The following is a 55998-nucleotide window of genomic DNA, read 5'->3' as shown; positions in this document are numbered from 1 at the left end:
GCAAACAGAAAGGCAGCGAAGGTACGCCCACCGAATTTATTATTGATGTGCACGGCGAAACCTATGAAGTGGCCATCACCGGGGTGGGCGACGCCGGCAGCGGCAAGCGCAAGCTGTACCTGTCTCTCGATGGTATGCCGGAAGAAACCGTATTCGAACCCCTCAACGAATACGCCGCTGAAGGCGGTGGCAGCAAACGCCGCCGCGCCACCGACCCGGGCCATGTGACCACCGCCATGCCGGGCAACGTGGTGGATGTGCTGGTGAAGGAAGGCGACGTGGTGAAAGCCGGCCAGGGCGTCATGGTGACCGAAGCCATGAAGATGGAAAACGAGATCCAGGCCAACATTGCCGGTACCGTGAAAGCGGTGTACGTGGAAAAGGGCGACCGCGTGACCCCGGGCGAGGTACTGATCGAAATCGAAGCCTGATCCCGGGCTCCCACCCCGGTGGGAGCCATGCCCATGACCCACAAGGAAGGTGCTTCGCTGCGCTCGGTGGCGGCGCCATAATCAGACTTATCGCCAGCACAAGACAGCCTTTCTCTGTGGGCTCAGCATGCTTTGTGGTGAAAACGCGTTGATCCAGACCCGCACTCGCGCCGCCACCGAGCGCAGCGAAGGAACGCCCGCAGGGCGGCCCGAAGGGTGAGCGGAGCAAATAACCGACGCTCCTACGGCAAGCAACGAGGAGCCAATCGGGCTTTCCCTCTCATCCGCGATGAACCACAAAAAAACCCGGCACCATTTCTGGTGCCGGGCTTTTTTGTCGTCCGGAAAAGGCTTACTTGATCATCTTCTTGATCATGTTGACCTTGTCCTTGTACGGGGCATAACGCATCTTGATATCAAACAGGGTGGTGGCCCGCAGAATACCGCGCTTGTGGGAGAACACGTCGAACGAGTTCTTGCCATGGTAGGCCCCCATGCCACTCTCACCCACACCACCGAACGGCAGGTTGGGATTGGCCACATGCATCACCGTGTTGTTGATGCAACCGCCACCAAACTGGGTGTTAGCCAGCACCTGATTTTCCACATCGCGGCTTTCGGTGAACAGGTACAGGGCCAGCGGGTATTCCGGCAGCCTCTTGATGTTACCGATCAGCTCTTCAATGGAAGAATAGGTCACCATCGGCAGCACCGGGCCGAAGATTTCTTCCTGCATCACTTCGTCATCCATGCTCACATCCTTGAGCACGGTGGGCGGAATGAACTTGTCTTCCCGGTTGGACTCACCACCGACCAGCACCTTGGCCTTGTCGATCAGGCCAGAGACGCGATCAAAGTGACGCTCGTTGATCATGCGGCCCAGGTCCGGGCTCTGGCTCGGGTTAGTGCCGTACCACTCTTTCAGGGTGGCAACGATGGCCTTTTCCAGATCCGCCTTGATGTCCTTGTGAACATGGATGTGATCCGGTGCCACACAGGTCTGGCCCACGTTCATCATCTTGCCGGCCAGAATACGGCGCACGGCCACTTTCAGGTTGGCATCCTTGTGCACGATGGTCGGGCTCTTGCCACCCAGCTCCAGGGTCACCTTGGTGAGGTGCTTGGCGGCAGCCGCCATGACAATCCGGCCCACCCGCGGGCTACCGGTGAAGAAGATGTGGTCAAAACGCTCTTCCAGCAGCGCATTGGTCACCTCGGTGCTGCCCTTGAAGACCGATACGAAATCCTCGCTGAAGCATTCCTTCATCATCTTCTCCACCACGTCGGCCACGGTGGGGTTGAGCGAAGACGGCTTGAGCACCGCGGTGTTACCGGCGGCGATGGCACCGATCAACGGCTGCACCAGCAGCAGGAAGGGATAGTTGTATGGACCCATCAGCAGGGTCACGCCCTGAGGCGTGGATTCGATACGACTACGGCCCGGCTGCGCCCACAGGGTGGTGCCCACTTTCTGTGGCTTCATCCAGCTCTTGAGGTGCTTGATGGTGTGCTTGAGATCTTCATAGGCGGTACTCATTTCGATGTACGCCTCGAACTCCGGACGACCGATGTCCTGCTTGAGGGCATCGCGGATCTCGGTCTGGTATTTCACCAGGGCATTCTTCAGCTTCTTGAGCTGCTGAACGCGGAATTCATAACTGCGGGTTGCACCGGATTCAAAATAGCGGCGCTGACGAGCCACCGCGTCTGCGGCCCAGCTCTGTTTCAGATTCTCGGTTTCCAGTACGGCACCCATATTCGGCCTCCCAGGTCAGGTGAAGTTCTCCAAGCAACGATGGAGTCTTTCACGGCGCCCACACCCTGACCATGGGCAAACTGCTCTCCACCTGACCAAAAATATCAGCGGCCGGCCTAAACATGCCAAACCTAAACACAAGACCAAAACACGTATACCTTTCAGTCACTTATTGCCCCCCTGCGGTCACTAAAGGTCGCCCCCACCGCGGTGGGTGGTGTGCCCCTGTTCCTGAATCCCGGTACCGGTGGTGGCTAGGGCTCCATCCATCCCCTAGTATCGAACTGTCCACCTGAATGACAATCAGCAAGGGAACGCCATGAAGAAGGATCTGACTAAACGCGCAACGCGGCTTGCCCGTCACAGTTTTCTCGCACTCCCGCTTGCCACCCTGATCTCCGGGTGCACCTCGCTTGGGATCAGCGGAGAAATCCCGAACACCCGTCAACACAACGCACGCACACTGGAATCCCTGACTCAGCCCAGCGACCAGCAAGCCTGTTACGACCGGGAAAAGGAACCCTACACACCACTGGTCGATGCCCACTTTCATCCGCGCCCCTTTGGCGGACCGGCAATCAATGCGGAAAAGCTGCATGCCATGCTTGAAGGGCAAGGGGTTCGCTTTGTGAATTACTTCGGTATTGGCCAGATCCTGGAGCTGGATTCCGGCTGCAACTACTATCTGGATTGCCCCGGCGTCACGGCCATGCCGAGCATCAAGAACGATTTCGTCAACGGCATGGAAACCGTGGCCTACCCAAGTGACAACCTGCACATTACGCTCTCCATGACGTTTATGGATCTGGCTCATCCGGATGACATTGTCAGCCTGATCGAGCTATACGATCGCGAATACCCTGGCATGTTCAGCTGGAGTGGGGAGCTGAATGTGGTCAAGCAAGCCCTGCTGAAAAACAACCACGAACCGGCCTCACTGGAGAACATCGATCAGTGGGGGCCATTTATGGATGTTCTGCGTGAGCGCGGTATCCCGGTCACCTTCCACTCTGACCTGGGCAACGACGCCAACCCCACCCAGTTCCTGCCCCTTATGGAACACATCCTGGAAACCTATCCGAATAACAAGATCGTCTGGGCGCATATGGGATTATCCAAGGAACTGGGCAATATGGACCCCGCCCGCCACGTGGAGATTCTCAGCGGACTCCTGGACACCTACCCCAAGCTGATGCTGGATATCTCCTGGGACGTGCTCTACAACGAGTACCACCAATGGGGCGAGATTTACATCCCGTTCCTGAATGCTTACTCCACCCGCATTCTCCCTGGCACCGATTTTGTCGCCGCCAATTACAAGGCTGACGATCAATACGGCAAGGAGCTGGAAGTCACCAGCAGGGTGTTGCGCGCACTCGATGACGAGGCTTTCGAAAACATCGCCCTCGGCGCCAACTACTTCCGCTTGATGGATCTGGATTACCACGCCCCCAAAGTCTGCCCTGCAGACGACAACGGCAACCGCTGACAATAAGGGATCAGGGAATGCGAAATATCACCTCTATTCCGGCAGCGCTTTGCGCTGCCTTGCTTGCGCCGCCACTAATGGCCGAAACCTCTGACGAGGCAGTACAACGCCAGCTCGAAGAATTACGCTCCATGCGTCACCACCTTGAGCAACAAAGCCAGGAATTCGATCAACGGATTCAACAGCTGGAAACCGAGCTGTATGGTGACGCGCCGCCTGTTGCCAGTCGCCCCGCAGACAATCCCGGCATCAGCCTTGGCTATCGCCCGGGCAAGGGTTTCAACCTGTTTAACTCGGATATGGGCGAGGTCAATTTCGGGGTATTCAGCTACACCCGTTATCTCAACCAGAAAGACTTTGAGCGCACATATACCGACAGTTTCGGTAACACCAGCAGCATCGATCCGCGCAACGATTTCCAATTCCAGAAAGTGAATATCAGCTTCAAGGGCTGGATCTTCGATCCCAAGCTGCACTACCTGTTTTATACATGGACATCCAATACCAGTCAGGGGGACCCGGCACAGGTCGTCGTTGCCGGTAACCTTGGCTACCATTTCAATCCGGCCTTCAAGCTCTACGCCGGTATTGGCGCACTGCCCTCTACCCGTTCAACCAACTACACTTTCCCTAACTGGCTCAAGAATGACCACCGGACCATCGCCGACGAATTCTTCCGGGGCTCCTACACCACCGGGGTCTGGGCTGAAGGACAGATCGCCGAAGGACTGCAATACCGAGCCATGCTGGGGAACAATCTCAGCCAGTTGGGGGTCAGCGGCAACCAGCTCGATGACGGGCTCAACACCGCCTCTGGCGCAATATGGTGGATGCCGACTACCGGCGAGTTTGGCCCCGGTGAGGGACTCGGGGATTATGAATTCCACGAAGCAGTGGCGACCCGATTCGGTCTTCATTTCACATATAGCCGGGAAGACGCCCAGGCTCAACCGGGAACCAATTCCTTCGAAAACTCCCAGATTCGCCTGTCCGACGGCACACTGATTTTCCAGGCTGATCCCTTTGGCAACGGCACCGCCATTAATCAGGCCACCTACCGTATGGCCGCCGCGAATGCCGGACTCAAATACCGGGGGTGGTTCCTGGAAGCCGAGTACTACCATCGCCAGGTTGATAACTTTGATGCCAATGGCCCACTTCCCGTCGACGAACTGGAAGACAAGGGCTATCAGGTTCAGGCCTCCATGATGGCGATTCCTAAAGTGCTGCAGCCTTATGTAGCCTACTCGGAAATCCAGGGGGAGTATGGCACCCCGCACGACCTGAGCGTGGGCGTTAACTGGTACCCGTTCAAGCGCAAGGAATTCCGTTTTAACGTACAGGGGCTGTATCTGAAAGATTCTCCTGTGGGCTACAGCAGTGTTCCCTTTCAGGTGGGGGGCAACGGCTGGGCATTCACCACCGATATGGTGCTTGCCTTCTAGTACTACGCCACCCATTGGAAAAAAGGGCGGAGGTGCCAGTGCACCCCCGCCCTTCTGTTATGTCGCAACCCGTCCCGGGCTGCTTATACCCTGAGATACTTGGCGGCCTTGCTATCCGCCTTTTTGGCCAGCGGCTTCAATTCGGCAATTTTCTTGCAGACTTCCTCACACTCTTCCTTGCTCAACGCATGACCTTCCACCGCCTTGTGCAGCTGGGACATGTAATTGTCCAGCACGGAAATCACGGAAAGATGGACCACCGGCGCAATGGATGCTTTCTTTTTTTGCGGTCGCTGTTGACGGTGCGCCTGCTCCCAGCGCTTTTCAAATTCCTTGTGGTTCAGTGACATGATTTTCTCCTCACTCAGAACGTCAATTTGCTGACGCTGATCGCGTCCAGTGCCAGTTCACCGCCCGTAATCCCTTCCAGGGAGACCGGCAGACTGATGTCATTGATGGACACCTTGCCCAGATCGGCGGCCAGGCTGGCATCGCTCAACGTCATACTCCCCACATTGAGATGCACGGTCGGTGTCACCGCCACACTCACCTTGAGAATACCCACGTCGATGCCCAGCGACTTGTCTGATGCCGTGGCATCTGCATTGAACGATCCGCTGGTCGCCGCCGGCATGCTGATTGACGGGATGGCCACGTTTTCCAGGCTGGCACCCGGCAAACGGAGGGACTGAACAGGCGCAGCCCGATTGACACGCAGCGCCTCGCCAGCGGCGGACGGTACCGTCACGGAACTCAGGGCCAGATCGCCGACGCCCATCCCTGAAATGGTCAACCCCGCCCCTGGCAGGCTCAGCTTGTCGAGACGCACCCCCGCGAGCTCCAGACTCCCCAGATCCAGCTGATCAATAGGACGCATGTCCGCCACCAGGCCAGGAATATCGATAGTGGGGATCTGCAGGTTGATATCCCCCAGGTCCGGCACCGTGATCGTACCCAGGTCCACCGGGATATCCAGGCTGCCCATATCCTCGCTGCCATCCCAGCTGCCGATCCAGCCAAGGTCAATTTCCCAATTCAACCGGAATCCCAGCTCCACAATGCTGCGCACCTGGTTGAGTACTGCCTTGGCGTTATTGACGCTGGCAGAGCCATTCTCCACCTTGAGACTGCCAATACTGGCGCTCCCCAGATTGACTTTTTCTACCTTGAGATTATTGAGCGTACCGCTATCGACGCTGACCTGATCAATGGCGATTTTCCGGGAAACCTGGGCCCCAATCAGCCCCAGACGGGTGAGTAAATCCCTGGACACCGGCAGGGAGTCCAGCAGACTGTCGGCAGACAGTCGTTCTTTCAGTGACATGGATATTGCCTCCTGGCAGGGTTTCAAGGCCATGCAGTCCTGCATGGCGAGGCCAACATAACCCCAACGGCTAACCCAGCCTATTCATCCAAAGGACTAATTCCCTGTAAATTGAACGCCGTTGGCATAGCGCAAGCAGATCCTCTGCTGCAGCACCCGCCCCCGCTCCAATCACGCCCTATTGCACGCTATAATGGCCAGCCCATCAGGTCCCAGGAGTGAAATCGAGCCATGCCCTCTTTTGATATTGTTTCCGAAGTGGATGAAGTCGCCCTGCGTCACGCAACGGAAAACGCCAACCGGGAACTGGCCAGCCGGTTCGACTTTCGCGGCGTAGAGGCCAGCATCGAGCAGAGCGGGCTGGCGGTTACCTTCAAGACCGAATCCGATTTCCAGGTTCAGCAGCTGGAAGAGATTTTCACCAAGAATGCGGTCAAGCAGGGAATCAGCCCGGCAGGCGCCGACCGCCCTGACAAACCGGAACACAGTGGCAAGACGTTTTCACTGACCCTGACTTTCCGCCAGGGCATTGATCAGCCGACAGCCAAACAACTGGTCAAGCTGATCAAGGAAGCCAAACTGAAAGTCCAGGCCTCCATTCAGGGCGATCAAGTTCGTGTGACAGGCAAGAAACGCGACGACCTGCAAGAAGCCATTGCCGTGGTGAAGGGCTCAAAAATCGAGACCCCGCTACAGTTCAACAACTTCCGCGACTAAACCCTCGTGCCGCAGACCATTGCGGTCTGCGGCATACTTCTGCTGGCGACTTTAACCGCAGCTTCCCCGCACCTCATTCCAGCTCCAGCCAAGAATGTAATCAATGCTGCCGCTGATGCCATGGAAAGAATCCGTTTCCGAGGTGGAGGGCTCCGCCTTTTCACGGTTGACCTGGCGATGTCCGGTCGTGCTTTGATAGCAATAGTTCACGTATACCGTCTGGTTACAGTTGTTCTTGAGCGTCATCAAATAACGCTGCCCCTTATCATGCTGCACACTGACGGAAGCGCAGTACTGGGGGCTGGCCAATGCAGGCACCGACATCACCAGCAGCACCAACCCGATCACACCCTTAATGCGTTTCATACATCCCCCTCATAATGACGTTTTGTGGTGACACCCAACGATCGGGTATCGCCACCAGACTAGCCTTGAAGGGGGAAAGCCCACATCCCCCATATGAGGGATACGCAGCTGTGATAAGGGTTAACGAAACAGTTTTTTGACCGGTGTGAAGGTCGTATCCGCCTTCAGTTTTTTGACCTGCTCGGGAAACGCGTTTTTGCGCGCCTTTTCACCCACCCACATAAGCATCCGGTTAGACCCGGGCGTAGCCTTTCGAACCAGCTCAGCGCCCATCCGCAGCGGCGCCTGGGCAGGCCAGAAATATTTCGTCAGGGTGCGGGGCAAACCCAGTTTGTCAGCGGCTTCGTCACCAAGAATATATCGGGTATAACCCGCTCGCAGGGTGTACTCCAGCTTGCCGATATTTTCCTGTAGCCAGCCCTCGCGCCCCTGTAACGAGGCATTTGCCAGCGCCTCCCCCAGACGGCGAGTGTCATCATCACTGTCACCGATGGTGGCGATCAGGTGATACAGCGCTCGCATGCTATCCTGCTCATTGGTCGGCAGAATGCGTTCGTCCACGCCCATCAGGTACCCCACATAACGCCACAGGTGAACAACGGCCTCTCGTTCACGACGGCTGAAAAGATAACCCAATGCACGAAGCCCTGTGAGGAAGATCACCGAGAACTCCAGAATGGTCCCCATCGAATCCCACTGATTCAGGGGGTAGCCCCAGCGCATATCCCAACTATCGGATTTGACCAGCATGTTGCGCACCTGCGCATGCATCAAGCGCACGCGCACCGCACTTTTGAACCCTTCCTTATCGCGCTCAAGGCCTCCGGGAGTGTTCACGTCCATCCAGAATTTTCCGGTTTCTACCAACCTCCGGTTGGCCATACGATCCAGTTGTCCGGTAAACACCAGCGGTTTTGCTGCCGCTCCGGCCAGATACCCACCCATCAACGACATATTGCGCAACACCAGCTCACCAGAGATGCCCACCCGATAGGACACCTCACATCCCAGTCGAAGCAGTTCACGGTCCAGCCAAATGGGCTCGTGGTCTATCTGCTTGAACAGGGAACGCAGCTCAGCGGGGGCGTCGGATACCGTGTCTATACCGTGCTCCAGTGCCTGATCCAGCAATTTTCGCCCCTCACCCGCCGGCAACCGGCCATACATGGCAACGACAGCATCAGCCAGGGGATCACCGGAAAGAATCGACTCACGAATCACCGTCATCTGTTTGGGTGTGGGATGGGGATCGGAGCCCAATATCCACCGGAACAAGGTACGGACCTTTCGCACCTCAGCACGGTTAGGGTTGCCAACGCGGTTCAGCTTGGCGGGATCCAGCGGCAATTCCTGCATCATGGAAGTCATGATTCTCTCCTCGCCAGAAACACTGACAAAAGGGGTAGGTTCTTGTTGCAGTACCATGTCGCTGAATAATCATAATGGCAATGAAACTGCGGAAAGAATGTCCCTGTATGACAGAAACAGAATTCACTTTTTTATCCACCCGTAACTTGCTAGCGTCACGTTTTAAAACACAAGGACAATTCCATGACTTCCTCGCTCAATCAGGCTGCCCGCCGTATGACACTGCTATGGTTTGTGGTGCTTTCGGGGCCTTTACTTATTGGCCTGGGAACCTGCTTTCTGGTCTGGGTCGCTGGATATAGCGCCCCTGCCACACTTCTCCCAGAGGAAACATTGCGCATGGCAGCTATGGGCGCCATGGCGCTGATGCTTACCATCAGCAGACCTCTGCGTAACGTTTTGCTCTCACCCGGTGCCATCGCCAAACGCCCTCTCCGTGATCAGCGCCACGCCAATATTGAGCAACAGGCAACGGCTCAAACCCAGGCCAGCATGTTCTTGTTACTGGGATTGCTCGAAAGCGTTTCCATGCTGATCGTAGCGTTGAGTCTGATGCAAGCAGATGCCGGACTGGCATTACTGAATGGAGTCTACACACTGGCGCTGGGCATTGTCGCGAAACCGGACTTCGCCCGCCTGATCACGGAAACCCTGAAAACGTTGCGTCAGGCCAGTTGATTATCCGTATAGCCTGGGTCCTGCCGGTCAGCCCGCAGCAAGACACGTCTTTCCCTGTTACTCACTGGAGTCTCAAATGGAACCGGATTTCTGGCATGACAAATGGAACAAGAATGAAATCGGCTTTCATCTAAGCCGGGCTCACCCGTTGCTGACATGTCATTGGAACCGATTGGGGCCGGCTTCCTCCGGCCGCGTTTTCGTTCCCCTGTGCGGCAAGACCCTGGACATCCACTATCTCCGTGATCAGGGGGCAGACGTCGTGGGAGCGGAATTAAGCGAACATGCCGTTCTTGCATTCTTCGAAGAAGCGGGCCTTGAGCCCAGAGTATCTGATTGGCATGCAGGAAAACGCTTCTGTACCGAGGGAATTACTTTGTTCCAGGGGGATATCTTCGCGTTGGATCGGAGTACCCTTGGCACCATTGACGCTGTCTATGATCGCGCGGCTGCCATTGCGCTCCCTCCAGCATTACGCCAACAATACGTCCGGCACGTCATCGAGCTCACCGGAAGCTCACCGCAATTGCTTATCACACTGAGCTACGATCAGTCGCTCATGCCGGGCCCGCCATTCTCTGTGGATGCCGAAAATGTGAAGGAATTGTACAGCCAGCATTACCGCCTGAATTGCCTCTCCAGCGAGGAAATTATCGAGAATGAAATCCGCTTCAGGGAGCGCGGACTCACCACACTGACAGAACGTTGCTGGCATCTTGGCCCAACATTACCAGCAACGTAATCGTGCGACTGACCTGTGCCATAAACACCCGATTACCACAGCCTAAAGTCACCGTAAGAAAGGTATTACTGCGTGTCAATCATCACGATTATTTGACACATTACTCACGACCAATCATGTTGACTTGAAGGCTTGCACTGGTGCCCCCACAGTAACGAATAGCGCCAATTGCCCTTAATTTCTGAGATTCGAAACGGAGCTACTATGAGCATTTCTGTCGGCGACACCCTCCCTGATGTCACCCTAAAGACCAACGGCGATAATGGCCCGGAAGATCTGGGTACTGGCGATTTTTTCAAAGGCCGCAAAGTCGTACTGTTTGCCGTTCCAGGGGCCTTCACCCCTGGCTGTTCCAATACCCACATGCCGGGTTTTGTGGTCAGTGCCGACACCATTCTGGAGAAAGCCGACCGTATTGCCTGTATGGCTGTGAACGATGCTTTTGTGATGGATGCCTGGCAGAAAGACCAAAATGCTGAGCACATCACCATGCTGGCTGATGGGAATGCCGAATTCACGAAAGCGCTCGGAATGGTTCTGGATGCCAGCGGCTTTGGCATGGGCACGCGCAGCAAGCGATTCGCCATGATTGTTAATGATGGCATCGTGGAGTATCTCGGTGTGGATGATAAGGGTGTGGATAAGAGCAGTGCAGAAACGGTGATTGCACACCTTGCTTGACACCAGGATCCTGCTGGCGGCTGGTGAGTCTTTGATCCGGCTGCCAGCCGCGCAGTTTCGCTCTGTGTTGCCGACAACCCTGACCCGCAGTCAGTGCTGACCGGAAAGGCGGTTACGCTCGATGAAGCGGGTGGAGTCCGTTCCGAAAGAACCTCCGTAACTTTCCCTCACCATTATCTTTTCAGCAATGCCATGCAGACGGTATTGCTCCAGCATCACCAAACCATAATTGGGCAAATGGGTGGTATCCACTTCCTTGTTGGTCTTCTCGCTTGCAGTCACCTTGTGATCGATGAAATCCTGCTCGTACACCAACTCCAGAATCGGAGCATTCACTGACACATCGGCCAACGCATGGCCATAAATCATCCGTTCGATATCATCGTGATAATCTGGTTGGTAGTAAGGCCATATCTCTTCCTCAAGGAAATTAGACCGGAACCAATGTGGCGAGAATGAACTCTGGCCCGTTGCAAGGAATGCACCACGAATACCCGATGACGTACGTCTCACAGGCGATGGATCATCGGGGTTCGCCAGCTGTTTGACCGCAGCATGAATTCCTGCCCCCGCCCCCAACGAAGAACCGGTGATAAAAATATCATCGGGGTTGATATTGAAAACGTCCGCATAATAACGGAAAAACTGAACCGCATGGCTCATATCATCCAGCGATACTGGATAACCGTTGCTATCTATGTCCTTGGCCGGGTGACGAAAGTCCAGTGACGCCACGGTAACCCCTCCGGCAGCACCACCGATTCCCATGTACGCGGACAAGGTCCCCTTCTTCGGGCCCAGCAGTGTTTCCTTGTTATGGTTGGCCGAGTGAGCATAGATGACAAGTGTGTTTGGTGCCCCTTGCGTATGCACACGTCCATCTTGCGTCGGATAATAGACATCAATTCGCAAGCCATTGGGTTCGGCATCAGGCCCGACCAGAGGCAGCCAACTGACCGCTGAATCACCGTAATAGATGTTGCTGTAGTAACCACACACCGGGTCGCAATCCGCGCGGGCAATATAGTGTTGCTGCATCAACTCTGCGCTAAAGGGGTCTGGCGCATCTGCGGCGGCCGGTGCCAGACCGGCTGTGATGGTCTTGTAACCACATGCCTGATCATTCGTAGTATCAACGCAGATTTTTACCTCAATGCTGCCACCGGCCTCCATGCCCCAGGGATAGGTCACTGAAAACTCCGCAGCAGCGTGACTTCCCTTATCGCGTGTCGACAACAATTCGCCATCTACATAATAGTAGTGGCTGGAATCTGTAGGTTTGAGCACGTCATAGTGAATATCAAACGGCGCATCCGGAGTGACATGATTTTTCACTCCGACCGTGTGAACTTCTACCGCCTGATCCAATGACAGCACGGCACCTGACCGGACCCGTATTTCGTCACAGATTTCATCACCATTTTCCAGCAGACAGATACCAATGGTTTTGATGCTGCCTTCGGGCAAACCGCCGGGGTAGGTCACAGAAAAGCGCCCGGGATCACTGCCAGTAACACTATTTGGTCGCGTTAATCTCAGACTATTGTCTACGTAGTAATAATGGTCGGACTGACTCTCAAAGGTGACATCGTAGTGCAAGGTGAAGGATTGGTTCGGAGTTACCACATTGCCTTGTTCCACGGCATGAATACGAACCTGCAACGGAACAGAGGCCATCACCGGCGCCCATGGCATTGCGGCCACAACGATTATTACACTGATGATCAAGTAAACGCCCTGCATATCCCTACTCCTGCACAGCGTGCCAAAACAAGGGGATGCAACGAGCATAGGAGCAGGAAAAAATTACCGCCATGCCGACAGCGCATTTTTCACTGGAATGGGGACAGTTTCAGCCCCGCGGCTAACCCTGTGGGGAGGCAACCCTCCTCATTTGGCTAGCTCGCGGCTCAGCGTTTGGACTGAGAGATTAAATTTCCAGTGCCAGCCCCAGTGTGGCGGTAAAGTCATCTTTTTGGGGGGTAACACCATCACTGTCCGGCTGCGGTCTTTCGATTCGCTTCCAGGTGCCTGAAATGCGTAAATCCAGCCGCTCTGTGAGATCCACATCCAGTGCAGTATAGAGATCATGTTTGGCTCTACCGGCAGCGGTTTCTGTCACCGTTACCTGATAGCTCATTTCCAACTCGATTTCATCCGTCAGGTCCTGCTCATAGAAAGTCCCAAACAGAAAAGCTGGCGTCGATACGGTTCGGTCTTCTCCTTCGGCAACATCGACATACTCTGTTCGCTGGTAGCCCGGACCCGCAGTAAACCACCAGTCCAGTTTAGGGGTATCGAATATCTGGTAACCGGCCCCCAGACCCACCGTCCACTCGGCCTCACGGTTTTGGAACGGGTCGCGATAATATTCAGCTTGCACCGGGCGCAAAAACCAGCGGTGGCTAATACGATAATCGTGCGAAAGACTGGCGGTATGATTATTCGCAAGCTCTTCGGATTCTGACTCCGAGTAATTCCCCGTATAACTCATCCTGGTGTAATTCTTGACGGTCCTGCGCTTCAATACCGCCTTGGCGTTGGCATCTTTCTGCTCAACGTTACCGCTTCGAAAATTGACCCCTGCAGAAATATCTGCAGACCATAAATCAAACTCTCTGGGGGAGGCCGTTGCGATACCCACCACCCGCTCAAACTCCACGGGCTCACCCCCAATGTGCAAACGGCCATTTTCGGTTGTCAGCCGCCCCAGAATAATCTCACCGCCATCCAGCAACACAGACTTGGTACGACCGGTACGGATATAGGCAACATCCTCCCAGTCGATGGAAATCAGATCGAAATGATCACTGTCAATTTCGATGGTTTCATCGTTGAGCACCTTGAGCCGCCCCTTGATCCACTCCCCTGTATCCAGCTGAATCCAGTCCCACTGTTGCACATCAAACGCAGGGGGTGTCCAGATTTCCGGAGGGGTACTGGCAGACTCGAAGGTCTGGTCTGCGGCGAACACAGAGTGGGGAATCAGCGCAACAAAAGAGGCAGCCAACATGGCTGCCCTTGTTGCCTGCCCGGCGTGGCCACCGGGCAGGATTTGCCGAGCTGTTTGGATTGCCCGGTTATGCATTGCGTATTTCATTACTTACCGTAAGGTTTGGCCTCGTACGGATTTCCCCCCAACGCGGCGGAAATATCTGCAATCGCTTTCTGAGCACGCACGCTGTTACCGGCGGCATCCAGCGGAGGCGAGATAGCGGCGATACCGAATTTTCCGGGAGAAACTGCGATGATACCACCGCCTACCCCACTCTTGGCAGGCAAGCCGGTCTTGTAAAGCCACTTGCCGGCATCGTCGTAGAGGCCGGCTGTCGCCATCACCGCCAGGATTTCCGGCATATCTTCGGGCTTGACCAGCTGCTTGCCCGTGACCGGGTTGGTGCCGGCATTGGCCAGCGTCGCCGCCATGGTTCCCAGATCTTTGGCATTGACCCCTACAGAGCACTGACGGGTGTAAATGTCGGTCGCTTGCAGCGGATCACCCTCGATGTGGCCATAGGCATACATCAGGTGAGCGATAGCCTGGTTACGCTGGTTGGTGTCCGCTTCGGATTTGTAGATATCTTCCAGCACGGTAAGTTCCCGGCCAGCAAAATCGCTGTAGTAGCCAAGAATCTTGTTCCAGATCTCATTGTAGCTCTTACCCGAGACCATACTGGTGGAGGTAATCGCACCGGCGTTCACCAGCGGGTTCATTTCATGGCCCTGGTGCTGCTCGATAGCGTAGATGGAATTGAATACCTGACCGGTGGCATCCACACCCACATTCTTCGGCAAAGCATCAATCCCCTTCTCTTCAGTCACCTTGGCCATGGTGAAGACCTTGGAGATCGACTGGATAGAGACTTCTGATTCAATATCGCCTACGGTGTAGACCTTGCCATCCACCGTAACCAGCACAATACCGAAGATATTGGAGTCCACCTTGGCCAGCGCCGGGATGTAATCCGCATTGGCGCCTTCCTTCAGGCCCTTGTACTTGTCATAGGCCTTTTTCAGGGCGTCGTTGATATTTTTCTCGGTCAACTTGCTGTCCACCGGTGTAGCCGCCGGTGCTTCTGTTTCCGCCGAGCAGCTGGCGCTGGCCATCGCCAGCATGCCAGCGAACATCAGGCTGAAAAACTTACGCGAATATTGCATTGCTCATGCTCCTTCTGAGTGACTCGTTGTTCTTACAGCAGATTGCCGCTGGAAAAACTGTATTTGACGCTGAATTGCACCCGGCGGTCATAACCGGTGGTGCCATCATTGGCGGTACGTTTACCGAACAGGTACTCCATCCCCATCATGACTTTGTCGTTAGGGGTATGCAGCAGGTTAACGGAGGCATACTCGCCCTTGTTGAAGGCATCTGCGGCCTGGAAATCCATGTTGTCGATTTCCGTTGAGCTGTAGCCAAACGAAGTGCTGTAGGCATCGTTCCAGTAGTGATCGTAGTAGGCGATGATGCCCGTCAGCGGCACCGCCTTGTAATCCGGATCAGCGGCATCACCGTCTGGCGCCATATCGACACCGCCATCGTTCATGTAGTTGGAAATACCGTTCCCATGAACCACGCCCAGAATGATGCGATCTTTTTCAAACATGTTGATGGTGGAGGTCAGATTCACCCCCCAGCCCAGCTCGCTGTCGTCAGGGCTGCCATCATCACCACCCGGGGTGTCATAACCCACCTGACGCAGAATGCCCGCCACCTGGAAATGCCCCCAATCGCCGACCTGACGGAAATGGGCAGTAATATCCGGATATTCATCATCTCCAGCAGCAGTATCAGGGCCTGCACTGGTTTCGTTGTCCACACCACTGCCGGGGTTCTCGATTGCCACCGCAAAGGTGGAATCCCCATTCACCGGGGTCCAGCGAATTTGAGGATTACGCAGGAACACCATGCCCGACGGGCCCCAGTAATCGATTACGTTGGGGAATACATCACCATCCATGAACACACTGTTGGTCTGGCCGGCAAGGATCGATTTCCACTCGCCATAGGCATGCCGTAGCCGAATCGTGGTCTGGCCCTCATCCGCGCCGACACCAAACATATCGAACTCGAATTTGGTGGTCAGCTCACTGTCTCCCGCCATGGTGCTGGCGTTCACGCCCAGGCGGCTCTGGCGCACACTCAGTACAGCTTGGCCGTCACTGCCAACCGCATCTTGATCATAGGGAATACGCCCGGGTCGAAGTGTGTCTTCCCATTCTGGTGAAACACGGTCAAAACCCTGCACATAATCCACCATGCCGAAGCCATACACTTCGAAGGAGGAATCTGCCACGCAAGTAAGAGGAGCCAGCAGCAGTGCTGCGCCGAGGCCACGGAGAGGAGTCATCGTACCCATAGTCATGCATCCCTGTTCTGTTCTTGTTGCCGCAACGCCATCCCTGTTGCCGGAACCCGTCGCGCTCCCAAGCGTTTTTGCTATATGGTCCGAATGTGATATGAACACATTACCAACAACGGTGTCACGAGGCTGACACGCCTGTATCGCAATTTAATGACAACACCATCACACTACCTTCACGCGAACCTGAAAATTCTGATTGCAGGAGTGCAAATAAAACCGTCTTAAAGGTGACTCGCCATGAGGGAAAAATAGAACGATTTCGTCGTCATTACAGGAGCCTAAAAAAAACGACATGAGTATTCTGCAGCTTCCTCACGCCCGACCGGATGCTATCCTGATGGACTGGCATGCCACCCTTGTCGACACCCACGACGCGATGTATCACGCTGTAGATGATGTCTTGCCTCACCTTGAAGAACTGGACCTCTGGGATCGACTGCTGGATCCCGATGATTCCAAAACCATAGAAGATGCAAAGCTTCTGATGTACGTCAAGGATCATCACCGGCTTCACCCCAAGATTGTGGCTCAGCGAAAAATTTCCCGGACTGACATTTTTGAGGTGCTTTTTGGCAGCGATCAGGAAGCCAAAGCCCGCGCGCACCAGGCATTTGATTCGGCTTACAAAAAATACGTTCAGGAAGTCCACCCGCTGGAACCGGACATACGCCGACAACTCGAGCGCATTCGTGCCATCCATATTCGCACAGGCCTTATCTCCAACCGCAAACGGGATTTCCTTGAGCACGAACTGGCGCTGGTCGATGGTACTGGCTGGGAAGACCTGTTTGACACTGTGGTCTGTGGCAGCGATGTGGCACGCCGCAAACCCGCGCCAGATATGCTGCTTGAAGCGCTGAAAAAACTGCAACTGCCTGCCGATGAACGCTGCTGGTACCTTGGCGACAGCACCACCGACGTAATCGCAGCCAAAGAAGCCGGAATCACCTCGATTTTCTATAATGGCGCGGGCTGGCCACAACCGTGGCTGGACAAGATTTTTCCGGATACCACCAAACATCCCCATCGACCGGATGCCGTAGTGAGCAGCATTGCCGAACTGGCGGACCTGGCCCGACACCTGCTTGCTCAACACAAGAGGGTAATCCGGGCGAAATCCTGACCGACAGAAGGATTGGCCCAGTTGCACACGTTCTTCGGCCCCTTTAATGGTACATTCGTGCCAACGAAACGCCACGGGACCGCACAATGAGCCAGCCTCACCTTCATGTTTTTACCGACGATGCCCTGGGCACCAGCGATGCCACCGCACTCGCACAACAACTGGCGCAAGGCAGAGTCAGCGCCACGGAGGTAACCGAAGCGGCAATTGCGCGGCTTGAGCGGGCTGCACCACTGAACGGATTGACCTTGGCGGCATTTGATAACGCACGTCGGCTCGCAAAAGATAACGCGTTCAGCGGCCGCTTTGCAGGCGTTCCCAGCCTGATCAAAGACAATATCGATATACAAGGACTTCCGACTCTCCATGGCAGTGCCGCCATGGGACGCAAGCCCATGAAGAAAACCAGCATCCTGGCCAAACAATACCTGGCCCAGGGCTTCAACTTGCTGGGCAAAAGCAGTCTGCCTGCGTTTGGGTTCACCGCCTCCACGGAAATGGCTCACACCCCTTCAACCCGCAACCCCTGGCATCTGGCGCATTCTGCAGGGGGCTCTTCCGGTGGCAGCGCGGCACTGGTGGCGGCCGGCGCCGTTCCCATCGCCCATGGCAACGATGGCGGCGGCTCCATCCGCATTCCCGCCGCGGCCTGCGGGCTGGTGGGACTCAAATGCACCCGCGGCAGACTGGTGACTCAGGAAGCCGGTAAAGCCCTGCCGATCAATATCATCAGTGATGGTGTGCTGACCCGTACGGTGCGCGACACGGCCAATTTTTTTGCCGAAGCGGAAATCAGCTATCGCAATCGAAAACTCCCGCCCATTGGTCAGATCAGTGGCCCGGGGAAACAGCGCCTGCGCATCGGCCTGATGGTGGACTCCATCGCCGGCGACCCGACCTGCGCGCAAACCCGCCTTGCGGTAGAGGCCACAGCCAAACGCCTGTCGGACCTCGGGCACCATGTAGATGTGGCACAGATTGATCTGCCGCAACGCTTCGTGGACGACTTTCTTCTGTACTGGGCCATGCTGGCCTTTTTCGTCAGCAAGTTTGGTCGCGTGCTGTTCCCGCAGGGATTCGACCGGCAGCAACTGGACCCGCTGACCCTCGGCCTTGCCCGTTATTATCAGCAACGCTTCCTGAAGACCCCGGGCATGCTGCGGCAGCTCCGCAAAAGCCAGGCCCATTACGCCGAAGTCTTCAGCCAGTTTGATGTGATGCTGACACCGGTACTCGCTCACACCACACCTGAGCTGGGTTATCTGGGCCCCACTGTCGACTTCGACACCCAACTGGAACGCCTGCTGCGCTATACCACCTTCACCCCGGCCAACAATGCGGCAGGCAGCCCCGCCATCTCCCTGCCGCTGGGACAAGCAGAAAACGGTTTGCCCATTGGTGTTCAACTTAATGGGCGCCACGGTGACGAACGCACCCTGCTGGAACTGGCGTTTGAACTGGAAGCAGCGCAACCGTTCCGTCGCCTTGATCAGGTTTGAGGAGCCCACCCTCGTACAGGAACCGCACGGGGCTCTACACAACACGCGAGCCCCCCTATCTGGCCGATCCCCTCATGCGCGGCACCGCTCGTGCGTTCGGCTTTTTTATCATCAAGGCGCTGGATTGAAGACGCCTGGAAGGCGAAAACCCATGCCGGCCCATTCCGCGAGCACAGGAAAATCTGGTCGCCGGAAAACATCGACCCTGCTGTTGGCCCGGCTGCCCACACCGGGAACGTGCCGGCAAGGCGTAGCCGAAAAGCGGAAGCACGACCGGCCGCAAGCAGAGTGAGGGCTTTCCTGTTTTCAACGGAACGCCGACTTCCAGATACACACCCCTTTGCAATTCTCTTTATAGTCAAGCACTTTGCTGTCATCCAACCCGGAAATTCCCGCCAGGAGTTATAAGGAAGCGTCTATATAACTCCGTGTAGGAGATTTGCCATTACGTCATAGCCTGTTGATATGGCAGGATTTTATCGGACGGGAAGCGACTACGGTTCCGGAGTTATATAGAACCGAGTTATACGGAACGTTCTAATTAATACGCTGTTATGTATAGGAGAGCGCATGGAAGATGCTCGATATGAAGAGCTAAAGAAAAAGTGGAATCAGCAATCTATCCCGGTGATTTTCAGGCCAGGAGGGAGTGAAAAGCTTCGGGTCAGGACGCCTTATCAGAAAGATAACCGCGAGTGGTTGAAGGTTGGGCACCGGATTAATCCAGAATGGATCAAAGATAAGAAATATTGGAGCCTTCCTAAGTCATGGTTTAATGACCTTGTGAACAAGTGCCTGAATAAATACGGCAAGGTCTATGTTATCCAGCCTTATAGAGAGCAGGAGAAGTGCGCGCCTGCATGTTGGAATGCAATAGGCCACGAATGTAACTGTTCATGCATGGGGGAGCATCACGGAGCACATGGGGGCAATAGTTCGTGGTTAGTTATTTCCGAAGCGTTTGCGACGCGGTGGGGTGATAAGCAGTATGCCTGTCGAACACTTTCAAAAGCCGTGGAGCAAACATAACAATAGGCAGCAGGCCGACCTTCGGCGGCTGTGCTAGGCGTTATGAGTAAGTAGAGAATGGCTCCTTTAATAGTGCTGGCCTTGTACGGGCTCATGTTTCTTGTTGTTGGTATCTTCGTACCCATGGACATGAGTAACGAATCGAGGCTGGCTTTCAATTTATTTGGAGGCGCAGCCATTCTCTTCGGCCCCTTGGTCATATTTTCATTCATTGACCAAAAGCTGGACCGAGTTGCGCTTTCAAAGTTTGGTTCGACCTGGTGTGTTGAGCAGGGCGTAGAATTTAGCGAGGTGAAAATTTACAAAAATCATTTCGCTTTATTATACACAGAGTCCGGGGCCGCGAAGCGTAAGAAGTTTAGAGCAAAGTTTATCCCAACAACTTGGCACATCAAGGAAGTGGAATGGTTGGAGAAATAGCTCATAACAAGGCAGAGCACGCGACAAGCGCGTGTCTGCGGCGTTAGGGGTGATCATGGTTGAGCTCACGACATTCGACGACCAGCAGGGACCTTGGTATCCAACCTCTGTCCATCGGCTGGAGACGTATCTCGGAAAGCTTATTGAACAAGGCCATGGCTACGTTCACGTTTACCAGCTAAAGAAAGACCTTGCTTACAATCTTCAATACATGGAGTTTCAGGATAGGGTTATACAGGACATAAAGCTGAGTTCTGTTCTCTACACCCAGTCCATTAAAACCATAGTTCTAGTTGGCTGTAGCATCATAGAATCGATACTTCATTTTTTGATCCTAAAGAACGGCCATCACACATCTATTGAGTGGGAAGAGAAAATTACGTTCAAAGGAAACCAAAAGAAGTTGGACGGTGAAGATGTGAGGGTGGACACGGTGATATACCGTAAGCTTCCTGAGAAGCGTCTTAAGCATATGACCTTTGACGCCATGATAAAATGCGCAAAATCTCATAGGCTTTTTGGAAGCTCCAAGATAATTTACGAAAAGCTTGAGTCGATGAGAAAGTTAAGGAATCGAATCCACCTTCAGGTAACTGACGATCGACCTGGCACAGACTGGACAACTTTCGATGCCCGGAACATTGACGATGCCTATTTGGTTTTATACTCGATTATGGTCAGTAGTCTTTTCTCGCCAAATTCTGAAGAAAAAGGTTACTTTTCCTACTTGCGGGGCCGCTTCAGCCCCTAACAAGGCCAAGCACAGGGACGCCTAACGGCGCCCCTGTTGGCAACGTTATGCTTTTCGAGGTCAGATTACATGACGAGTACTGAAGCCGCTTTCGTAATAGCCAAGAGGGTATTTCACGAAGAACTTACACAGACGGAGGGTGCTCGCCAGCTAAACGAAGAGTTTCGACTTAACATTAACTCAGCAAAAATAATGATAACTGTCTATGGAAAGATGATGAAAGGCCTAGAGTTCAAGCGTGCATTAAGCGTGCCTGACATGAGTTATTACTTGGCTCGTATTATGAGCGAGAATGATTCCAAATATTTACCTAACGCAGTAGAGGCGCTGTGGAAACATATTGCTTACTATGAAAAAAGAAATGGCGTAACTCTCAGATCTCTTCGGAATCTTCATTCATCATACTTGGCCATTGTTAATGGAATAACCAGCTTTAATGAATTAAGTGAATCTTTTGACGAGGCTGTCAAAAATGCAATGAACCTTACTGAAGGTCAGCGGAAGAAGCGTATTTCTCAAAAGAGTGTAATTCCAAAAACTAAACCTGTAGTCGTGTATGTCTATGAACGGAATCCCTACGTTGTGGCGGAAGTTCTAGCTAGGGCAAAAGGGGTGTGTGAGCGGTGTGAAGCTTCAGCACCTTTTAAAAGGAAAAAGGATGGAAGTCCATACTTGGAGGTTCACCACAAAATACGGCTTGCCGATGGTGGCGAAGATACGGTAACCAATGCTATCGCGCTGTGTCCAAACTGCCACCGAGATTTACATTTCGGTGAGCATAACAAAGCGCTGCAGGCAGACGGCTAACCTTGGGCACTTTATGCGGAATGGAGAGTGCATGAGCGATAAGCTGATAACTATTGGAGGAATAGGCCAGGCAAAAGGTCGGGTCAAAGGTATGGGGCCTGTTGATCTTGCTATACGTGATGAACTTGATGGAAAAATGAGAAAGCCTAACTGGTTAGCGAGCGCTCCGTTTGAAGGTGTTAGCATTATCTTGCGATATGCCGAAGCTTCCCGCGATAAGGTTTTATTTGAAAAAATAAATAAGCATAAAGAATTGCCTCTAGCCATAGATATATCGATGGAAGATCTGAAATCAACAGAAGGCAATCCTGACCAATTGAAAGCAATTGTCTGGCCGGCAATCGATAGGTGTATGTGTGCGGTTCAAAGTGAATATGGCCCAACCAGACTCAGCACATAAAAATCGCAGGCACAGCGACGGCTCTTACGTTGCGGCTCCGCCTCCACCACAAAGCCTCGCGTTCTGCGGGCGCTAGGCCAAATATAAGGAATTTCAATCCATGCCAAATAAATGGCTTTCAGTTTTTCTAGCATTCTTCTTTCGGCCAGCAGCCTTCATTTATTTGTCAGCTCATTGGTGGGCATTTTTTTATTTTTTCATCTCAATTATAGCCTTGTTGGCCGATGCCAATCTGGAAAGGCGCACTGGGGTTTCTGGACTATCCACTTTACTGTCTATTATCTGTGCAATCCATGCTTATAAATTAGCAAAAGCCACTAAATTTAACGATGGACGAAAATGGTTTAATCATTGGTGGGGCGCCCTTTCAATTCCAGTTTTTTTATTATTCATAATTTTCTTTTTTCGCTCATTTTTTTATGAAATATTTCAAATTCCTTCATTATCGATGATGCCAACACTTAAGTCTGGCGATTACATAGTGGTTTCCAAGCATGGGTATGGTTTGTATGATTCATTTGGTATCACCGTTTATGAAACTGATCTAGATAAAAGAAAAAAACCACAACGTGGAGAAATTTTTGTTCTGTACCCACCTGGAGACAGACCGGCATTTGTAGAGAGAATTATAGGGTTACCAAACGATGAAATCGTATTCTCTAACAAACAGCTGCGCATTAATGGCAGACTCGTCGACACCAAGCGGATGGGTGAGCCGCATATCTATCAAGAAACCCTGGATGGAAATTCGTACCAAGTGCAGTATTTCCATGAAAACAATCCATATCGCTCTGTTAGGTTGATAGTGCCTGAGGACTCATATTTCGTTATGGGTGACAACAGGGATAACTCGGCAGATAGCCGATTATGGGGGCCTGTTCCTGCAAAAAATATTGTCGGCAAAGTCGTACACATATGGAATTAACGCTTAACAAGTGCATCTTTCCTGGCTTGGGCAGACTCTTACCTTTTTCGCGCTGTGCCGATAAGAATCGGATAATATAGACACCAGGCAGCGAAAAGCACTATGTGAAATTGGAATTTTTGAGGTCTTGATATTCGCTATTTGGGGCGCATTCTTTCTCGGCTTGATTCTTCTATCGCGCAGTTTAACTACAGCCAAGCTTACAATGCTCGAATTACAGAGGATTACTTTTCTCTTAAGCATGATCTAAAGATGGATCTAAACTTATATACATTTCTAAAGCGACCATGCTAATCCCGTTGATTCCTCAGCGCCGCTACTTTTTGATACGCGCTATCAGCAACCCTCATCACATCGTGAGCTGAATCACCATAGGCATTACCCTCAGCTACCCATCCCTTCTGCCAGCTGACGATAGTTGACAGCGAAAACCAAAAAGGCCGCCCGATTTGGGTGCGGCCTTTATCATTCCTGCCTGAAAGGTGTTCACACGCGCGTTATTCACTGTTAACTGTCTTACGCCCTACTCCTTGTGTCGAAAAAAACGCTGAATGCTGGAAAAGTCTTTTTCAGCGTAGCCATGATTACCATGTGCGGCATACAGGGATTTCGCCAGATTCCCCATGGGGGTTGCCGACTGGCTGCTTAGTGCAGCTTGCAGTGCCAACCCCAGATCCTTGTTCATTAGTTTGACGGCGAAGCCGCCTTCATACTCGTTTGATGCCGGCACATTTTCCATGACGCCGGGCCAGGGATTGTACTTGTCCAGCGACCAGTTATCCCCTGAGCTGGCTTTCATGATCTCGGAAAGCACCGCAGGATCGAGACCATGATCTGCCCCCATCTGCAAGGCTTCTGCCGTACCAATCATATGGATGGCGAGGAGCATGTTGTTACAGATTTTGGCCAGCTGCCCTGCGCCATTGTCCCCGGCACGAAAGACCTGCGCGCCCATGCACTCGAGCACGGTACGTGCCCGATCAATGGCCTCTTCCTGACCACCACAGATAAAGGTCAGCGTACCGGCTTTGGCGCCGCCCACCCCACCGGAGACCGGCGCATCGATCATCACCCTGCCCTGCTCTTTGGCGATGGCGGCCACCTCACGGGCTGTGTCGGCATCGATGGTGGAGCAGTCGATAATCAGGGCACTGGCATCGATATGCTTCAGCACACCCGCTTCACCCAGATAGAGGCCACGCACGGCGCCCGCCGACGGCAACATGCTGATGACAACGTCAGCGCCCTGCACCGCTTGCGCGGCACTGTCTGCCGCTTTGGCACCCTGTTCCACCGCCGCGTTGAGAAGCTCGGGCACCAGATCAAAGGCAATCACCTCATGGCCGGCCTTGACCAGGTTGGCCGCCATGGGGCCACCCATATGACCGACACCGAAGAATCCGATTTTCATTGTTATCTCTCCCTGCCTCTTATACGGACGGATATTGATGCGTATTGGGTAAAGGGTCTGAGGTTGTAAGCCAGACGCTTGAACCCGATTTTTTTATCGTCTGAGGTCTAACCCCAGACGTCCGGCTTTTCTTTACAGAAACGACAAATCCTTGAGCACATTGCGCGCAATGATCACGCGCATGATTTCGTTGGTACCTTCCAGAATCTGGTGAACGCGGGCATCACGCAGGTAGCGCTCCAATGGATATTCGCGGATGTACCCATAGCCCCCGTGCAGCTGAAGCGCCTGGTTGCAGACGTTGAAACACAGGTCCGTGGCCATGCGTTTGGCCATGGCGCAGAGCATGCTTTTGTCGGGGTGATTGTGATCCAGCTTCCAGGCGGCCAGCCGTACCATCTGCTGTGCCGCGACCAGCTCCGTTGCCATATCTGCCAGAGAAAACTGCACGGTCTGGAAATCGCCGATGACCTGGCCAAATTGTTTGCGTTCCTGCACATACTGCTGCGCTTGCTTCAAGGCCGCCTGGGCCGCGCCCAGTGAGCAACTGGCAATATTGATACGCCCGCCATCAAGGCCACTCATGGCGATTTTGAAGCCCTGCCCTTCTTCACCCATCAGGCACTCGGCCGGGATACGCGCCTGTTCCAGGATCACCGCGCGGGTGGGCTGGCTTTTCCAGCCCATCTTGTCTTCATTGCGTCCGTAGGAAATCCCCGGCGTGTCTGCAGGCACGGCAAAGCAGGAAATGCCGCCAGCACCCTGTCCACCCGTACGCGCCATCAATACCAACACATCGGTATCACCTGCCCCGGAAATAAAGGCCTTTGCGCCATTCAGTACATAGCTGTCACCGTCCTTTCTCGCAGTGGTTGTCAGCGACGCGGCATCGGAGCCGGCGTTAGGCTCCGTCAGACAATAGGACGCCAGTTTTTCACCCGACATCAACGCATCTGCCCAGCGTGCACGGGTGGCATCATTGCCATAGCGCGTCAGCATCCAGGTGGCCATGTTATGAATGGTGATAAAGGCGGTGGTGGACGTGCAGCCCTGAGAGAGCTGTTCAAAAACCAATGCGGCATCCAGGCGTGACAGCCCCATGCCACCGTGTTCTTCGGCACAGTACAGCGAGCAAAAACCCAACTCCCCCGCCTGACGAATCGCATCCTTCGGGAAAACGCTGTTGGCATCCCATTCAGCGGCAAAGGGTGCCAGAGCCTTTTCGGAAAACTGTCTGGCCGTTTCGCGGAAGGCCAGCTGCTCTTCAGTAAAAGAAAAATCCACGGTTGATCCTTTCAAGATCGCTGATAGTTATCTCGCCGTAGGCGCGTCGCTGGCGGCGCGATTTCTGCCTCGGTTATCGCGCCGCCAGCGACGCTCCTACAGTGATGTATCTCCACCATCGAACGCAGAATGCGGAGATGGGCATTCGCCCATTTCCGCCCTACGATCATTTCAAATGAATACTCATATTCGGGCCGCTTGCCGGGATGTCATCGTCGAACCAGCGGCTGGTGACGGTCTTGGTTTCCGTATAGAACCGCACCGCCTGTTTGCCGTACGCATGCTGGTCGCCGTAGAACGATCCTTTCCAGCCAGTGAAGCTGAAGAACGGCAGTGGCACCGGGATCGGTACGTTGATCCCCACCTGCCCCACTTCCACTTCGTGCTGGTATTTACGGGCGGCAGCACCGCTGGCGGTAAAGATGGAAGTGCCATTGCCGTAGGGGCTGTTATTCACCAACGCCAATGCTTCTTCCAGGGAATCCACGGTGACACAGCACAACACCGGGCCGAAAATTTCTTCCCGGTAAATGGCCATGTCCGGTGTCACATCGGTGAACAGGGTCGGGCCAACCCAGTTACCATCGGGCAGGCCTTCCACGGTGCAATCGGAGCCATCCAGTAGACAGGTTGCGCCCTCCTCCTTGCCCTGCTTGATCAGTGTCAGCACCCGTTGTTTGGCCTGGGGGCTGATCTGTGGTCCGTAGGCCGCTTGCGGATCGTTCCAGGCACCGGGGCGGATGTTGGCAAACTCGTCCTTGAGTTCATCCACCCAGGCTTTTGAGTCGCCGACGAATACGGCCACGCTGATGGCCATGCACCGCTGCCCCGCCGCCCCACAGGACGCCCCCACCAGGCTGTTGATCACCTGGTTCTTGTTGGCATCGGGCATGATCACCATGTGGTTCTTGGCACCGGCGAAACATTGGGCCCGTTTCATGTGATCCGTGGCGGTGCGGTAAACGTGCTGCCCCACCGGCACCGAACCAACAAAGGACACGGCCTTGATATCAGGATGGGTGAGCAGGGTGTCCACCTGCTCCTTGCCACCATGTACCAACTGCAGCACTCCCGGGGGCGCGCCCGCTTGAAGAAACAGTTCCACCAACCGGTTGGGGGTCATGGGGTCCTGCTCGGAGGGCTTGAGGACAAAGGTATTCCCCGCAGCAATGGCCAGCGGGAACATCCACAGCGGGATCATGGCGGGAAAGTTGAAGGGGGTAATGCCTGCGCATACGCCCAGCGGCTGGGTCCAGGAATGGGTGTCGATGCTGCGCGCCACGTTTTCCACCGTTTCCCCCATCATCAACGAGGCAATGTTAGCGGCCTGTTCGGCGACTTCGATACCGCGCCAGACATCCCCCTTGGCATCCTCGAAGGTCTTGCCGGTTTCCTGACTAAGGATCTCGGCAATTTCTTCCTGATGCTCTTTCAGCAACGCCTGATAACGCAGCATCAACCGTGCCCGCTCAGATACCGGCACTTCCTTCCAGCTTTCAAACGCCGCCTTGGCAGCGGCGATGGCTTGCTCCATTTCGTCTGCCGTGGCGGCAGGGGCCTCACAAAGAATTGCCTGGGTAGCCGGGTTGGTCACGGGGATCCACTCACGGGTCTGACTGGCAACGAACTCGCCGTTGATCAACAGGGGCAGGCGATGGGGCATAACAACTCTCCAGAGGGTATCGGTTCTGGTGCCAGTTGTAGCACAGCCCCAGCCGATGGCAGATAGTCCTTTTTGCCGCCTAATGGACTATATTGCGGTTTATGAGCCTCTCAACATCCTCTTCACATGGTCACGCGGAGCCCTCCAGCTGGCCACTGTCAGAACGCGGTCAGCGGACGGTTATCCCGCCCGCGGTACTGGACAGCATTGCCGGGCACCCACTGTGTGCAGGCTGCATGCCCCATGGTGTCGGCTTTTATCCACGTGCACGGGGGCATCGCATGCAGCGGCGCAGGCCCGCGGATGACCTGTTGATCTACTGCATTGCCGGGCAAGGAATCTTGCAGGTGGATGGCCACGAACAATCCATCGACGCAGGCGATCTGGTGTTGTTGCCCAATGGGGTCGCGCATCAATACCAGGCCGACCCGGCCCAACCGTGGAGCATCTACTGGGTGCACCTGGGCGGCCATGATGTGGCACGTTTTTTTGACGAAATTGCCAGTCAGGCCGGTGACTACAAGGTTCATATCGGCGTTCATTCACGACTGGCGGAGACCTTCCAGGCCCTGCTGGTGGCGGCTACCCGGGTTCAACCGGAACACCTGGTGTATGCCGCCAACCTGCTACGCAGCCTGCTGGCCTTTGCCGCCCTGATGCGCCATCAACATCTGGCTCGCCATGCCACGCTGGACGTGACCCGGGTCAACAGTTACCTGCAAACCGCGCTGGATCGGCGCCTGTCGCTGGACGAGTTGGTCGATGCCACCAGCACGCTGTCCCGTTATCACTTTATTCGTGAATACAAACGGCAGACCGGACAAACCCCCATGCAGGCTTTTCAGCGCATCAAAGTCAGCCATGCCTGTTATTTGCTGGATATTACCGAGGAGAGTGTAGTGCAGGTCGCCGCCCGGCTGGGCTATGACGACCCTTATTATTTTTCACGGTTATTCAAGAAACAGATGGGGGTCTCGCCACAACAATATCGGCGCGAGCGGGGGCAGTAACCGGCTTACATCTCCCGGTTCTGCCAGGTAAGCGTCATGATGTCCCGGTGGGTGTCGCACTGAAATACATGGGCGCAACCATAATAGCCAAAGCAGAAGGGCAGGGTATCCGACGAGTCCAGTTGCAGCACAAAGTTCATCGGTTGCTGGCAACAAGGACAACTGGGGTACGCCACCCCTTCCACCCAGTGAGGCCAGCCCAGCAGCTTGTCCCCTGGCCGTGGAGCGGGTCGATGGGCATGCAACAATGCCAGCGTACCCTTCGGATGACGATCATTGACCGCTTCGGTTTCTTCACTGTCGGGATAATCGGTCAGTGCAATCCAGCCTGTCAGGGCTTGTTCGGGAAACGCATTGGGCTGGTTGAATGGCAGAGCCTCAAAGCCCTGGGCCTGGTCTCGTGGGATAACACGCACCAATGAGGCATCCGAGAAAGGCAAATGTGCCTGGCCAAGCACCTCGCAATCCTCTTCTCCGTTGGTGCAATAAAATACCTGCAGAACGCCATCCCCGAAGGGCGAGAAAGCAGGCAAGTCCCGGGAATCCAGTTGCACCATCAGTTGCATGGGCTCGTGGCAGCAGGCACAGCACGGCCAGCTTTCATCCGGCTTCAGCAGCGGCAGGCCTCCAAACTTGGACATGGCGCCTGGTACCGCCGGGCCCGCCTGGGGACGCCAGGCAGGACGGGAAAAGGAATCCAGTCTGAGTTTGATTTCTTCGGGCAGCATGTCACGTCCTCTTACGTCCGTGCCAGATTGCCCCTGCGCCCACCTATGGCGCAATGAATGACTTTCGGAAGGGCGTTTTTATCGCCCCAGCGGCGTGCAAATTTTGGTCATACGATACAAATTCGCCGTATGCCCCCACTCCATGCCATCAAAATTGCTCCAGTTGCCACTGGGCAAAGGCCTGTTGCGCCAGCTCCAGCTGCTCGATCAGGCGCTGTCGCTTGCTTGGGTCAAAGCGGCGGCGGGCCAGCGCTTGCAGGCTCTTCTGCAGGGCATTGCGGTCCCCACGGGATAACACGTCCAGCCAATGGCCATCGCTGTCGGTGACCACCAACACATCTCGACCGGCGTGATTACGCTGGCTGACCTGATACCAGTGCACCAACGCGCGTCCCAGCACCACATAGGCGAATTGTGGATCCTTGAGCGGGCCGTAGACCGCTTCGCGGAAACCCCCACTGAGCGGGCCCACTTTGACCTTGTTGAGCTTGTCACTGTAGAAATAACTGCCCGCTGCCCCCAGCAACCCGCCCACCAGGGCCCCGGTTCCCAGGGAATGCCCGAAGGTGACCGCATCGAGCCCGGCACCGCCCACCGCCCCCGCCCCGAAACCGGCAGCGGCCAGTTGCCCCTTGCTGATCCCCCATAACTGGCGGGTTCGCTCGCTGAACAGATCACTTTCGTCTGGCAGGGTCAGATCCGACTCTTCGCGCTGCAGCCGCCTGTGCAGGTAGATATCTTCTACCGCGCGGCGCTGGCGCTGCTCCCGCTCCCGCTGCCAGGCCTGCCAGCGCTGGCGCAACTGCGGCAACAGGGGCCGGGCATCCTGATGTTCCCCCAGCCGGGCCGTTTCCTGATGGCCCAGCATGTCGATGAGAGCATCGGCGATCTGCTCCAGGGCCTGGTGGTCCCGGCCGAACTTCAACGCCTGCAGGTATTCCAGCGCCGCATCCAGGGTTTCGCGCCATTTCGGCGCCAGTTCCCCGAAACTTCGCAGCAGATCAAGGTGTTTTTCGAACGGCGCCCGCACCGCATCAAAGCGCCGCACAATCTGGAAGTACTGCCCCAGGGCCGCTTCCCAGTCGGCACTGTAGTCGTCACTGCCGATCTGGTTGATCAGCGCCAGACTGGGCCGCCCAGTCCAGCGCAGGATATTCATTTCCGCTTCGTGCTCGCGGTTGTAGGGCACCGACCCATCGACCACGTAGATAATCCCGGCGCCCGCCACAATGGGCCGCAGCAACTCGCATTCGTCGTGATAACGGGGATCATCGCTATGCTGGTTCACAAACGCGGCCACGGTATCAGGGCGGTCGGACGCAGACAGACTGTGCCCCTGCAGCCAGGCCAACAGCTTGCGCGGTCGCTGGAACCCCGGGGTGTCGATCAATTCATAGAGGGTGACGTCATCCACCTTCATGGGATAGCAGTGGCTGTCGCGCGTAGTGCCGGGCTCCATGGCGATGGCAATGGAGTCATTCTGGGCGAGGGTCGCCACCACGCTGGACTTGCCTTTGTTGGGGTGGCCCACCACCGCGAAGCGGGGCAGGCTGTCAGCGGCCTTGCCGGTGTCGTTAGCGTCCATGGTCAGCATCAACCGGAGTATTGTCGGATTGGGCCTCAGGGGCACAGAGCAGGAGATGGGGGTCATGCTGGCGTTCCACAAACCGTTGCCATTGGGCCTGCAAGCCGCGGTCGGTCAACGCCGCCCCCTCTTCATCAGCCAGCGGCACCAATGCCAGCAGGGTGCCTGCAGGCCACTGCTCGCGGGCATCCATAATGAAATCACTGAGTTCACCCGTGGGCGGCTCCCAGCCCCGCGCCACCAGAATCACCGGCTCCGGGCGTTGGCCCGCCTCACGCAGGGCCTCTGCATCCTGCTCGAGCGTGCTGTTGCCTCCGGCCCGTAATTGCCGGGGGCCCGGCCCACGACTCAGGGCACCTACCACTGCACCTGAGCGCATGCCGGCACCGGCCCAGTGAATCAGGGTGCTACTGGCAGGCAAGGGCGACAGGGCCACGGTGGCCTCTGCCGGGGCCCTCGGCGCCTCTTCTTCACCGCGGGTTTCCACCCACGGAGTCTCGAACCGGTACAGCAGGGGGGCATAGCCCGGGTGCCGGGCCAGTGCCCGTCGGGCCTGCCAACGCACCTGCAGACCCGCCAGCACCAATAACACCAGTCGAGGCAACAGCACGTAGCTGAGCCACAGCATCAACACAAAGGGCCACCAGGTGCCCAACAAGGCGGGATCACTGACAGCCCCCTCGCTGTTGAGACGGTAAAACTGGGAGGCGGAAACCAGCGCCTGGCTCGGCACAGCCTCTGGCCATAGCGTCTGCCAGGGTTGGGCCAACAGACTAACCAGAGCGTGATAGCCCTCGGCAGAGGTCTGCAAGGTAGTACTCCAGCCAAAGGCCAGATCCTGTACCACCACCATGACCAGCAAGGCCAGCAAACCACTGATAGCAAACAGCAGCCCACCGGTATGGGCGATACGGGCAGACAGGGCAGGGCGCAGCGAGGCCAGCGGGTCGTCATCCGCCTGGGCACCAAACAGGCCGCGCCAGGGTTGCCAGCCCAGCCAGGCCTGCACACTGGTCAGCACCGCCAGCAGGCATTGCAGGGCGACCAGCGCCATCAGCAGGGTCAGATTGATCTGACGGCCACCGTCATACACCAGCAATCCCAGCATGAAGGCGGCCCCCAACACCGTGCCAAGGCCGGCAAACACCCAACGGGCTTGCCGCCAACGGCGCAGGCGGACATCCGGGCCGGGCTCACGACGCTGGTCATTGAGCGCATGGAGCGCCTGTAGCCACGCGGGCACCGTCAGCGGCTGGCGTTGCTCCTGTTGCTGCTGGGCAAAACGTCGGTCACGCCGGTGCAGGAAGGCCTGACCTTGTTTCTGGTCACGCCGGTACTGGTCTTCAAAGTCCAGCAACCGGGTCAGGGCTCGACTCAATCGCGGCCCCGCTTACTGGCCGCTGGCGGGCGGATTTTGCTGTGGTGCCGGGCGCGGCACCTCCGGATTGAGCTTCGGCGAAGTGTATTTCACCGCATCCTGACCACAGGCCATGCAGGCGTTGCCAAACTCCCCGAGAATGCCGCCGTTCTCGTCATAGCCGTAGGCCGGACGGTAATCCTGGGTGCACTGCTGCGGCGGATCTTCCGGGCAGCTTTCCGTATCGGAGGGCAGCCCCATGGGGTAATCCGTATCGTATTTGTGGGTACAACCCGCCATCAACAACACAAGGGCAGGCAAGGCCAGTGCAGCAGCTTTCATCAAAGCATCTCCTGAATTCATGAGCGTTCTGCCCCAAGCATAGTCAAAGCTGACGGCAGACGCATGTATCATGAACCGGATTTCTCGACTATTTTTCCCTTTCTGTCCGTTGTGGAGTTTTCATGAACGCCTCCTCCCCTCTCGACTGGCGCACCCTGCCTGCGGCCATCTGGCGCGGGCGCACCGCGTCACTGCGCCCGGTGCAACATCCCGACCCGGTACGACTGGATGATCTGCTCGGCATCGACGAACAAAAGCGAAAGATTATCCAGAACACCGAGCGTTTTCTGGCCGGCCAACCCTGCAATCATGTGTTGCTGTGGGGCAGCCGCGGCACCGGCAAGTCGTCCATCGTCAAGGCCCTGCTCAATGCGTATGCCCCTCGTGGTCTGCGCGTGATCGAGGTGGACAAGGATGACCTGCACGACTTGCCGGAAATCGTCGATGACATTCGCGAGCGCCGCCAACGGTTCATCATTTATTGCGACGATCTGTCGTTCGAAGACGGCGAGAACCAATACAAACATTTGAAAAGCGTACTGGAAGGGTCACTGGAACTGCCGCCGGAAAATGTGCGCATTTACGCCACCAGCAACCGCCGACATCTGTTGCCGGAATACATGAAAGACAATGCGCAATCACAGGTGGTTGGGCGGGAAATACACCACGGTGATGCCGTGGAAGAAAAGATTTCCCTGGCGGATCGTTTTGGGCTGGGGCTGAGTTTTTACCCGATCAGCGAGCCACAATTTTTCGAGATTGTGGATCACCTGTTTGGTGAGGTTGCAGACCGCGAACAACTCCACATTCGTGCGCGGCGCTTTTCCATTGAAAAGGGTGTGCGCTCAGGGCGCACTGCACGGCAGTTTTATAATCAGTTTGTGGGGGAATTTTAACAGCAGCTGCGAGCTTTGAGGAAAAGCCGAGTCTCGAATTACGAGTAGAAAAAGGCAAAATCTTCAGGCTTGCGATGTCTGGTTTTCGCAACTCGCAGCTCGTAGCTAGAAGTGATTTGCCGTCGCGTCGCAGATCGCATCCAGGGCCACTTTTGCCGCGGGAATCACGCCACCCATGGTGAAAAAACCATGGACCAGCCTGGGGAAATCCAGACTGCTGACGGACACCCCGGCCTCACGCAGTTTTTCCCCGTAGGCCAACCCTTCATCGCGCAGCGGGTCGGTGGCGGTCACCAGCACCGCTGGTGGCTGACCGACCAGATCAGGGTTACGCAGGGGGGATACGCGATAATCCTCAACCAGTGCGTCATCCTGAATAAAATGGCTGCGGAACCAGGTGAGCAACGGCAGGTCCAGACCAAAACCCTGCCCCAGATTCTGAATCGAGCGATGCGCCAGAGCCCCATCGGTAGTGGGATACACCAGCACTTGCAAGGCCGGCACCGGCACCCCGGCCAGGGCCGCCTGCTGACAGACCACGGCAGCCAGGTTTCCGCCAGCACTGTCACCCATGACCGCAAGGCGCGTGGAATCCAGCCCCAACGCCGCGGTGTTGTCCAGCAGCCATCGCCACACCGCCAGGCTCTGATCGGCACCGGCCGGCGAGGGATGCTCAGGGGCAAGGGGGTAGTCCACACTCAATACGACGGCATTGGTGCGTTCGGCAATGTAGCGACAAACACGGTCATACTCATCGACACCGCCTACGGTAAATCCCCCGCCATGAAAAAACAGGATTGCCGGAGCCAGCCGCGGAGCATTCTCGGGGCGATAACGTCGCACCAGAACCGCGGTGTCTGTTGCCACCGGCACCTGGTGATCCACCACTACCGGCATGGGACGCTCAGGCACGTCCAGCAGGGCAATCATGTCACGATAGAGCTGGCGCGCTTGCGCCACCGGGACACTGTTTAGTGCCGGCTTGGCAGCACTCAACGCAAGCAGAAAACGGACGTGCGGATCGAGATGATCCCTGGCCCGGGTTTCCATTCCCGCGGCAAGTCGGGACAGCACCGGTCGCGGCAACATCATCAGGGATTTCAGCGCAACACGTTCCAGAGCGACTGAGCTCATCGGGACTCCTTGACTATGGGATCTGCAATCGCGTTTGCCGGCGAGCGTGCTGCGTGCCGGAAACAGAATGTGCGCGAGTGTATCAGAAATACCACTCCAGGCCGCCCTCGATCCCGGTCACGGTGATGTATTCCTTGTCTACGTATTGCATGTACTGCAGGCTAAGACCGATATTCCAGGCCGTGCGCACCCCAATGGCAGCACCGAAAGCCAGACTGGTGTCATCATTGCGATCCACATCGCGACGACAACCCGCCGCATTGCAACGATGCGCTTCGGTCTTGACCTTCACATCAGCAATGCCCGCAAACCCTTGCAGAAAGACACTGTCCAGATGCTGTTTGGCGACCGGGGCAGCGAACGACCACTTGCCGGTCGCCAGCAGCGCGGCGACGTGATCCACGCTGTAGTCAACCTTGCTGCGACTGGTTTCCGAGCGCCGGGTATCCGGGGAAGGGCCAGCCCCCAAACGCAACTCAACCCCCCAGTTCTCATCCACCATACCCCCCAGACGCAGGGCAAGGCCGGAGGGCGTCGTTTCGTAACGGTCGTAATCCAGATTGAAGTGCATCAGGTTTGCAGCAGCGTACCCATAGCGGGCATCCTGAAAGTGGGCAACCCGGGAGGCAGAGTCACGCTCAGCCGCTTCGGCCGCCCATAGGGCGGGGCTGATGAGCAAACCGAAAAGCATCCAGTAACGCATGGAAAGTCATCCTTTTTTGTTATTCTTTGAGTCTCGGCTGCCTGTTATACCACCGCCAGCAGGCTGAGTCTTTGTCCATCGGCCGGGAAGCCCCTCAGCCGCCGCACCAGGAAGCTCCTCATGTCTGTCTACACACCACTTCCCCCAACAGAGATGGCCCGAGTGCTGGCAGCATTTGGTTATTCGCTGGTGAATTTCCGTGGCGCCAGCCACGGCATTGAAAACAGCACCTTCCTGATTGATGCCACAGATTCACAGGGGCGATCAGCAGGCCTGGTGCTTACCGTGTTCGAAAACCTGGACCGCAATGCAGTGCAACCCTACCTGCATTTGTTGGCGGAACTCGCCACTGACCCACAGCTACCCGTACCCGGCCCATTGCGGGATGCCCATAACCGCTGGCAAATTACGGTCGCGAACAAACCTGCAGTTCTGATGCCACGCCTGCCGGGCGACCATGATTTTTCCGTGGATGAGCTGCGCTGCGGCCAGGTTGGTGCCCTGCTGGCACGACTCCATCAGTGCGACACCCGCGCCCTGATGCCGCTCCCGGCTGAACGCCAGCGGCTGGCGTCACTACAGGCCCAGCTGGACAAGCTACCCGCCGCCCAACAGCCCATCGCCCGCGCCCTGCTGGACGCCTGGCAGTCAACCGCTACCGGCAATACCTTGATCCATGGCGACCTTTTCCGTGACAACCTGCTCTGGCAAGACGGCCGCATCAGTGCGCTGCTGGATTTCTACAACGCCTGCCTGGATCACCCGGAATACGACCTCGCCGTGACCCTTAACGACTGGTGTGTGAATGAGGAAGGCAAGCCGGTACCTCTGCGGGAAGAGGCGTTACTGAAGGCGTACCAACAACAGGGGGGAGTGATCGATAACGCTCGCCTGGCACTGGCGCTACCTGTAGCCGCACTGCGTTTCTGGTTGTCTCGACTGGCCGGACCGGTGGCACAACAAAGCGAAGGGCAGGGCAGTAAGGATCCCGCAGAATTTGCCCGGATTTTTGCCTGGCGGACGCAAGATCTCGAATGAATCCGCCTTCTTCGAAGGCGCCACACTGGCAGTGTGCATAACTGCAACAATCCATCCCTGCCGCAGGCTCTACTGCCGGGTCCTGTCAGCGCGCTCCCGCCAGGATCATGTGGTTCAGGTGGGCCAGGTAGTCCTGCTCCTGCCACAACCAGTCATAATGCGGAGAGGCCAGCGAGGTTGGGGTCATGGCGTCGACGCCCTGAGTCAGGGCATTCACGACCATCATTTCATGCAGATCCGCCCAGCCTGTCGGCATACTGCGCAGCCCTCTCGGCTGGCGCACAAAGCCATTGCCCAAAACCGGGCTCAGCCGCCGCAAGCGGGTAAACGCCATACGGCGCTGCAACTGCTCTTCCAGGCGCCGCTGCCAGTGGGTGCCCGCCGCATCCAGCAATACCTGTTTGACCGGACTTGCCAGGCGGCCAAGCAAGCCGGACATGGGCATGGCCTCGCCAGTGGCAAGCCGATACCGGGGATCCTCATCGAGCCACAGGCTGAAATCGAGAAAATCCAGCTCACTGGTGTCCAGCTGGCGCAGCTGTTCACTGAGCGCGGAGGTAGTGCTGAGCCCTACCGGTACCGAGGGGAACAGCGCATGCAACGCCCGTGGCACCTCCAGCAGATAGGCCTCCAGCCGTTCGGCGGCGGTGGGCGACCAGCGAGACGGCAAGCCACGCTCCGGCGAACGACCGAAGACCCTCCGGGTCACTCCATGGGCCGCCGGCAGCGACGGAAACTGATAGCAAAAATCCACCCCCGCGACGTCATCCAGGTAACCCCATTCCTGAATCAGCGAGAGCGTATCGCTCCACACGGCCACATAATCAGCCGGGCGCCGAACAAAGGAGCGGCGGGCACGGCTGTCATTGATGAAGTGACTGCTGAACCACAGCTTCATGCCCCGTTCATGGGTGGATTGCATCAACTGCTGCAAGGCATGTCGGATTTTGACTTCTACCGGTTGGCCGTGACTGGGGATTAACTCACAGCGATCCAGATGGATACCATTTTCCGGCGAAGCAATCAGGTGAGGGCAAGGATCCACACGCAGGGCATTGAACCCACGCAATTGGGTGTCGTCGAGCACACGCTCCAACGAGGCAAAGGCACCGTCGCGCAAGTCGCGGTGCAACAGCCAGGATAGATCCCAGCATGCCATTGCCAACGGTTGAACCATGTGTATCCCTCATAGAAAGCGAACCAGCATACCGGTTTCCGAATCCGCCTCAATGGCTATGGTTCCTGTTATCGGTGAAATGACCCACCTTGACATCCCTCTCAGGGAAAACATTCCCCTTTTGGAGGGCGGCAGCTATGATTCGAGACATGAAAAAACTGATAACAAGCTTACTGCTGGCACCGGGCCTGAGCCTGGCCGCAGAACAATTGCCGGATACGGCGCCGCCTGATGAGCAGGCCCCGCAAACCCGTGAGTCCGGCCCCGCCACTCCGCTCAATGGCGATGAGCTGGAGTCGCTCTACCTGCAATCTCCGGTCGAGCTGGATACCAGCGACGAGAGCCAGGGACTTAACGCCATGAGTAACGAGGCTCGCTTTCTGGAAAATGAGCAGCAGGAAATGCGCCAGCGTCAGGCAGAAACGGTCCGCCCTGTGGCGCCTCCACCCAGTGAGACGCCGCCTCCACCGCCACCCACACTGATCCCGATTCGGGATTTATAGTCCGGTTAGCGGCGACGCGATGCTGAGCCTCCCCTTCAGCCTCGCGCTTGCAGGCAACGCGCAAAACCCTCCCCCAGGGTGTTGAGCCAGGGGAGATAGTGTAACGACGGCTGATCGCGCCCCAGAGGATCCAGCGCCACGGCCTGGCACTCCGGGCAGAGCCTTTCCAGCATGTTGACTCGCGCCTCCGGCTCTACAATCATGCAATGCAGTTCACGGGCACGAATCTCTTCGGCCAGCGCCACAAAGCGGCGGCTTCCAGGGCCGGCATCCAATTGCACACTCACCTGCACCGGCTCAGCCAGCCCCATTGTCTCACTGAAATACCCCCACGGATGGTGATAGCTCAACCAGTCGGTGTTCCCATGAGGCGCCAGTTGCTGGCGGAGTGTTACACGGGTGGCATCAGCCTGTTGCAGCCACACCTCTGGCTGCCCCTGCAGTAACCCCCCGGGCATGGCGTTGGCCACCGCCTGCGCCAGCAACTGCATGTTCTTGATCGACAACCACAGATGAGGATCCAGGCTGGCATTGTGATGCGCATCGCTATGGTCAGGGTGATCATGCTCATGACCGTGCTCGTGATGGGCATGCTCTCCCTCGCGACGCTCCACTGTTGGCTGCTCCAGTAGCGCCACTGACGGCCGGTTACGTCGCGCCACCAGTGGCGCCAGCGGCGCCTCCACTCCAGCGCCCAGCCACACCAGCAAATCCGCGTCGCGCACTTGCATCACCTGACGCGGCGACAGCGCCACCTGATGCGGGTTCTGGTTGGCCTGCAACAGCGTGACTACCTCCACCTCCGGGCCATACAGGCTGCGCAGCAGCTTGGCCAGCGGCTCCACACTGGCCACGATGGTCTGGCTCCAGGCCGGACCGGCAAACAGCAGCAGAACAATCAACCCCAAACAGCGCATAGCGTCATTCACTCTCAGACCTTTGTTGTCAGCTCCCTGCCTGAGTGCCGCCAACACCGTTGTTTACCGCCCGCTTCGTGCAGGCGAAAGGGCAGCAGTATATCATTGCGCCTTTGTTCTTCGGGCGGGTTTCTCATGTCGGAACCACTGGTCAAGGTTGAGTCGGTCTCGGTCACCCTGGGTGGCACCTCGGTGCTGTCGGAGGTGAGCCTGGATCTTGCGCCCGGCCGTATCACCACACTGATTGGTCCCAATGGGGCAGGCAAGAGCACTCTGGCACGGCTGGTACTGGGTTTGGTGACCCCGGATCAGGGTACGGTGGTGCGCCGGCGCGGCCTACGGGTCGGCTACATGCCCCAGCACCTCAATATCGACGACAGCCTGCCACTCACCGTGGACCGCTTCCTGTGGCTGGGCGCCAGCGGCCCCACCGCCGCCCGCCGTGCCGCCCTGGAACGGGCCGGGGTCGCGCATTTGCGGCGTCGTGCGGTGCAAAAGCTGTCCGGCGGCGAAATGCAGCGGGTATTACTGGCCCGGGCCCTGCTGCGCAAACCCGACCTGCTGGTCCTGGACGAACCGGCTCAGGGCGTGGATGTGGCCGGCCAGAATGCCCTCTATGGATTGCTCAAGGATGTCCGAGACGAACTGGGCTGCGCCATCCTGCTGATTTCCCACGATCTGCACCTGGTGATGGCCGCCACCGACGAGGTGATCTGCCTGCAACGCCATGTGTGCTGTTCCGGCAGCCCGGAAACCGTTAGCCGGGACCCGGCCTACCACGAACTATTTGGCCCCACTGCCGGCACGCCGAACCTGGCGCTCTACACCCACGATCATGACCACGATCATGATCTGGATGGCAATGCCCACCACCATCACCACGACCATGAAGGCCCCTGCAACCATGATTGAACTGCTGCTCCCTCCTTTGCTGGCAGGGCTGGCCGTGGCGCTGGTCTCGGGCCCCATGGGCGCATTTGTGGTGTGGCGTCGCATGGCCTTTTTCGGTGACACCCTGGCCCACGGAGCCTTGCTGGGCGCCGCCCTCGGACTGGCACTGGATATCAGCCTGTATGTGGGGGTAGTGGCCATGTGCCTTGGCCTTGCCGCCGCACTGACTGCGCTGCAACACCAGCGCCAACTGGCCAGCGATACCCTGCTCGGGATTGTGGCCCATACCACCCTGGCACTGGGGGTGATTGCCATCAGCCTGCAAACCGGTATCCAGGTAGACCTGTTCGCCTACCTGTTCGGTGATCTGCTGGCCGTGGGCTGGCAAGAGGTGGTCGGGCTGTGGGCTGGTGCATTGGTGATTCTTGCCATGATGGTGTGGCAATGGCGTGCCCTGTTGAGCATCACTGTCAACGAAGAGCTGGCACAGGTCGAAGGGGTGGCGGTGCAACGCACCCGCCTGTTGCTGATGCTGCTGCTGGCGCTACTGATTGCCGGCGCCATTCGTACCGTCGGGGTGCTGTTGATTACTTCGCTGCTGGTCATCCCCGCTGCCAGCGCCCGGCGTTTGACGCACACCCCTGCCCAGATGGCGATCGTCGCCAGCGTCCTCGGCACCCTGTCTGTGCTCGCCGGGCTGACGGTGAGCTGGTTTGCCAATACGCCCGTGGGGCCGTCGATCGTGGTCGCCGCCAGCGGCTTGTTTATGCTGACGCTGTTGCGCAAAACCTCGTAGGAGCGTCACTGGCGGCGCGATTCCAGACCAGGATCAAAAACGTTTCCACCGCAGAGATCACGGAGACCACTGAGGAAAGCCATTGTTTTGACTCAGTGAACGCTATGTCCTCTGTGGTAAATCTGCCTTTAACAACGCAGGCGATCGCGCCGCCACCAAGCGCAGCGAATAACCGACGCTCCTGCGGCGGGGCATTTTGCCGGAGCATGAATGAGTCTGTCGCTTAACCAACGCATCTGGATGCTGGCCTGGCCATTGCTGCTGTCGAACCTGACCGCGCCGCTGCTCGGGCTGGTCGACACGGCGGTGGTCGGCCATCTGGCACACCCTCGCTATCTGGCCGCGGTGGCGCTGGGCGGCAATTTCTTCATGTTCCTGTACTTCTCGTTCAATTTCCTGCGCATGGGAACCACCGGTTTTGCGTCCCAGGCCCGTGGCGGGGGCCGGGACACCCGCGTGGTGCTGTTACGCGGGCTAGTACTGTCCTGCGCACTGGGGCTCGCCCTGATTGCGCTGAGCCCCCTGCTACGCGAGGCCGGCCTGTGGCTGTTGGGCGGCAGTGACGAGGTGCAAGGCCTGGCGCGCGATTACATCGATATCCGTATTCTGGGTGCGCCTGCCGCACTGGCCAATTTCGCCCTGATCGGCTTTGCCATCGGCACCCATAACACGCGGGTACCACTGAAAATGACCGTGCTGATGCACAGCACCAATGCCCTGCTGGATGTGCTGCTGGTACAGGTGTGGCACTGGGATGTGCGCGGGGTTGCCACAGCCAGTGCCATCGCCGAGTACGTGGGCCTGATTGGCGGGCTGTTCTGGCTGCGTCATGCATTGCGTTCGCCATCGCAGCCCGAACCGGTATGGCGGCTCAGTGCGCTGCTGGCGTTGATGAGTGTGAACCGCGATATCTTCATTCGCAGCCTGGCGCTGCTGACCGCCTTCTTTTTCTTTACCGCGCAAGGCGCCCGATTGGGGGATACGGTACTGGCCGCCAACGCCGTCCTGATCACCTTTCTGCTGATCCTCAGCAACCTGCTGGACGGCTTCGCCAATGCCGCCGAGGCGCTGGTGGGGGAAGCACAGGGCAAAGGAGATCACGCCGGATTTCGTGAGGCCGTGAGCGCCACCGGACGCTGGACCATCGGCTGCGCGGCCCTGGGCTTGGCGGGCTTTGCGTTGGGCGGCGCCCCTCTGATTGGGTTGCTGACCGACCTGCCCGCGATCCGTGATACGGCCACGGCATATCTGCCGTGGGTGTTGCTGTTACCACTGACCGCCAGCGCAGGCTTCTGGCTGGACGGCATCTTCGTCGGTGCTACCTGGGGCGCCGCCATGCGCAATACCATGCTGGTCTCGGTGGCCCTCTTTTTCGCCATCTGGGCGCTGACCCAGCCCTGGGAAAACCATGGCCTGTGGCTCACCATGAACGCCTTCATGGCCGCCAGGGGGATGTGTATGGGCTGGGTGCTGTGGCGTAACCACCGCTAGCCGGCGGCTACATCCTTGCCGGCAGATTTGTTCAGGTACATACGCCGGTCGGCAGACTTGAGCAGGGCATCGGCATCTTCGAAATGATCGGGCCCGGTCTGCACCACTCCCATGCTGATACTCACTTCCGGCAACCGCTCCGCCAGCAACCGCCGAATCCGCTGGCAATAGGCGGCCTCCGCCTGCTCCTCGGTGCTGTTGGCCAGCAGCACACAGAACTCATCACCACCATAACGAACACAAGTGTCCTCGCCCCGCGCCGTTTCCAGCAAGACCTTGCCCAGCTCCGTCAGCACGCGGTCCCCATAAGCGTGGCCGCGGCGATCGTTAAGCCCCTTGAAGTCATCAACATCCACAAATATCAACGAAACCGGCTCACTGCGCCGCTGCGCCGCCTTGACGGTCCGCTGCAGGGCTTCATTAAGATAACGGCGTGTTGTCAGCCCGGTCAGTGCATCCGTGCGCAACTGGCCATTGCGCATGGCAACCGTTTCCTCCAGGGCCCTGGCATATTCTTCCGTGCGGTTTTTCACTGCCTCGATTTCAGAGACCAGACTGAGGATATAGGTTTCAAACACCAGGGTGACGTCAAAGTAGATCAGCTTGTCCAGTGCCAGCAGTGCTCGCTGCAGCTCCAAACCGGACTCCATGGTGTCGTTAAGGTTTTGCACCAGCAACCGGTGCAGCAGATACACCGCCGACAGATAGAATTTGGGCTCTACCCCAATACGCTTGTGGACCAGCCCGATTCGCAGACGGTTATTCGTGTATTCAAGGTCATAGGCGCCGGAAAACAGATCCATGATATAACGGCGCTGGGCGGTCTCCAGGCGCTCAAGCGTGTCGGAATCCCCGATCAGTGAAGCAATATCCGGATTACTGGTCTGAATGCCGTAAAAGGTTTCTACGATGTCATCCAGACGACGTTCGATGTGATCCCGACAGCGCAGCAGCGCGGCGACATCCTGGTCATCAAACTCCAGCAGCCGCTTTCGCGCCCCGATTTCCATTTCGGTAATACGCATCTGTTCCAGCAGGGTTTTCATATTGGAATGCATGCACGCTCCCTCGCCCCAAGCAGGTCATCCTGACCCCATGCAAATATGACGGTTATGCCACCATAGTACCCCGTTGTCCGAACATGACCATAGGACCAGGGGGAAAGTTGTGCGTAAGGGACAGACCTGAGGATGAACAGAGTTCAGGAAAGAGGCGCATCCGCCGTGGGAAAGAACAGGAAAGCCGGGCTGGCAAGGCAGCCAGCCCCGGCGGGAAGTCAGCGTTTCAGGGCACCATCCTTGTCCAGCTGGCCCACCACGCTTTTGGCGTAACCCTCAGCACCACTCTTCAGGTTATAGGGGTTCATGCTGCGGGACTGGGCCTGCCACACCGGTTTCTCCGTGGCTGCACTGTAAACCTGAGTTTGCAGATAATAGTCGGTGGCGTTCTGGTAGTAGCCTGGCTGGTAGATCGCGCTGTAGCTATAACCCACATAAGGACCATAGCCCAGATACATCGGTGCAGAGGTCATGGGCATGTAATCCACGGTAGGCGGAATGTACTCATCGCGCTCTTCCACCTTTAGCAGGCTCACGACCATGACACCATCTGCTCCGCTTTCCTTGACCGCGGCTTCGATCTGTTCACGGAAGTCATCTGCGTGTTGCCGCTCGCCTGCGAGACTGGCGGTAGACAGGGTCGAATCTATCGAACGTTTTTTGAGGCTTTTGGCAACTTGCTGCTCAACGACAGCGGACGTCACCGCCGTTTCCGCCAGTACCACAATAAACAGGTGATCAAACGCCGGGCGTGGCTCGCCGGTCTTGGTTTGCCAGGTGGAGTGAGTTTCGGTGGTAGTGGCACAGGCAGCCAGCATGACTGCGGCAGCCAGAACGAACAGGCGAGTAACCATCTGCATGGGGAATCCTTCGTTATGCAAGGGAATGAATCCACACAGAGTAATGCGGCAAGCGCGGTTCGCCAAGCATCTTGCCGAGTATCAGGGCGTCAGCAACCGCTGCGCTGACTTCCCGCAGAATTGCTGCCGGCTTTCGCCACCACGCTGCCGCACCGAGGCCATGCACTTGCTATAACTGCCATGGGACACCACGTTCAGGACATCATTCTCGATAGTCACCGAAAAAACATTGTCCCGAGGGCGCATGCCACTGCGATCCCAATCGGAGAATCGCTGGCCGCCACTGGCACAGGCATAGCTGGTGGTGTAGGTAAAACCACGGGCAGCACGGGTGATGTGGGTATAGACCTGCCACCCCCCCCGTCGCCCGTACATAATCTCCCGCTCGCACCCTTTGATCGTATCAATGGCGTCATCCTGGAAAAAAACCACCTCGTTGTAGGTGGTACCATCCAGGTCGAACTTGGCTACCAGATACACAGGGGCATCCGAAGCAGCAAAGGCCCGAACGCAAGACAAGAGAAAAACGACAGCCACGAAACAGGGAAAGGGTCTCATTAATCCGCCAAATGCAATTTTTTGTTATTCAATCCTAGCGGAGAAAACGCAGGCAATACAGGCCCGCCATCAGGCAAGGTTATTTTTTTCCACCCGGCATGATGAATTTCATCAACGTCATGAACCACATCAACTGGCCGGGATCGCCTTCGATCTTGATATCACCGGACTGCATCCCTTCCATGAAGGCCATCTGGTTCTTGCCGGCCTTTTGCAGGGTGTCGAAGGCATAGCCCGCATCTTTGAAATTCAGGGTGACGGTCGGTGCCGGATGAATCCCTCCTTTGGCTGCGACCTTGCCCGGAGTGAATTGGAACCAGCGCGCCGGCTTACCGTTAAAGGTCCGCCATTGCATGATGACGTTGCGGTTTTCCAGCTGCTTTCGGAAACCTTCGTTACGCCACGCCAACCAGCGCAAACGCCACCCCAGAACCAGCAACACCAATGCAAATTTCATGGACCTTCCTTTATCAATGAACAGCGCAACAGCCGGGCTCATGGTGACATGAGCCCGCTGCAAGCTTACGGCATCACCGCCGGCAGTTCCTTGTTGAGCTTCATTTTTTCCTTCACCGCATCACCGGTGAGGGCATAGCCCAGCAAATTGCCGTCCTTGCCGCGGAACAGGGCCTGAACCGTGTTGCCATCGGCTTCCACTTCCCAATCGCCTTCACTGCCTGCCGGAGCCGGACACACCACCACCGGGCAAGCCGGGGTCTTGATGGTGACGGGCATTACGCCGTAGCTGACATCGGTGGGCTCACCGGCCAGCGTTTTGGCCAGCGCCCGGGCAGACGCCATCAGCGGCAACACGTAGGGCAGCACATGGCCTTCTACTTCGGCACAGTCGCCCAGGGCAAAAATATCCTCGGCGCTGGTGCGCAGGCCCTTGTCGGTGAGGATGCCACGATTGGTGCTCAGGCCGGCTTCCTTGGCCATGTCGATGCGCGGGCGCAAGCCGATGGCAGACAGCACCACATCCGATTCCAGCTTGCTGCCGTCAGACAGCTCGGTCACCAGCTTGCCGCTGTCTCCGTGGTGCACCGCCTTGGCCAGCGGGCCGAAGTGGAACTGCACACCCAGTTCCTGCAGGCCGCGACCAACCGCTTCAGAAGCAGCTTCCGGCAGCAGCAAGGGCAGGCAGCGGCCCATGGGCTCAACCAGCTGTACCTGGAACCCACCGTTAGACAGATCGTTGGCAAATTCACAGCCGATCAAACCACCACCGAGAATGGTGATTGTCTTCTTGCCCTCAATGGCTGCACGGAATTTGGCGTAGTCCATCAGATCGTTGACGGAGAACACCTCGCCAACCGCGTCACCTTCCAGGGGCGGAGTCCAGGTATCGGCACCCAGCGCCAGCACCAGCTTGCTGTAATCCAGGTGGTCATCCGGCAGCAGTACACGCTTTTTTTGCGGATCGATTCCGGCCACATGAACACCGGTACGCACATCCACATTGAACTGCTCGGACACCTTTTCCGGTGTCGCCATGCACAGGTCATCGGCGGTCTTTTCCTTGGTAAAACCGGCGGACAGCATGGGCTTGGAATAGTTACGGCCGTCGTCTGCGGTGAGCATGACGATGGGCGTTTCCTTATCCAGCTTGCGGAATTCCTTGACGGTATTGAAGCCGGCGAGGCCGGTGCCGATGATGACGATGGGCTTCATGAATGATCCTTTCACTGTTCAATGGACGGGCGGGATGCGCGGGCGCTCAGAATGCGCTGATGCCAGAAGAGATCGGGCGGCCCCTGCCGGGGCCAGACCTCGGTGGAATCAGATTTCCACCATCTCGAAGTCTTCCTTGCCCACACCACAGTCCGGGCAAACCCAGTCTTCCGGCACATCGTCCCAGGCGGTACCCGGGGCAATACCTTCGTCCGGCAGACCTTCGGCTTCGTCATAAATGAAACCGCACACTACACATTCCCACTTCTTCATGGTGAACCTCATCGGATTGAAGTAAGCACTCGCTTACTCTGCTACATACAGGGTGTATCTCGGGGGTCGTTAACCTATCGGGGCGGCGCCGAAAAATCAATGACAGTGACCACTGTCATATTCGGTCTATTATGCCGATCCGCACCCCGCAATCCCCGGGTTTTGCGGCCGCCCTTGCTCTCTGTACAACCATGGGCCATAGTCCGCCGGCCTGAAGCCCGGAAGATCCCATGCTGCCTGCCGCCCTGCATCCTGACAGCCTTTGGCGCCCGCTGGAACAGCTGGTGCTACCCCCGATAATCCGCGACTGGATGGCGGACCCGGACTCGCTCACTCGCCGGCTGTCCCGCTACGGTGCCTTCCGCGTTGTCCCGGGTTTCCATGCCCACGCCGTCCCTAAAGCCGATGAACGGCAACTGCTGGCACTCCCCGCCCGTCAGGTAGCACTGATTCGCGAAGTCACTCTTATGCTGGATGACACCCCGGTGGTTGCCGCCCGCAGCGTATTGCCGGTTGGCAGCCTGACCGGGGCAAACCGCTCTCTCGGCCACATGGGCAGCCGCTCACTGGGACTGGAGCTGTACAAACGTCCCCTCTGCCAGCGCGACCAGGTATGGGCAAGGCGGGGCTCACCCGATCAGGAGCTGCCGCTGTGCTGGGGCCGCCAATCCCGCTTCATCAAGCGTGGTGCACCGCTACTGGTAGCGGAGTATTTCCTGCCGGCGTTGTGGGAGAAGGTGGGGTAGCGCGTTGCCGAACAGCCCCGTACTCGTCTGCCATTAGACTCTCTGGGCCTGTTTCCTCTGCGTCGCGCGGCGCAAACGATACTCGTCTGGCGCCACAACCCGCTCGCGCGTTTCCACTTTGAACTTTCAACTTGCAACTCAACCCCACCCATCCGGACAATACCTCCACGCCTGACAACCGGATGTCCCATGTTTGCCTTTGTTGAAAACCGCTATCCCGGCCTGTGGCCCTACCTTCAGCTGATGCGCCTGGACCGGCCCATCGGCACCCTGCTGCTGCTGTGGCCGACCCTTTGGGCGGTGTGGATTGCCGGGGCAGGCACCCCGAGCCTGACCACCATCGTGATCTTCTTTCTGGGGGTGGTGATCATGCGCGCGGCAGGCTGCGTGATTAACGATTTTGCCGACCGGGATTTCGACGGCGATGTGGAGCGCACCCAGGGCCGGCCGCTGGCCACTGGCGCCATCAGCAGCAAAAAGGCGCTGGCGCTGTTCGCCGGGCTGGGGCTGCTAGCCTTCGTACTGGTGCTGTTCCTCAACGAATTGACCTTCTGGCTGTCCTTCGGCGGCCTTGGGCTGGCGGTGCTGTACCCCTTCACCAAGCGCTTCACCTTTATGCCGCAGCTGTTTCTGGGGGCCGCCTTCAGCTGGGCCATCCCCATGGCTTTTGCCGCAGAAACCGGCGAGGTCCCGGAAATCGCCTGGCTGCTGTACGTGGCCAATGTGGTGTGGACGGTCGCCTATGACACCCAGTACGCCATGTGTGACCGTGAAGACGACCTGAAACTGGGCATAAAGAGCACCGCTATCCTGTTTGGCGACGCCGATCGGTTAATGATCGGTGTCCTTCAGGGGCTAACCCTGCTGGGGCTGATCATGGTCGGCCACCGCCTTGGGTTCAGCTGGCCCTGGTATGCAGGCCTGGCAGGGATGGCCGTGACCTTCCTCTACCAGCACAGCCTGATCCGCTATCGCGAACGCTGGCCCAGTTTTCATGCCTTCCTGAACAATCACTGGAGCGGGGCGTGTGTGTTTGCGGGGTTGTATTTCCAGTACTTTTGAGTTGAAAGTTTAACGCTCAAAGTGGAAAAGGCGGGAGGCAGGTTTTGTCGTTCCGGCTCTCTGTACCCGCGCCATTACCTGCGAGCGCGGGCACGGCTATGCAAAACCTGCTGGCTTGGGCCGCGTTTCAATTTTGAACTTTCAACTCATCACTCCCTCTCCCGCTTGCAATTCCCCCGCATCCGGCTCAACTTGTCATACGCATGTCATAAAAGAGCAATCTAATAGGGCACCAACAAAAGACTGACAGGCGAAGGAAGGAAGCCATGTCCCGTAACCGAATTTTGATTGTTGATGACGAGCCGGCTATCCGTGAGATGGTCGCTGTCGCCTTGGAACTGGCGGACTTTGATGTACTGGAAGCTGAAAATGCCCAGCGCGGCCACGAGATCATCGTCGACGAACGGCCAGACCTGGTACTGCTGGACTGGATGCTGCCCTCCGTGACCGGCATTGAGCTGGCCCGTCGCCTTAAGCGTGATGAGACCACCAATGAAGTGCCGATCATCATGCTTACCGCCAAAAGCGAAGAAGATAACAAGATCCAGGGCCTGGATGTGGGTGCTGACGACTACATCACCAAACCGTTTTCCACCCGCGAACTGATTTCCCGGATCAAGGCGGTACTGCGCCGCTCTTCCAGCGCTGCCGCCGAAAAAGCTATCGAAGTGGAAGGGCTATGCCTGGACCCGGTCAGCCACCGTATCAGCGCTAACGACGAGCCGGTGGATATGGGGCCAACCGAATATCGCCTGCTGGAATTCTTCATGAGCCATCAGGAGCGAGCCTACTCCCGCACCCAGTTGCTGGATCAGGTGTGGGGCGCCAATGTGTATGTGGAAGACCGCACCATCGACGTCCACATCCGCCGTTTGCGCAAGGCTCTCGCACCCTACGGCTTTGACCGTTTTATCCAGACGGTGCGAGGTACGGGCTATCGCTTTTCGATCAAGGCCGCCAAGGCGAGCTGAAGCCAATAATGTGTTAGGGTTCATGACCTCGGTATAACTCCAGTCTGACCCCACAAGGGCAACACACGATCATGAAAGCCAGCCTGGCCAAAGAAGTTAATCGAATCGCCGGCCTGATCGCCCTGGCCGCCTTGACCGCTCTCGCAGTCGGTCACATCTGGCCATTGCTGGTAGGCCTGGTGGGCTACATTTTCTGGAGTACCCGGCAGCTGTTCTCCCTCTACAGCTGGCTGGTCCGTGATGATCATACCGAACCGCCAGACAGCATCGGTCTGTGGGGCGAGTTCTATACCCGGCTGGAACACTTGTTTCAGAAAGAACGGCGTGCGCAGGAAAACCTGCAAAGCATCATCCACCGCGCCCAGCAATCCGTAAACGCTCTGGAAGAGGTGGTCATCCTGATTGACCAGCACGGCTATCTGGAATACTGGAACGCCGCCGCAGAGCGCTATATGGGCTTCAACCCCAGCCAGGACCTGGGGCAACCGCTCACCAACCTGGTGCGCCACCCCGGATTTACCGAATACCTTCATCGCGCCGATTTTCGCGAACCCCTGGAAATTCCCTCTCCGGTGAATGACAACCGCATCCTGCAATTCAGGGTGACGGAGTTCGGCGTTGGCGAGCAACTGCTGATGGCCCGTGATGTCACCCGGATTCATCACCTCGAACAAATGCGCAAAGACTTTGTAGCCAATGTCAGCCACGAGTTGAAAACCCCTTTAACAGTACTCAAAGGCTACCTTGAAACGCTGCTGGATACCGTGCCTGAAGAACAGCCTCGTCTGCGGCGTGCACTGACTCAAATGGAAAGCCAGTCTGACCGCATGGAAGCGCTGGTCACGGATCTGTTGTTGCTCTCGCGACTGGAAAATACCGATGCGGATAACGATCGCCAAGCCGTCGCTGTACACGGCATGCTCAACCGCATGCGCGAAAACGCCCAAGCTCTGAGCGCGGACAAACATCATCAGATTGAAATGGATGTCCCAACCGAGGCGCGTCTGGTCGCCAACCCCGCCGAACTGGAAAGCGCCTTTGGAAACCTGATTACCAATGCAGTGAAGTACACCCCTTCCGGTGGCCTGATTCGCATCCAGTGGTGGCAGGACGAAAAGGGCGCGCATCTGGCCGTTACCGATAATGGTCTGGGAATTGACCCTGCCCATATTCCACGGCTCACAGAACGCTTTTATCGCCCCGATAATAGCCGGGTCACCCAAACGGGTGGCACGGGTCTGGGGCTCGCCATTGTCAAACACGTGATGATTCGTCATAACGGCAAACTGGACATCAAGAGCGAGCTGGGCAAGGGCAGCACCTTTACCTGCCACTTCCCACCAGAGCGACTGGTTAATCGCCCCACTGCAGTTGCAGGGTAAGACGCTCCACCTGCAACCGATTTGCGACAAACCCAAACACCATTAGGGATGATGATGAAAAAAGTCTGCGTTTACTGTGCTTCCAGCGACGGAAACGATCCTGCTTTTGGCATCGCGGCTGAAAACCTGGCCGCAGCATTGGTAAGCCGAAATCTTGGGCTGGTGTATGGCGGCGCCAGCGTGGGGATCATGGGAACTCTGGCCAACGCGGTCATGGACAGGGGGGGAGAGGTAATAGGAATTATCCCCCAGGCACTGCTGCGCCGTGAGATTGGCAATCACCACCTGACCGAGTTGCAGATCGTCGACTCCATGCACGAGCGCAAGGCAGCTATGGCGGATCAGGCCGATGCGTTCATCGCACTCCCCGGTGGCATGGGCACCCTGGAAGAGCTGTTTGAGATTTTGACTTGGGCACAGCTAGGCTTTCATCACAAGCCAATTGGTCTGCTGAACGTCAACGGTTACTACGACCACCTGGCGGCCTTCCTTGGTCACAGCGTCGACAAGGGTCTGCTCAAGCCAGAGCACCGGAACTTGCTGCAGGTCAGCGCCAGTGCGGACGACCTTCTGGGACGCTTCGCAGACTGGAAATCGCCACCGTTGGAGACCTGGCTGGAAACAAGCCACCCATTGTAACGCACGCCACCCAGTCAATAAGACGCGTGCTTTCTGCAAACACCACGATAATGTTTCTAATTCTGGCGGCCGGAAAACGCGAGCACAGTATAAAAAATCGTTAAAGCATTAACCTCTGCACGGAAGCTAAAACGCAGCAACGTCATTCTTGAGACTCATTCTATTAGCGAGGACATTCTCATGCTTGGATGGGCTCTGACTTTTTTTATTGTTGCCATTATCGCTGGCGTACTCGGCTTTGGAGGCATTGCCTCTGGCGCCGCCTCTATCGCGAAAATTATCTTTTTCCTTTTCCTGATACTGCTGGTGATCAGCCTGGTCGCCAACGCCTTGCGGGGTCGAGGCCCCAAAGTCTGACGGTTCACGAAAAATGGGCTGACCATGCCTGCAACGCCACCAACTGATCGGCGATCAGGGATTGTGTCTTGTCGTCGGCCAGGTTGCCTTGCTCGTCACATTTTTCGTGTGCGCTGGAGACAAAGACTTCGGGCTTGTTAAGCAGGTAGGCATCCAACCCCACCAGTATCTGCCGCAAATGGTATTGGCTTCGGCTGCTGCCCATTCCGCCCATGGATGCGCCCATGATAGCGGTGGGTTTACCCGCGAAGACTTTGCCCGGCACCCGGGACAGCCAGTCCAGCGTATTCTTCAACACGCCGGGAACGGAGTAATTATATTCCGGTGTGGCAATCAGCAGGGCATCGGCCTTCTGCAGTTTTTCTGCCAGCGCCAACACTTCGGCAGGGCGTTCCTTGTCATTATCGATATCGCCGTTGTACAGGGGGATGCTAGAGATATCGGCGATCTCGATATCCATGCCTTTCGGGGCACAATCAACGGCAGCACGCACCAGGCCTTGATTGAAAGATTGCTGTCTGAGACTGCCTGCAATGGCGATAACTTTCATGGCTGACATTCCTTTGAACGCGAGAAAGTGAGTGGGTTGATGCTCTTTGACAAACCTTGAGGAGTCAACCCGATTTCCGTGAAGATTCAGCATGGGATGCCCATCGTTTATCCCGTGCCTTAACGGTAATCCAATAGCACAATCCCGGTGGCTCGGCACGAGCCTCGCCAACGGGAAAGCCTTTCCTTTGATGGCTAGAGTTGTGACGGTTCAGCAGTCAGGGTGCCATTGCGATAATCACTCAGGGCCTGATTGATTTCTTCCTGGGTGTTCATCACAAAGGGGCCGTACTGGGCAATGGGCTCTCCCAGGGGGCGACCTGCCAGCAGCAGCAGCCTTGCGCCCTCACGGCCCGCCTCGACCGTGAGATGATCACCGTCAGTGAGCGTCGCCAGGTGATCCTGCTGTACCGTTTCCCCTGCCACGGTTATCAGGCCTTCAAACACATAGACAAAGCTGTTGTAGCCCTGAGTGACCGGTACAGTCAGCGCTTCTCCCGGACGCAGTTTCACATCCAGATACAACGGATCGGTGCTACCGCCTTTCATCGGCGCGGTCAGCAATTCACCCGCCACCGTGACTTCACCGGCAATTGCCTTGATCTGTCCGCCGCTGGCCAGGTCCAGACGTGGCATCTCTGTATCCGCCACATCCCGGTAGCCTGCCGCGGTCATTTTTTCTGCAGCAGGCAGATTGATCCACAGCTGAAAGCCACGCAACAGACCGTCTTTTTGTTGGGGCATTTCTTCATGAATGATGCCCCGGCCTGCCGTCATCCATTGCACCCCCCCCTGCGTCAGATCTCCTTCGTTACCCAGGTGATCCCGGTGACGCATATGTCCTTCCACCAGGTACGTTACCGTTTCAAAACCACGGTGGGGGTGCGGAGGGAAACCGGCAATATAGTCATCCGGATTCTCCGAAGAAAAGGCATCCAGCATCAGAAACGGATCCAGACGCACCATGGGGTTATAACCCAGCGCCCGTTTCAGGCGAACCCCTGCGCCATCGGATGTATCCAGTGAGCGAATCGTGTTGAGAAGGGTGCGTTCCATGGGAACCTCCTGTGCAAATAAGCTGCGAGCTACGAGCTATCAGCTTCGAGTTAACATCAAAATCCTTTCCTCACCGCTCACCGCTAGTCGCTGATTTTTCTCTCCCCCAATCGCTCACGGTCATGGGCAGTTTGCCAATCCAGTTTCGGGCCGATGGAGATGATCCCGTGAGGGTTCACCGTCGGATGGCTGCAGAAGTAGTGATGGCGGATGTGCGCCAGGTTCACGGTTTCTGCCACGCCGGGCAGCTGGTAAATATCTTTCAAAAAACCCTGCAAATTCGGGTAATCGCTAATGCGTTTTCGGTCACACTTGAAGTGGGTGACGTATACCGGATCGAATCTCACCAGAGTGGTCCACAAACGAATGTCGGCTTCTGTGAGGGTGTTACCCACCAGATAGCGCTGCTCACTCAACCTTTGTTCCAGCTCATCAAGCCTGTCGAACAGCGTCGTGACAGCTTCGTCATAGGCGTCCTGACTGGTGGCAAAACCACTCTTGTACACGCCATTATTCACATCGTGATACACGCGCTCGTTAATGGCATCGATGTCGGCCTGGAGTGCACCCGGATAGTAATTCCCCGGCGTGGCACCCAATGCATCAAAGCTGCTGTTGAGCATGCGAATAATGTCTGCCGACTCATTGCTGACAATCGTTTCGCGTTGCGTATCCCACAACACGGGCACTGTGACACGACCGCTGTAGCGATCATCGGCTTTCAGGTAAAGCTCATACAGTTTGCTGAAGCCGTGCAACGCATCGCCAGTCGCGCCGGCAAAGTCATCGCGCAGCTCCCAACCGTTTCCCAGCATGTGGGGATGGACCACCGAGACACCGATGTGGTCCTGCAGCCCTTTCAGTGCACGCACGATCAGGGTGCGATGCGCCCAGGGACAGGCATAGGACACATACAGGTGGTAACGCCCACTTTCCGCCGGGAAACCCTTGTCCCCACTGGGGCCCGCACTGCCGTCCGCCGTCACCCAGTGACGGAACTGACTCTCAGAGCGCTTGAAGCGGCCACCGGTGCTTTTGGTGTCGTACCATTTGTCCTGCCACTGTCCATCCACTAACAGTCCCATGATGCCTCCTGATCGTTGCCCATGACGTTTTCGGTGTAGAAACCTCGAGCCTTATCCTGCAATCACGGACTTCGCTTCCTGCATCGCTTTTTCTTTGGCCTCATCACCCATGTTCAGGCCTTCCGCATACACCAGTTCTACAGACGTGATGCCAACAAAACCGAAGAACAATTTGATGTAGGGCGTCACGGTATCGTTATCGGTTCCTGCATAGAGCCCCCCCCGGGCCGCCAGCACCGTTACCGGCTTGTCATCCAGCAAACCCTGAGGGCCATTCTCGGTATAGCGGAAGGTAATGCCGGCACGGGCCACATGATCAATCCAGCTTTTCAGCTGGCTGGGAATGCCAAAGTTGTACATCGGCAAGCCAAGCACGACATGATCCGCGGCTTTCAATTCTTCAATCAGCGTCAGGGAAAAATCGTCCACCTGTTGCTGCTCGGCCGTACGTTCTTCGGCCGGGGTGAAAAAGGCACCGACACGCTCTCCATCCAAGTGTGGAATCGGCTGTGCAGACAGGTCACGCACCACCACGGTCGCTCCCGGATTGGCTGCCTTGAGCTGCTCCACCTTGGTATTGACCAACGCAGAGGAATTGCCGTTATCACCGAATACACTGCTTTTAATAACCAGAATGTTCATGTCTGCCACTCCTTGTGAAATTTGGGTACGACCCGGTGTCGAATCGTTATGGGACTATTGTGATTTCAGCTGATCCGATATAAAACGGGACAAATTCGCACGTTTAGCTCAGGATTTTTGATATGTCAGCCAAAATCACGCTGGATCAATGGCAAGCCTTGCTGGCCGTGGTCGACGAGGGCGGCTACGCCAACGCCGCCGAGGCCCTGGACAAGAGCCAGTCGGCCATCAGTTATGCCGTGCAGAAGATCGAAACCGAGCTGGGCGTGCGCGCGTTCAGCCTGGAAGGCCGCAAGGCCAAGCTCACCGAAACCGGACAAATGCTCTATCGCCAGGCCAAAGTGCTGGTGGAAGAGGCGGAGCGTATCGAGAGCACGGCTATCCAGCTGAGCCAGGGCTGGGAACCGCTGGTGCGGGTCGCCGCCGATGCCCTGTTCCCGCAGCACTGCATGCTGACCGCATTGGACGCCTTTGCCCAACAGAGCCCTCTGACACGCGTCGAATACAGCGAAACCGTGCTGTCCGGTTCTGATGAGGCCCTGCTACGCAAGGAAGCCGATGTGGTGGTGAACGCCCGCATCCCCCCCGGCTTTGTGGGCGAACCACTGATGCGGGTGCGCTTTCTGGCCGTGGCGTCAGCTGACCATCCGCTCAATCAGGTCGACAGCCTCACCCACGAGGACCTGCGCCAGCATCGCCAGATCGTAATTCGCGACTCCGGCAGCCGCCGCATTGATGCCGGCTGGCTGGGCGCCGAACAGCGCTGGACGGTATCCCATACCTCCACCCGGATTGCCGCTATTCGCCGGGGACTGGGCTTTGCCTGGATACCGGAAGCCGAAATTGGCG

At 56.8% G+C, this 55998-nt stretch carries 59 protein-coding genes (2 of these 59 only partly in view); 29 read left to right on the top strand and 30 right to left on the bottom strand.

Translation table 11 applies throughout. The annotated features are described in order from the left end of the window. Window positions 1-431 carry the end of a sodium-extruding oxaloacetate decarboxylase subunit alpha gene (gene oadA, locus Q672_RS29330; protein WP_022986089.1) on the top strand. Its footprint begins 1387 nt before the window's first position, so 431 of the gene's 1818 nt are visible here — the last part of the coding sequence; its start codon lies beyond the left edge, outside the window; its stop codon occupies window positions 429-431. Between the two features lie 352 nt (window positions 432-783). On the opposite strand, the gene Q672_RS29325 is transcribed toward oadA, so the two are convergent. Continuing rightward, window positions 784-2187: an aldehyde dehydrogenase gene (locus tag Q672_RS29325; protein ID WP_022986088.1), complete on the bottom strand. Its 1404-nt coding sequence runs from the start codon at window positions 2185-2187 to the stop codon at window positions 784-786. Between the two features lie 319 nt (window positions 2188-2506). Between Q672_RS29325 and Q672_RS29320 the strand changes: the two genes are divergently transcribed. Together Q672_RS29320 and Q672_RS29315 are read left to right on the top strand one after the other, a co-directional pair. After that, entirely contained in the window at window positions 2507-3676 is a 1170-nt protein-coding gene (locus Q672_RS29320) for an amidohydrolase family protein (protein WP_022986087.1), read from the top strand. A gap of 17 nt (window positions 3677-3693) precedes the next feature. Next, window positions 3694-5121, top strand: coding sequence for a hypothetical protein (locus Q672_RS29315; RefSeq protein WP_022986086.1), 1428 nt, complete (start codon window positions 3694-3696; stop codon window positions 5119-5121). A gap of 83 nt (window positions 5122-5204) precedes the next feature. Here Q672_RS29315 and Q672_RS29310 read toward each other — a convergent pair whose 3' ends face one another. Next, on the bottom strand, window positions 5205-5471 hold the full coding sequence (locus Q672_RS29310; RefSeq protein WP_022986085.1) for a hypothetical protein: 267 nt from the start codon (window positions 5469-5471) through the stop codon (window positions 5205-5207). A gap of 14 nt (window positions 5472-5485) precedes the next feature. Next, complete coding sequence (locus Q672_RS29305; RefSeq protein ID WP_022986084.1) at window positions 5486-6445, bottom strand: hypothetical protein; 960 nt, start codon at window positions 6443-6445, stop codon at window positions 5486-5488. 231 nt (window positions 6446-6676) lie between these two features. Here Q672_RS29305 and Q672_RS29300 point away from each other — a divergent pair, with 231 nt between their 5' ends. Further along, window positions 6677-7162: a YajQ family cyclic di-GMP-binding protein gene (locus Q672_RS29300; RefSeq protein WP_022986083.1), complete on the top strand. Its 486-nt coding sequence runs from the start codon at window positions 6677-6679 to the stop codon at window positions 7160-7162. A gap of 51 nt (window positions 7163-7213) precedes the next feature. Here the strand turns inward: Q672_RS29300 and Q672_RS29295 are convergent, their stop codons facing one another. Then, a complete protein-coding gene (locus tag Q672_RS29295) occupies window positions 7214-7528 on the bottom strand; it encodes a hypothetical protein (protein ID WP_022986082.1) in 315 nt (104 codons plus the stop codon). A 120-nt stretch (window positions 7529-7648) separates the two neighbouring features. After that, window positions 7649-8896: an oxygenase MpaB family protein gene (locus tag Q672_RS29290; protein ID WP_022986081.1), complete on the bottom strand. Its 1248-nt coding sequence runs from the start codon at window positions 8894-8896 to the stop codon at window positions 7649-7651. Window positions 8897-9235: 339 nt separating this feature from the next. Here Q672_RS29290 and Q672_RS29285 point away from each other — a divergent pair, with 339 nt between their 5' ends. The 3 genes from Q672_RS29285 to Q672_RS29275 all read left to right on the top strand — a co-directional run bounded on the left by Q672_RS29285 (window position 9236) and on the right by Q672_RS29275 (window position 10997). Beyond that, the gene (locus tag Q672_RS29285; RefSeq protein ID WP_235047202.1) at window positions 9236-9574 is read left to right on the top strand and encodes a hypothetical protein; all 339 of its coding nucleotides are present in this window, start codon (window positions 9236-9238) and stop codon (window positions 9572-9574) included. A gap of 76 nt (window positions 9575-9650) precedes the next feature. After that, entirely contained in the window at window positions 9651-10316 is a 666-nt protein-coding gene (gene tmpT / locus Q672_RS29280) for a thiopurine S-methyltransferase (RefSeq protein WP_022986079.1), read from the top strand. Between the two features lie 204 nt (window positions 10317-10520). Continuing rightward, a complete protein-coding gene (locus tag Q672_RS29275) occupies window positions 10521-10997 on the top strand; it encodes a peroxiredoxin (protein WP_022986078.1) in 477 nt (158 codons plus the stop codon). A 90-nt stretch (window positions 10998-11087) separates the two neighbouring features. On the opposite strand, the gene Q672_RS29270 is transcribed toward Q672_RS29275, so the two are convergent. The 4 genes from Q672_RS29270 to Q672_RS29255 form a co-directional block, all read right to left on the bottom strand. Next, window positions 11088-12740 (bottom strand): alpha/beta hydrolase, encoded by a 1653-nt coding sequence (locus Q672_RS29270; protein WP_022986077.1) that lies wholly within the window; start codon window positions 12738-12740, stop codon window positions 11088-11090. 187 nt (window positions 12741-12927) lie between these two features. After that, window positions 12928-14097, bottom strand: a complete 1170-nt coding sequence (locus tag Q672_RS29265) for a DUF481 domain-containing protein (RefSeq protein WP_081703668.1) — start codon at window positions 14095-14097, stop codon at window positions 12928-12930. Continuing rightward, entirely contained in the window at window positions 14097-15155 is a 1059-nt protein-coding gene (glsA, locus tag Q672_RS29260; RefSeq protein ID WP_022986075.1) for a glutaminase A, read from the bottom strand. Before glsA ends, Q672_RS29265 begins: the two co-directional genes overlap by 1 nt. A 32-nt stretch (window positions 15156-15187) precedes the next feature. Further along, a complete protein-coding gene (locus Q672_RS29255) occupies window positions 15188-16354 on the bottom strand; it encodes a DcaP family trimeric outer membrane transporter (protein WP_022986074.1) in 1167 nt (388 codons plus the stop codon). A 298-nt stretch (window positions 16355-16652) separates the two neighbouring features. On the opposite strand from Q672_RS29255, the gene Q672_RS29250 reads away from it, so the two are divergent. The 8 genes from Q672_RS29250 to lepB all read left to right on the top strand — a co-directional run bounded on the left by Q672_RS29250 (window position 16653) and on the right by lepB (window position 23314). Next, window positions 16653-17483 (top strand): HAD family hydrolase, encoded by an 831-nt coding sequence (locus Q672_RS29250; RefSeq protein ID WP_022986073.1) that lies wholly within the window; start codon window positions 16653-16655, stop codon window positions 17481-17483. Window positions 17484-17569: 86 nt separating this feature from the next. Next, entirely contained in the window at window positions 17570-18982 is a 1413-nt protein-coding gene (locus tag Q672_RS29245; RefSeq protein WP_022986072.1) for an amidase, read from the top strand. Window positions 18983-19552: 570 nt separating this feature from the next. After that, on the top strand, window positions 19553-20011 hold the full coding sequence (locus Q672_RS29240) for a hypothetical protein (RefSeq protein ID WP_022986071.1): 459 nt from the start codon (window positions 19553-19555) through the stop codon (window positions 20009-20011). A gap of 57 nt (window positions 20012-20068) precedes the next feature. Further along, on the top strand, window positions 20069-20431 hold the full coding sequence (locus tag Q672_RS29235; RefSeq protein WP_022986070.1) for a hypothetical protein: 363 nt from the start codon (window positions 20069-20071) through the stop codon (window positions 20429-20431). A 55-nt stretch (window positions 20432-20486) separates the two neighbouring features. Beyond that, window positions 20487-21182: a hypothetical protein gene (locus Q672_RS29230; protein WP_031226736.1), complete on the top strand. Its 696-nt coding sequence runs from the start codon at window positions 20487-20489 to the stop codon at window positions 21180-21182. Between the two features lie 69 nt (window positions 21183-21251). Further along, window positions 21252-21989 (top strand): HNH endonuclease, encoded by a 738-nt coding sequence (locus Q672_RS0117300; protein ID WP_022986068.1) that lies wholly within the window; start codon window positions 21252-21254, stop codon window positions 21987-21989. 31 nt (window positions 21990-22020) lie between these two features. Continuing rightward, a complete protein-coding gene (locus Q672_RS29225) occupies window positions 22021-22389 on the top strand; it encodes an Imm39 family immunity protein (RefSeq protein WP_022986067.1) in 369 nt (122 codons plus the stop codon). Window positions 22390-22489: 100 nt separating this feature from the next. Then, window positions 22490-23314 (top strand): signal peptidase I, encoded by an 825-nt coding sequence (lepB, locus tag Q672_RS34000; RefSeq protein ID WP_081703666.1) that lies wholly within the window; start codon window positions 22490-22492, stop codon window positions 23312-23314. 523 nt (window positions 23315-23837) lie between these two features. Here the strand turns inward: lepB and mmsB are convergent. From mmsB to Q672_RS29210, 3 genes are all read right to left on the bottom strand, one after another. Continuing rightward, entirely contained in the window at window positions 23838-24725 is an 888-nt protein-coding gene (mmsB, locus tag Q672_RS29220; RefSeq protein WP_022986065.1) for a 3-hydroxyisobutyrate dehydrogenase, read from the bottom strand. A 132-nt stretch (window positions 24726-24857) separates the two neighbouring features. After that, window positions 24858-26009, bottom strand: a complete 1152-nt coding sequence (locus Q672_RS29215) for an acyl-CoA dehydrogenase family protein (protein ID WP_022986064.1) — start codon at window positions 26007-26009, stop codon at window positions 24858-24860. Window positions 26010-26175: 166 nt separating this feature from the next. Beyond that, window positions 26176-27672, bottom strand: coding sequence for a CoA-acylating methylmalonate-semialdehyde dehydrogenase (locus tag Q672_RS29210; RefSeq protein WP_022986063.1), 1497 nt, complete (start codon window positions 27670-27672; stop codon window positions 26176-26178). A 101-nt stretch (window positions 27673-27773) separates the two neighbouring features. Between Q672_RS29210 and Q672_RS0117295 the strand changes: the two genes are divergently transcribed. Further along, a complete protein-coding gene (locus Q672_RS0117295) occupies window positions 27774-28682 on the top strand; it encodes a helix-turn-helix domain-containing protein (RefSeq protein ID WP_031226733.1) in 909 nt (302 codons plus the stop codon). A gap of 5 nt (window positions 28683-28687) precedes the next feature. Here the strand turns inward: Q672_RS0117295 and Q672_RS29205 are convergent, their stop codons facing one another. The 4 genes from Q672_RS29205 to Q672_RS29190 all read right to left on the bottom strand — a co-directional run bounded on the left by Q672_RS29205 (window position 28688) and on the right by Q672_RS29190 (window position 32694). Continuing rightward, entirely contained in the window at window positions 28688-29410 is a 723-nt protein-coding gene (locus Q672_RS29205; RefSeq protein ID WP_022986061.1) for a DUF1963 domain-containing protein, read from the bottom strand. 148 nt (window positions 29411-29558) lie between these two features. After that, the gene (locus tag Q672_RS29200) at window positions 29559-31061 is read right to left on the bottom strand and encodes a GTPase/DUF3482 domain-containing protein (RefSeq protein WP_235047201.1); all 1503 of its coding nucleotides are present in this window, start codon (window positions 31059-31061) and stop codon (window positions 29559-29561) included. After that, entirely contained in the window at window positions 30985-32373 is a 1389-nt protein-coding gene (locus Q672_RS29195) for a DUF2868 domain-containing protein (RefSeq protein WP_052017519.1), read from the bottom strand. The genes Q672_RS29200 and Q672_RS29195 overlap by 77 nt, the downstream gene beginning before the upstream one ends. Before the next feature lie 12 nt (window positions 32374-32385). Further along, entirely contained in the window at window positions 32386-32694 is a 309-nt protein-coding gene (locus Q672_RS29190; RefSeq protein WP_022986058.1) for a hypothetical protein, read from the bottom strand. Window positions 32695-32816: 122 nt separating this feature from the next. Here Q672_RS29190 and Q672_RS29185 point away from each other — a divergent pair, with 122 nt between their 5' ends. Next, a complete protein-coding gene (locus Q672_RS29185) occupies window positions 32817-33590 on the top strand; it encodes an ATP-binding protein (protein ID WP_022986057.1) in 774 nt (257 codons plus the stop codon). Between the two features lie 105 nt (window positions 33591-33695). On the opposite strand, the gene Q672_RS29180 is transcribed toward Q672_RS29185, so the two are convergent. Next, window positions 33696-34724, bottom strand: a complete 1029-nt coding sequence (locus Q672_RS29180) for an alpha/beta hydrolase (RefSeq protein ID WP_022986056.1) — start codon at window positions 34722-34724, stop codon at window positions 33696-33698. 82 nt (window positions 34725-34806) lie between these two features. Next, window positions 34807-35427, bottom strand: coding sequence for an outer membrane beta-barrel protein (locus tag Q672_RS29175; RefSeq protein WP_022986055.1), 621 nt, complete (start codon window positions 35425-35427; stop codon window positions 34807-34809). Between the two features lie 120 nt (window positions 35428-35547). Between Q672_RS29175 and Q672_RS29170 the strand changes: the two genes are divergently transcribed. Then, on the top strand, window positions 35548-36465 hold the full coding sequence (locus tag Q672_RS29170; RefSeq protein ID WP_022986054.1) for a homoserine kinase: 918 nt from the start codon (window positions 35548-35550) through the stop codon (window positions 36463-36465). Window positions 36466-36550: 85 nt separating this feature from the next. Here the strand turns inward: Q672_RS29170 and Q672_RS29165 are convergent, their stop codons facing one another. Beyond that, a complete protein-coding gene (locus Q672_RS29165; RefSeq protein WP_022986053.1) occupies window positions 36551-37642 on the bottom strand; it encodes a cellulase-like family protein in 1092 nt (363 codons plus the stop codon). Between the two features lie 149 nt (window positions 37643-37791). Here Q672_RS29165 and Q672_RS29160 point away from each other — a divergent pair, with 149 nt between their 5' ends. Continuing rightward, window positions 37792-38145, top strand: coding sequence for a hypothetical protein (locus Q672_RS29160; RefSeq protein ID WP_233552447.1), 354 nt, complete (start codon window positions 37792-37794; stop codon window positions 38143-38145). Window positions 38146-38180: 35 nt separating this feature from the next. Here Q672_RS29160 and Q672_RS29155 read toward each other — a convergent pair whose 3' ends face one another. Continuing rightward, entirely contained in the window at window positions 38181-39074 is an 894-nt protein-coding gene (locus Q672_RS29155) for a metal ABC transporter substrate-binding protein (protein ID WP_235047200.1), read from the bottom strand. Between the two features lie 123 nt (window positions 39075-39197). On the opposite strand from Q672_RS29155, the gene znuC reads away from it, so the two are divergent. From znuC to Q672_RS29140, 3 genes are all read left to right on the top strand, one after another. Beyond that, window positions 39198-39974, top strand: a complete 777-nt coding sequence (gene znuC / locus Q672_RS29150; RefSeq protein WP_022986050.1) for a zinc ABC transporter ATP-binding protein ZnuC — start codon at window positions 39198-39200, stop codon at window positions 39972-39974. Then, window positions 39967-40749 carry a zinc ABC transporter permease subunit ZnuB gene (gene znuB / locus Q672_RS29145; RefSeq protein WP_031226729.1) on the top strand — a complete coding sequence of 261 codons (783 nt, stop codon included), beginning with the start codon at window positions 39967-39969 and terminating at the stop codon, window positions 40747-40749. The genes znuC and znuB overlap by 8 nt, the downstream gene beginning before the upstream one ends. 210 nt (window positions 40750-40959) lie before the next feature. Next, on the top strand, window positions 40960-42240 hold the full coding sequence (locus Q672_RS29140) for an MATE family efflux transporter (RefSeq protein WP_022986048.1): 1281 nt from the start codon (window positions 40960-40962) through the stop codon (window positions 42238-42240). Here Q672_RS29140 and Q672_RS29135 read toward each other — a convergent pair. The 6 genes from Q672_RS29135 to rd form a co-directional block, all read right to left on the bottom strand. Further along, window positions 42237-43298: a GGDEF domain-containing protein gene (locus tag Q672_RS29135; RefSeq protein WP_022986047.1), complete on the bottom strand. Its 1062-nt coding sequence runs from the start codon at window positions 43296-43298 to the stop codon at window positions 42237-42239. The genes Q672_RS29140 and Q672_RS29135 overlap by 4 nt on opposite strands. A 218-nt stretch (window positions 43299-43516) precedes the next feature. Then, entirely contained in the window at window positions 43517-44158 is a 642-nt protein-coding gene (locus Q672_RS29130) for a hypothetical protein (protein WP_022986046.1), read from the bottom strand. 81 nt (window positions 44159-44239) lie between these two features. Next, complete coding sequence (locus tag Q672_RS29125) at window positions 44240-44638, bottom strand: hypothetical protein (protein ID WP_022986045.1); 399 nt, start codon at window positions 44636-44638, stop codon at window positions 44240-44242. Window positions 44639-44795: 157 nt separating this feature from the next. After that, entirely contained in the window at window positions 44796-45173 is a 378-nt protein-coding gene (locus tag Q672_RS29120) for a hypothetical protein (RefSeq protein WP_022986044.1), read from the bottom strand. A gap of 65 nt (window positions 45174-45238) precedes the next feature. Further along, complete coding sequence (locus tag Q672_RS29115; RefSeq protein ID WP_022986043.1) at window positions 45239-46387, bottom strand: NAD(P)/FAD-dependent oxidoreductase; 1149 nt, start codon at window positions 46385-46387, stop codon at window positions 45239-45241. Between the two features lie 108 nt (window positions 46388-46495). Next, the gene (gene rd, locus Q672_RS29110; RefSeq protein WP_008929914.1) at window positions 46496-46660 is read right to left on the bottom strand and encodes a rubredoxin; all 165 of its coding nucleotides are present in this window, start codon (window positions 46658-46660) and stop codon (window positions 46496-46498) included. A gap of 230 nt (window positions 46661-46890) precedes the next feature. On the opposite strand from rd, the gene Q672_RS29105 reads away from it, so the two are divergent. The 6 genes from Q672_RS29105 to Q672_RS33995 all read left to right on the top strand — a co-directional run bounded on the left by Q672_RS29105 (window position 46891) and on the right by Q672_RS33995 (window position 51817). Beyond that, on the top strand, window positions 46891-47406 hold the full coding sequence (locus Q672_RS29105; RefSeq protein ID WP_022986042.1) for a chorismate--pyruvate lyase family protein: 516 nt from the start codon (window positions 46891-46893) through the stop codon (window positions 47404-47406). A gap of 189 nt (window positions 47407-47595) precedes the next feature. Next, window positions 47596-48468 carry a 4-hydroxybenzoate octaprenyltransferase gene (gene ubiA, locus Q672_RS29100; RefSeq protein ID WP_022986041.1) on the top strand — a complete coding sequence of 291 codons (873 nt, stop codon included), beginning with the start codon at window positions 47596-47598 and terminating at the stop codon, window positions 48466-48468. A gap of 266 nt (window positions 48469-48734) precedes the next feature. Further along, window positions 48735-49439 carry a phosphate regulon transcriptional regulator PhoB gene (gene phoB / locus Q672_RS29095; RefSeq protein WP_022986040.1) on the top strand — a complete coding sequence of 235 codons (705 nt, stop codon included), beginning with the start codon at window positions 48735-48737 and terminating at the stop codon, window positions 49437-49439. A gap of 71 nt (window positions 49440-49510) precedes the next feature. Further along, entirely contained in the window at window positions 49511-50821 is a 1311-nt protein-coding gene (gene phoR, locus Q672_RS29090; protein ID WP_022986039.1) for a phosphate regulon sensor histidine kinase PhoR, read from the top strand. Between the two features lie 54 nt (window positions 50822-50875). After that, window positions 50876-51460: a TIGR00730 family Rossman fold protein gene (locus tag Q672_RS29085; protein ID WP_022986038.1), complete on the top strand. Its 585-nt coding sequence runs from the start codon at window positions 50876-50878 to the stop codon at window positions 51458-51460. Between the two features lie 180 nt (window positions 51461-51640). After that, entirely contained in the window at window positions 51641-51817 is a 177-nt protein-coding gene (locus Q672_RS33995; RefSeq protein ID WP_022986037.1) for a DUF1328 domain-containing protein, read from the top strand. 4 nt (window positions 51818-51821) lie between these two features. Here the strand turns inward: Q672_RS33995 and Q672_RS29075 are convergent, their stop codons facing one another. The 4 genes from Q672_RS29075 to Q672_RS29060 all read right to left on the bottom strand — a co-directional run bounded on the left by Q672_RS29075 (window position 51822) and on the right by Q672_RS29060 (window position 55149). Then, complete coding sequence (locus Q672_RS29075) at window positions 51822-52367, bottom strand: NADPH-dependent FMN reductase (RefSeq protein WP_022986036.1); 546 nt, start codon at window positions 52365-52367, stop codon at window positions 51822-51824. Between the two features lie 194 nt (window positions 52368-52561). After that, window positions 52562-53422: a pirin family protein gene (locus Q672_RS29070; RefSeq protein ID WP_022986035.1), complete on the bottom strand. Its 861-nt coding sequence runs from the start codon at window positions 53420-53422 to the stop codon at window positions 52562-52564. An 83-nt stretch (window positions 53423-53505) separates the two neighbouring features. Beyond that, complete coding sequence (locus Q672_RS29065) at window positions 53506-54507, bottom strand: glutathione S-transferase family protein (RefSeq protein ID WP_022986034.1); 1002 nt, start codon at window positions 54505-54507, stop codon at window positions 53506-53508. Window positions 54508-54558: 51 nt separating this feature from the next. Beyond that, window positions 54559-55149, bottom strand: a complete 591-nt coding sequence (locus tag Q672_RS29060; RefSeq protein WP_022986033.1) for an FMN-dependent NADH-azoreductase — start codon at window positions 55147-55149, stop codon at window positions 54559-54561. Window positions 55150-55271: 122 nt separating this feature from the next. Between Q672_RS29060 and Q672_RS29055 the strand changes: the two genes are divergently transcribed. Continuing rightward, window positions 55272-55998: the 5' portion of a LysR family transcriptional regulator gene (locus Q672_RS29055; RefSeq protein ID WP_022986032.1), read on the top strand. The gene runs 176 nt beyond the window's last position; 727 of the gene's 903 nt are visible here — the first part of the coding sequence; the start codon lies at window positions 55272-55274; the stop codon falls past the right edge of the window.

The sequence above is a fragment of the Alcanivorax sp. P2S70 genome (genome assembly GCF_000475295.1).
GTDB classification, from domain to species: Bacteria; Pseudomonadota; Gammaproteobacteria; order Pseudomonadales; family Alcanivoracaceae; genus Alcanivorax; species Alcanivorax profundi.
The sequence above is the reverse complement of the archived record's forward strand: the minus strand, read 5'-3'. Positions and strand labels throughout refer to the sequence as shown.

What these genes read in the sequence shown, in the direction of transcription:
- Q672_RS29325 (WP_022986088.1), bottom strand. Translation starts at nt 2,187, where the DNA reads ATGGGTGCCGTACTGGAAACCGAGAATCTGAAACAGAGCTGGGCCGCA.
- Q672_RS29320 (WP_022986087.1), top strand. Translation starts at nt 2,507, where the DNA reads ATGAAGAAGGATCTGACTAAACGCGCAACGCGGCTTGCCCGTCACAGT.
- Q672_RS29315 (WP_022986086.1), top strand. Translation starts at nt 3,694, where the DNA reads ATGCGAAATATCACCTCTATTCCGGCAGCGCTTTGCGCTGCCTTGCTT.
- Q672_RS29310 (WP_022986085.1), bottom strand. Translation starts at nt 5,471, where the DNA reads ATGTCACTGAACCACAAGGAATTTGAAAAGCGCTGGGAGCAGGCGCAC.
- Q672_RS29305 (WP_022986084.1), bottom strand. Translation starts at nt 6,445, where the DNA reads ATGTCACTGAAAGAACGACTGTCTGCCGACAGTCTGCTGGACTCCCTG.
- Q672_RS29300 (WP_022986083.1), top strand. Translation starts at nt 6,677, where the DNA reads ATGCCCTCTTTTGATATTGTTTCCGAAGTGGATGAAGTCGCCCTGCGT.
- Q672_RS29295 (WP_022986082.1), bottom strand. Translation starts at nt 7,528, where the DNA reads ATGAAACGCATTAAGGGTGTGATCGGGTTGGTGCTGCTGGTGATGTCG.
- Q672_RS29290 (WP_022986081.1), bottom strand. Translation starts at nt 8,896, where the DNA reads ATGACTTCCATGATGCAGGAATTGCCGCTGGATCCCGCCAAGCTGAAC.
- Q672_RS29285 (WP_235047202.1), top strand. Translation starts at nt 9,236, where the DNA reads ATGGCAGCTATGGGCGCCATGGCGCTGATGCTTACCATCAGCAGACCT.
- tmpT (WP_022986079.1), top strand. Translation starts at nt 9,651, where the DNA reads ATGGAACCGGATTTCTGGCATGACAAATGGAACAAGAATGAAATCGGC.
- Q672_RS29275 (WP_022986078.1), top strand. Translation starts at nt 10,521, where the DNA reads ATGAGCATTTCTGTCGGCGACACCCTCCCTGATGTCACCCTAAAGACC.
- Q672_RS29270 (WP_022986077.1), bottom strand. Translation starts at nt 12,740, where the DNA reads ATGCAGGGCGTTTACTTGATCATCAGTGTAATAATCGTTGTGGCCGCA.
- Q672_RS29265 (WP_081703668.1), bottom strand. Translation starts at nt 14,097, where the DNA reads ATGAAATACGCAATGCATAACCGGGCAATCCAAACAGCTCGGCAAATC.
- glsA (WP_022986075.1), bottom strand. Translation starts at nt 15,155, where the DNA reads ATGCAATATTCGCGTAAGTTTTTCAGCCTGATGTTCGCTGGCATGCTG.
- Q672_RS29255 (WP_022986074.1), bottom strand. Translation starts at nt 16,354, where the DNA reads ATGGGTACGATGACTCCTCTCCGTGGCCTCGGCGCAGCACTGCTGCTG.
- Q672_RS29250 (WP_022986073.1), top strand. Translation starts at nt 16,653, where the DNA reads ATGAGTATTCTGCAGCTTCCTCACGCCCGACCGGATGCTATCCTGATG.
- Q672_RS29245 (WP_022986072.1), top strand. Translation starts at nt 17,570, where the DNA reads ATGAGCCAGCCTCACCTTCATGTTTTTACCGACGATGCCCTGGGCACC.
- Q672_RS29240 (WP_022986071.1), top strand. Translation starts at nt 19,553, where the DNA reads ATGGAAGATGCTCGATATGAAGAGCTAAAGAAAAAGTGGAATCAGCAA.
- Q672_RS29235 (WP_022986070.1), top strand. Translation starts at nt 20,069, where the DNA reads ATGGCTCCTTTAATAGTGCTGGCCTTGTACGGGCTCATGTTTCTTGTT.
- Q672_RS29230 (WP_031226736.1), top strand. Translation starts at nt 20,487, where the DNA reads ATGGTTGAGCTCACGACATTCGACGACCAGCAGGGACCTTGGTATCCA.
- Q672_RS0117300 (WP_022986068.1), top strand. Translation starts at nt 21,252, where the DNA reads ATGACGAGTACTGAAGCCGCTTTCGTAATAGCCAAGAGGGTATTTCAC.
- Q672_RS29225 (WP_022986067.1), top strand. Translation starts at nt 22,021, where the DNA reads ATGAGCGATAAGCTGATAACTATTGGAGGAATAGGCCAGGCAAAAGGT.
- lepB (WP_081703666.1), top strand. Translation starts at nt 22,490, where the DNA reads ATGCCAAATAAATGGCTTTCAGTTTTTCTAGCATTCTTCTTTCGGCCA.
- mmsB (WP_022986065.1), bottom strand. Translation starts at nt 24,725, where the DNA reads ATGAAAATCGGATTCTTCGGTGTCGGTCATATGGGTGGCCCCATGGCG.
- Q672_RS29210 (WP_022986063.1), bottom strand. Translation starts at nt 27,672, where the DNA reads ATGCCCCATCGCCTGCCCCTGTTGATCAACGGCGAGTTCGTTGCCAGT.
- Q672_RS0117295 (WP_031226733.1), top strand. Translation starts at nt 27,774, where the DNA reads ATGAGCCTCTCAACATCCTCTTCACATGGTCACGCGGAGCCCTCCAGC.
- Q672_RS29205 (WP_022986061.1), bottom strand. Translation starts at nt 29,410, where the DNA reads ATGCTGCCCGAAGAAATCAAACTCAGACTGGATTCCTTTTCCCGTCCT.
- Q672_RS29200 (WP_235047201.1), bottom strand. Translation starts at nt 31,061, where the DNA reads ATGACCCCCATCTCCTGCTCTGTGCCCCTGAGGCCCAATCCGACAATA.
- Q672_RS29190 (WP_022986058.1), bottom strand. Translation starts at nt 32,694, where the DNA reads ATGAAAGCTGCTGCACTGGCCTTGCCTGCCCTTGTGTTGTTGATGGCG.
- Q672_RS29185 (WP_022986057.1), top strand. Translation starts at nt 32,817, where the DNA reads ATGAACGCCTCCTCCCCTCTCGACTGGCGCACCCTGCCTGCGGCCATC.
- Q672_RS29180 (WP_022986056.1), bottom strand. Translation starts at nt 34,724, where the DNA reads ATGAGCTCAGTCGCTCTGGAACGTGTTGCGCTGAAATCCCTGATGATG.
- Q672_RS29175 (WP_022986055.1), bottom strand. Translation starts at nt 35,427, where the DNA reads ATGCGTTACTGGATGCTTTTCGGTTTGCTCATCAGCCCCGCCCTATGG.
- Q672_RS29170 (WP_022986054.1), top strand. Translation starts at nt 35,548, where the DNA reads ATGTCTGTCTACACACCACTTCCCCCAACAGAGATGGCCCGAGTGCTG.
- Q672_RS29165 (WP_022986053.1), bottom strand. Translation starts at nt 37,642, where the DNA reads ATGGTTCAACCGTTGGCAATGGCATGCTGGGATCTATCCTGGCTGTTG.
- Q672_RS29160 (WP_233552447.1), top strand. Translation starts at nt 37,792, where the DNA reads ATGAAAAAACTGATAACAAGCTTACTGCTGGCACCGGGCCTGAGCCTG.
- znuC (WP_022986050.1), top strand. Translation starts at nt 39,198, where the DNA reads ATGTCGGAACCACTGGTCAAGGTTGAGTCGGTCTCGGTCACCCTGGGT.
- znuB (WP_031226729.1), top strand. Translation starts at nt 39,967, where the DNA reads ATGATTGAACTGCTGCTCCCTCCTTTGCTGGCAGGGCTGGCCGTGGCG.
- Q672_RS29140 (WP_022986048.1), top strand. Translation starts at nt 40,960, where the DNA reads ATGAGTCTGTCGCTTAACCAACGCATCTGGATGCTGGCCTGGCCATTG.
- Q672_RS29135 (WP_022986047.1), bottom strand. Translation starts at nt 43,298, where the DNA reads ATGCATTCCAATATGAAAACCCTGCTGGAACAGATGCGTATTACCGAA.
- Q672_RS29130 (WP_022986046.1), bottom strand. Translation starts at nt 44,158, where the DNA reads ATGCAGATGGTTACTCGCCTGTTCGTTCTGGCTGCCGCAGTCATGCTG.
- Q672_RS29120 (WP_022986044.1), bottom strand. Translation starts at nt 45,173, where the DNA reads ATGAAATTTGCATTGGTGTTGCTGGTTCTGGGGTGGCGTTTGCGCTGG.
- Q672_RS29115 (WP_022986043.1), bottom strand. Translation starts at nt 46,387, where the DNA reads ATGAAGCCCATCGTCATCATCGGCACCGGCCTCGCCGGCTTCAATACC.
- rd (WP_008929914.1), bottom strand. Translation starts at nt 46,660, where the DNA reads ATGAAGAAGTGGGAATGTGTAGTGTGCGGTTTCATTTATGACGAAGCC.
- Q672_RS29105 (WP_022986042.1), top strand. Translation starts at nt 46,891, where the DNA reads ATGCTGCCTGCCGCCCTGCATCCTGACAGCCTTTGGCGCCCGCTGGAA.
- ubiA (WP_022986041.1), top strand. Translation starts at nt 47,596, where the DNA reads ATGTTTGCCTTTGTTGAAAACCGCTATCCCGGCCTGTGGCCCTACCTT.
- phoB (WP_022986040.1), top strand. Translation starts at nt 48,735, where the DNA reads ATGTCCCGTAACCGAATTTTGATTGTTGATGACGAGCCGGCTATCCGT.
- phoR (WP_022986039.1), top strand. Translation starts at nt 49,511, where the DNA reads ATGAAAGCCAGCCTGGCCAAAGAAGTTAATCGAATCGCCGGCCTGATC.
- Q672_RS29085 (WP_022986038.1), top strand. Translation starts at nt 50,876, where the DNA reads ATGAAAAAAGTCTGCGTTTACTGTGCTTCCAGCGACGGAAACGATCCT.
- Q672_RS33995 (WP_022986037.1), top strand. Translation starts at nt 51,641, where the DNA reads ATGCTTGGATGGGCTCTGACTTTTTTTATTGTTGCCATTATCGCTGGC.
- Q672_RS29075 (WP_022986036.1), bottom strand. Translation starts at nt 52,367, where the DNA reads ATGAAAGTTATCGCCATTGCAGGCAGTCTCAGACAGCAATCTTTCAAT.
- Q672_RS29070 (WP_022986035.1), bottom strand. Translation starts at nt 53,422, where the DNA reads ATGGAACGCACCCTTCTCAACACGATTCGCTCACTGGATACATCCGAT.
- Q672_RS29065 (WP_022986034.1), bottom strand. Translation starts at nt 54,507, where the DNA reads ATGGGACTGTTAGTGGATGGACAGTGGCAGGACAAATGGTACGACACC.
- Q672_RS29060 (WP_022986033.1), bottom strand. Translation starts at nt 55,149, where the DNA reads ATGAACATTCTGGTTATTAAAAGCAGTGTATTCGGTGATAACGGCAAT.